Origin of the sequence: Thermoanaerobacter thermocopriae JCM 7501 (assembly GCF_001310975.1) — a bacterium.
In the GTDB taxonomy this organism is placed as follows: Bacteria; Bacillota; Thermoanaerobacteria; order Thermoanaerobacterales; family Thermoanaerobacteraceae; genus Thermoanaerobacter; species Thermoanaerobacter thermocopriae.
The window spans coordinates 1-57,671 of sequence record NZ_BAZY01000010.1 but is presented as its reverse complement, the minus strand read 5'-3'; the positions used below and the strand labels follow the sequence as shown (position 1 = coordinate 57,671).

Here is a 57,671-nt window from a genome sequence, read left to right as displayed (position 1 = left end):
TATTTCTCCTTCTACTATCGTATATTCCACGACTCCTTTTAATCTCATACCATGGAAAGGTGTGTTTTTTCCTTTTGATTTAAATTTATCTTTGTCAACTACATACTCTTCATAAGGGTCTACAATCACAATATCCGCCGTCTTGCCAACCTTTATTCCACTGGATATACCCAATATATTTGCAGGATTTATACTCATGTAATTGACTAACTCTTTTATGGTTATTTTTCCTGTCTGTACAAGGAAAGTATTTATCACAGAAAATGCTGTTTCTAAACCTGATATTCCAAAAGCAGCTATGTCGTAAGGTACTTTTTTGTCATCCTTAGTGTGAGGGGCATGGTCTGTCGCGATTGCATCTATTGTGCCATCTTTCAATCCTTCTATTAATGCTTCTATATCCTCTCTTGTCCTTAAGGGTGGATAAGCTTTTGTGTTTGTATCGTAATTATAGACTGCTTCATCTGTCAAGGTAAGATTGTGAGGAGTCACTTCAGCAGTTATTTTCACTCCCTTTTCTTTCGCTTCTCTTATAAGTTCGACACTTCCTTTTGTTGAGACATGTGCGATGTGAAGCCTTACACCAGTAGCCTTTGCAAGTATAATATTTCTTGCAAGCATGACTTCTTCTGCTTCTCTTGGTATGCCTTTTAATCCTATCATTGTGGAAATTACCCCGCTATTCATTACACCTTCGCCACTTAATGTTTTGTCTTCACAGTGGGTTATCATGAGTAAGTCATACATTTTTCCATATGTCATTATCCTCTTCATAAGCCCTGCACTCATTATTGGAAAACCGTCATCAGACAAGGCAACAACCCCTGCTTTTTTAAGTTTTGCCATTTCGGTTATTTCTTCGCCTTTCATTCCCTTTGTCATAGCTCCTATAGGTAGTACTTTTACAACTCCTTCTCTTTGCGCAATGTTTTTACATATTCTACTACTATTTCATTGTCTATAGGAGGATTTGTATTTGGCATGCAGGTAACAGTAGTGTAACCTCCTGCTGCTGCAGCCTCTGTACCTGTTTTAATAGTTTCTTTCTCTTCAAATCCCGGTTGCCTTAAATGAGTGTGCATGTCTACAAAACCGGGAAGTACATATTTGCCTGTTGCATCAATCACTATCCCGTCTGAGACTTGTATATTTTTGTCAATCGCTTTTATGATACCATAGTCTATTAATATATCCGCTTTAACTTCACTCCCAAACCCATCTATTACAGTACCATTTTTATAATCATCTTCATTTTAATTTCTCCTTTCACAAAGTATTTTTAAAAGTGCCATCCTGACAGCAACACCGTTTGTCACCTGTTCTTCTATGACAGAATACTTGTCATTTGCTGCTTCTGACGTAAGTTCAACATTTCTGTTTATAGGCCCTGGATGCATCAATATCGCATCAGGTTTTGCAAGTTTCATTCTCTCTTTATTTATCCCAAAATACTCTCTGTATTCGTCAATTGACGGAAATAGGCCACTTTTTTGCCTTTCCAATTGAATTCTTAGTCCCATCACTACATCCACATCTTTTATAGCTTCCTCTACATTGTAGTAAGCTTTAACTCCCATTTTTTCTATTGCAGGAGGTATTAAGGTTGAAGGGCCTGCAACTCTCACCTCCGCCCCCATCTTTTTAAGTCCCCATATGTTTGACCGTGCAACTCTGCTGTGCATAATATCTCCTATTATTGCTACTTTCAATCCTTCAAAGCTTTCTTTCTTTTCTCTGATTGTCATCATGTCCAACAAGGCTTGAGTAGGATGTTCATTTATACCATCTCCTGCGTTTATGATAGAGGCATCAGTGTATTTTGCCATAAGATGCGGCGCTCCACTCATGTTGTGCCTTGTTATTATCACATCCGCCCTCATCATCTCAACAGTCCTTATGGTGTCTATTAAAGACTCCCCTTTGGCAACACTGCTGGTTGCCACTTCTATATTGCCGTAATGAGCGCCTAAATACTTTGCTGCCATCTCAAAAGATAGTCTTGTCCTCGTGCTAGGTTCGAAAAAAATCGTTACAACTGTCTTTCCCTTTAGTATCTGCGAATATTTTTCTCCATTTAGAATTTTTTTCATCTCCTTTGCGGTGTCTAAAACTTCCAGTATTTCTTCTTTCGATAAATCCTTAATGCCTAACAGGTCTTTTCTCTTCACATTACCTTCCTCCTTTTAAAAAAAGAGTAGTCACCACATCACAATAATGTGAAATGGCACTACTCTTTTTGTATAAAATATTCTTTTCTGTTAAAATTAGGGTTTTGAATTTTGGCATAAAAAATCCTCCCTTCGCAAAATTTAATACTCCGGGAGAATATCTATTAATTCTCCCTTTTTAGCCTCGCTGGGCTAAATTAAAGGTACTACTTTTCAGTTATTACCACTCTGTTGACTTTGTCTACTTCCTCCAACATCACATTTACTATTTCATTTTTTGATGTTGGAACATTTTTACCTACATAATCTGACTTTATAGGCAATTCTCTGTGCCTCTGTCTATTAATTCTGCCAGCTGTATCGCCTTAGGCCTTCCTAAATCGATAATCGCATCCATAGCAGCCCTTATAGTCCTTCCTGTGTATATCACGTCGTCCACTAACACCACTATTTTACCTACCACATCCACACCTATATCTTTTTTCTTGACTACTGGCTGTTCAAGGTCCGTTGTAAGGTCATCACGGTATAGGGTGATATCCAATGACCCTACTGGAGGCTTTTTTCCTTCAATTCGCGATATATACCTTGCTATTCTTTCTGCTAAAGGCACTCCTCTTGTCTTAATGCCTACCAAAACCACATCTTCAATGCCTTTATTCCTTTCCACAATCTCATGGGCTATTCGTATAAGTGCCCTGTCTATAGCTTTTTCATCCATTATCTCTGCTTTTATCTTCAACTTCCTAACCTCCACAAAAAAGCTTCTTGCACTGGCAAGAAGCTTTTTATGCTACATATAATTATGCCAACCTTGCCAGCCTCACAGGACTGCTTAAAGGACTTCGTTTTCTATATATTATCACATTCTTTTCAACTTGTCTATAGGAATATTTAAAAAAAATAAAAATTGTGTTATGATTTTAGTATTGACACCAATATTAAAAGAAGGATGTGACAAAATGGAAGTAGGAAAAGTACCTGTAGAAATACTAAAAAGAAGTGTTTTCCCATATCTTGGCGTTAAAAGAAAAGAAGTTTTAGTCCACTCCCAATTAGGAGAAGACAGTAGCATAATCGATTTCGGCGAATACGTGGCAGTCCTTTCAACAGACCCCATAACAGCAGCAGACAAATTAAGCGGCTTTTTATCTGTCATAATATCCTGTAATGACTTGGCTTCTTGTGGCGCAAAGCCAATTGGAATATTATCAACTATACTGCTTCCTGAAGGTACTGAAGAATCTACTTTACATGGCATCATGAAAGAAATAGATAGAGCAGCAAAAAAATTAGGCATTGAAGTTTTAGGAGGCCACACAGAAATAACCACTACAGTAAACAAGCCTATTATAAGCACAACAGCAATTGGCATGGCTAAAAAAGGTGAGTACATAACCACAAAAGGCGCAAAAATAGGCGATGATGTCATAGTTACAAAAGCTTTAGGCCTTGAAGGCACAGCAATTTTAGCAACTGACTATGAAGATTTGCTGCTAAAGCGCTACGATAAAGATTTTGTTTTAAAAGCCCAAAGTTTTATAAACGAAATAAGTGTCATAGAAGAAGGACTTATTGCAGCACAAAATGGTGCAAATGCAATACACGATATAACAGAAAGCGGAATACTAGGAGCAGCCTATGAAATCGCAGAAGCATCAGCCTTGGCATTGAAATATATGAGGAAAAATTGCCAATACGCCTGAGACAAAAGAAATTTGCCGTTTTTTTGACATAAACCCTTTGAAACTTATATCCAGCGGTTCAATAATAATTACTGCCAGTGACAGCAGTAAAATAATCGATGCTTTAAATAAAATTGGCATAACAGCTACAATTGTAGGTAAAATAACAAAAGAAGGAAAATACTTGGTAACAGCCCATGGAAAAAAAGAGATAACTCCTCCTGAAAGAGATGAGATATACCTTGTAAATAAAGATAGGATTCCCACTTAATCCTATCTCAGACTGTAGACAAACTTTCGGAAATAGGATATTTTGCATAAGGAACGACTTGTGACAAAGCGATAACAAAACTTAATGAGACCGAGGGTGGAGGCAGGGCCGAAGCCAAGGATGGCGGAGGCGGGCACTAAGACAAGGAGGTCGAATGTGCGGAACCTGCCGGAACCCGAGGGTCGAGTTTAGTTTTGTCGCTTTGGAACACCGGAGTGACGATGCAAAATATCCTATTTAAAAAATTTTTTACTTTGTCAACAAACTGAGATAGGATTCCCACTTAATCCTATCTTCATTTATTTCTTAAAATCTCTATCAATTTTTTAAAATACTCAGGAAGCGGAGCTTCAAATTCCATATACACTCCTTTTGTAGGATGAATAAAACCTAAAACACGTGAATGTAATGCCTGCCCCTTCAATTTAAACTTTTGCTTTTTAAATCCATATACTGGGTCTCCTACAACAGGATGACCAATAAAAGCCATGTGCACTCTTATCTGATGAGTCCTACCGGTCTTTATAACCGCCTCTATCAACGTATTCTCCTTAAAACGCTCCAAAACTTTGTACAATGTAAGAGCATATCTTCCATCCTCTATTACAGCCATCTTTTTTCTGTCAACAGGGTGCCTTCCTATAGGTGCCTCAATTTTCCCCTCTTCATCTTTTATAACTCCCTCTACAATAGCAACATATTTTTTAAAAACACTTCTCTCTTTTATTTGATTAGAAAGGCTTATGTGGGCCTTATCATTTTTAGCAACAACCATCAAACCAGAAGTATCCTTATCAAGCCTGTGAACTATACCCGGCCTTAAAATGCCGTTAATTCCCGATAAATTTTTGCAGTGGTAAAGAAGTGCATTAACAAGTGTACCGCTGTAATTACCCGGCGCCGGATGCACTACCATTCCCTGTGGCTTATTTATCACAATTATATCATCGTCTTCATAAAGAATATCCAAAGGTATATTTTCTGGCAGTACATCAATTTTCTCTGCCTCTGGGATATTTACAACAACCTCATCATTCTCTTTTACCTTATAACTGGGCTTTACCGTTTTACCATTTACAAAAACAAGCTCATCCACAATCAATTTTTTAATATAAGACCTTGTGTAATCTAACTCCGCCGCAAGAAAAACGTCTATTCTCTTTCCTTCATCCTCTTTTTCTCCCTGCAAAACTACCTTGTCAACTATGTTCATCCCATCACGCCTTCTCCCTAAAAATCATAAGATATCCTAATATAATAGCTCCTATAACTATAAAAGAATCTGCAACATTAAAAACCGCAGGGAAAAATTTAAAATCAATAAAGTCTACAACATATCCGAGTCTAACTCTGTCTATAAGGTTTCCAATAGCGCCCCCCAGGATCATAGCAAGTGTATAATTATACACACTATTTTCTGGCAGTTTAATCATAGAATAAATTAGCACAGCCCCTACAATTACTGTTATAACTATAAAAAAAGAGTCTTATTCTGAAGCATACCAAATGCCGCACCTTTATTTTCTACATAAGTAAGATGAAAAAAATTCTTTATAACAGGATAACTTCCTATAGGCATAAGATATTTTACTGCAAGATATTTTGTCACTTGGTCAAGCAAAACTACAAACGCTACAATAATTATCTCCAACGTCAATTCCTCCTATGTATTCATTTGTTTTTGTAACCATATTGTTGTACGAATATATTATACAAAATAAAACATTTTAAAGCTATAGGCTTAAAATATAATGATCATAAGATATAATGAAATTATGGAGGAATATATACTAAATTGCAATAATTCCTCCGCAAAAATTTAATATAAATTCAGGAATGATAATTATGGAATTCCCAATAAAACATAATATTTACACATATTCCGATTATCTCAAATTGAAAGATGGTGAAAGAGTAGAATTAATTGAGGGTAACTTTGTCGCTATGTCACCTTCACCCTCAAGAATTCATCAAAAAATAATTACAGAAGATCTAAGTCGTTTCACCACCAAATGCTTCTATTGATTACGTTAAAAAACTCTATTTATATGAAAAATTTAAAGTGAAAGAATACTGGATAGTAAATCCTGTTTCAAAAAATATATTTGTCTACAAATTGGATGAAAAGGGTCAATATTCAGAACCCGAAAAATATACAATAGAAGATACTATAAAAGTTAATATTTTTAAAGAATTAGAGATAAATATCGCAAAACTTATTAAATAGCTTTGAAAGGTTTTTCCTTTAGAACTTGAGAAGTATACATAAAGTTTTTACGGTATTCTTAACCTTCCATCTCATTTAAAATTTCAGCCACATCCAAAAAATTACTATCCTCTACATAAATCTTTTGAAATTGCTTTAATGCCTTTTCTTTCTGCCCCAATTTCATATAAACTGTCCCCAATAAATATCTGTATATCTTCATCTCCTCCGTATCAGTTTTTCTCTTTCTCATAGGTCCTTTTTCTAAAACCGCCAAAGCCATATCGGGTTTATTAAGTTCTATATAACAAGCAGCCATGGCATTGATTACAGATAAACTATTCTTATATTCCTCTGACAATGAGTTCATAAGTTCAAGTGCCTTTATTGTAGGCTAACTTGCCTTTATTAAAAAAGGAAATAGCTTTTGAAATAGGCTTCTTGCTTAATGTATATGAATAAAACACAAAAATTATAAAGCCTAATATTCCCAAGAGAGTATATGCAAATAGCAATATAAAAGAAGCAATAAATAGCAAATACTTAGGACCTTTTGAAGGCATTTTCTTCAATATTTCTGGTGGATAAGTTATACTAACATTATTTATTTGAGTGTTAAGTGAAGAACTGACTTGTTTTTTCTTTTTATTTAAATAATTGATAGTATAAAGACCTGTCCCCGGAATCCCAAAAGAAGTATAAATTCCCCGGGACCTACCCCTATTCTCGCACCTCTTTTCCCTACACTAAAACCTATACCGCTTTTACTGACATTTATTCTAACTCCTTTACCCAGACTAATACTTTTTCTAAATCTCCAGCCCAATGGAAATCACCTTCTTTCAAATTACTGTAATTTTTATATATTCCCTTATAAAACACCTTTCAATTTATCTAATAATCACAATATTATCTCCCATTTTATTCACATTTAAAACCGGTGAATCATAAAAATCCACTAACTCAAAAGCCAATTCAAATGGAAATATTACATACAATTTATCAATTTCAGCGTAACTTATGAATGACTTCTTATTTGACTTAAGATATACTTCCAAAAATAAAAGTTTTAATTCTTTATTCTTTATTTCAATCGTGTTAGCTTTCTTATATATACCTGGTTTTTGTGCTTTTGATAAAACTCCCCATTCTACCATTGAAGAGATTATTTTATCCGTACTAAATTTAACTGTACTTCTCTCTCCCCATATTTCAAATATTCTCTGCCTTACAGTATCTAACTTAAACTCCTCTTGAATACTCAATAACTTACCTATAACAGTGCTAATATCACTAAATAAAGGAAAAGCTGATATAAGCATAAACCAATGAATAAACTTTTTTTCTCCTTCAGACACCTTATCAAATAATACCACTGCTTTGTCTCTCACATATTTAAATTCCTCAGGAACATCTACCCAACTGCTTATTAAAATATCTATACTTTTTCTTCTATTTTCCTTACTTTTAACTTCACTAATTAGAAAATCATCTAACCCTTTTTTTATCTTAGAAACCTCCTGCTCATTTTTATAAAATTCTACAACTTTATCAAGCCATTCAAGTTTTATTCTTCTAGCAAAACCTACTTTTTTCATCCTATTTTCTCCCTCTCCTTAAATATGACTTATGTGCACAAATGGAACTATAACTTCTTCAATTGAAATACCACCGTGACTTATCATCTGTTCTCCTTGAGCACCAAAAGCATTATTTTCTTTACATATTATAAAATTGTATTCCTTAGGAAGACCAAAACCAATCCATTTAAAAGATTTATCATCATATAAACTTCTCCCATAATCTATTCCACTCTCATATATCCTTACCCTTTCTCCAGCTTTTTCAACAATAAGCCCTTCATTTAATTTCCCTTTGCCTATTGATGCAATATTTCCGTGATCTGAAGTTATAAAAATCTCATATCCTTTAGAAATCAATTTTTTTAAAAAATCCTCCACCCTACTCTTTTCAAGCCATAACTGTATGTTTGATATAATCCTTCAACTGATAAAATCGCACTATGTATTAGTTCATCTATAATATTGACAACAATACCTACTATCTTCGCATTACGGTTATTTATTATATCATTTATTTCTCTTTTATTGAACTCCATAACATTTCTTATGTAAAAAACATCATCACCTTTATATCCTTGATTCATCCAAAACTTTTTCCATCGTTTTTCTTCGTAATTTGTAGAAAAATCGTATCTTTAAAATATAAAGGTATATCACCAGAGAAAATTGCCTGCCTTGAAATGGATGTCAAAGTTGGGATCCATGCAAAAGACTTTTTCTCTTCAATATTCCACAGAGCATTTTTATTCAAATATCTTTTTATCAAATACCAATTATCTACCGACATACCATCGAAAACTAAAAGTGCTACCCTATCATATTTTTGTTTTTTCATAATATAATTCAAATACCATGGAATTTGATGAACCATTACAGGTCCATTTACATAAGAAATTGAAGTAAGATTGCCATAATTCAAAACAACCCATTCCATAAAACTGTTTTCAATCAACTTACTTATCTCATTAAATTCATTCTCATTTAAAGCAAGTTTTTTACTATAAAAAAATGTTCAAAACCTCTGCCCATAAAGAAGACAAATTCATCCAATCCCTATACGACTTACTAAAACTTAACAACTCCTTTATTTTTTCTATCATTTTTCTATATTCTTTCAAATACCTTTCATTCTCATCATACAAAATTCCAACATACGTCCATTTGGGAAGGCTTTCAATATTTTCCACTTCTATAGGTTCAATATATTTTTCATAAAAAATATTATCAAGATATGCTCTAATATCATAGTCACTAAAATCAACTTTGGCATTATGCGTCCCTTCTATTAAATCATTGATATAATTCTTCCATTGTACCCTTACAAATCTAAAAAATCTATCCTTTCCTGATAAAATTTCATTTAAAGGTACATCTTTTAAATTCTCTTTCTGCCTTAATTTATACTCCAAATAATCAGAAAGCACCTTAGGTAGCTCAATATTTTTGTAATACAGTCGTAAAAATGCTTTTACAACCTCATTTAAATTATTTATGTGCTCTGGAATAATTCCAAAAACAGCCTTCATCACATAATCTTTTGTCCCATTTTCCCCCAACACATTTCCATCGTATAACTGATATGCCTCATAAATTTTCCCCAAAAAGTCCGTACCCAATTCTTTTAAAACAGCATAATCAAGTTTTGGGAAAATTTCTTTCAATGATATGGACACATGATGAAAAACTGTCTGTATATCATAAGGAATTTCATTTATTTCTCTACACTTAAGTATAAATTTCTTATTGGGTTCTACAAAAGAATCATAAAATTTTCTATAGTTCAATTCATAATAAAACCTAAAACTATCCGGTTCCTGATAATTATATACCTCATATTCATCCTTATGTAGCATCTCTATAATACTTCTTCATTTAAAATGTCATCTTTATCCTCTAACAATATAAGATTAGAACCTTCTAAAGATAATTTATCTCTGATATAATCCTTAATCATAGAGACTCACTCCAAATACACAATGTACAAAGGCTTTAACATAGGCAATATATCCATAGACTTTTCAATTTCTTCTTTCCATCTTCTTCTCTCATTTTCTAATTTCACTCTGTACTTACAAGCCTTTTATCTGACACAGTATAGGTCACCTTTTCAATCGGGTCATATATGCTGTAAGACACATAGCCCCACAACTTAAATAAATCGATTATTTTCACTGTTCTTTTTTTGTCAATATTAAAAACCCAATCTCCAACTTTGAACAAATCAACCACCTAACCTTGTCACTGCATTATCATAATACATGAGCAAAGTTTGGTCTTCTTGTAGCACATTTTCAGGCAGTTTTTCGCCTATTTTTACAATCGTTTCATAATCTTTGTTTTTCCAGCAATTTTTGAAACCAGCTCTTATAGCTTCTGTCCTAAAAACTTTAAGACGCCCCGTAACATTTTTATATTCCTCAAATTCTTTAAGTAATCTTTTTTCCCGCAATTTTTCAAGGTCTGCCTGCTTATTTGCATCCGGCACATACCATCTGCCTGCCTCATCTTGCAAAAAGTTTTCCTGTAGTAAATCCAAAAGCTCTGGCAATTTTTCATATCTTAGCTGCTTTAACTCCTCCAAAAACATAGGCTGTATTTCCTGATATGTCATAGGTTTATTTAAAAGCTTAAATTTCAGCCACTGTATTGCTGTCTTTTCATCTTGTATTACAAAAGCAAGCTGCTCATTAAGTTCTAATTTGAGCCTTTTTGTATCATAAATAGCAGCCTGATCCGGTAAAAAGTACATTCCATCCCTCTCTATAAACCTCTTCTTCAATCCCTCATAAAACTCAGCAGCACTCATTGGAATAGTAGCACCCTTTTGTATGTGAAATGCAATCATACTATCATAAAGTGAATATTCCTGTCTTTCTGGTATTATATCAAGTTTTCCATTTGTCTCTATAACAACAGGCAGTTTTTCTAAATGCTGTCTTATAAAATCCCATACTCCCTCTTCCGTTCCAGCTTCTTTCAAAAACCTTTTTATAAACCCTTCTTTAGGCTTGTAAGCTGATATTATAAGGTCTTGTTTTACAGCAGTTGTCGTAGTAACTTGCTTAAAACTTCCTTGCTTTTTGTCTAAAGTTCTAACATTTGCTATGACAAATCCAGCTTTTAAAATTGACTCCTGTATTGCATTCCATACAGCATTTTTGGAATTGTGAAATTCCACAGTCATCCATCTTCCCGGCTTTAATATCCTGTACATCTCTGAAAAAGCTTTCTCCATAAGCTCTTGATATTCATGAAGCCCTTTTTTCTGAACTTTATTTATAATAGCTTCTGTTTTATTGTTTGTAAATACCTTAAGCCATGCCTCCCATAAAAAATTAAGCTCACTGTACATGAGGTTATCTCCAAAAGGAGGGTCTGTAAAAATATAGTCAATGGAGTTTGAATTAATCAATACTTGAGTCGTTGAGCCTGAATAAATATAACAATTATCTTTTTTATAGCTTTTAAAACCTTCTAATGGTTTTAAAAGCCCTTTTGCTCCCCATAATTTTCTTCTTAAATATTCAATTATATTAAGGTCTTTGATTAAAGACGGAATATATAAAGTGCCAGATACATTCCCTGTTCTTTCACCGTATCTTGACATTTTTGTTGACATAGTAACAATTGCCGTAAACATAAATTTAGAAATATAATAAAGTGGATATTCCTTTTTTTTAATCCTCTTATATAACGCACTCAATACATACAAATTCCTCTTTGTATAAAAATGATGCACATGTGTTATGCCAATTTTATCGTTCCTTCTCGATTCCTCCCCTTCAGGCATTCTATCTGTTGGATACCAATAGGTATATCCATTTCTTCAATCTTCTGTATAAGTTCCAAATCAAATTTGTCAGGTTTCTTTTCATATCTTTTTTTACCCACTGTATAGTTAATAAAAACAGGTACTTGTTTTGCCTGTTTTATTGTTTCACCAAGCGCCTTATCATAAACAGTCCTCCACGCTCTCTCAAGATTTGCTTTGGTTAATTTCGCACCACAGTGAGGACATTTAAATTCATCCAGAACTTTTCCATCCTCTTTGTCTACTGCAGCATCCCAAAAAACTATTTCATTGCTGCAGTTGGGACATATAAACACATCTGACCACACAGTATAATTTATTTTTCCTTTTATAACATTCCCTTCCACATCATGTTGCGGTACACCTTCTATAGTATGTATGGTTTCATACATCCACCCACATTCTTTTTCTACTTCCTTAAGTATCCTCTCTGCTCTTTTTTAAACTCCTCCACATCAACAGGGGTATTGTAATTGTAAGCTATAAAAGTAGCAGCAGGAGATAAATCTCCAAGAATTGCTCTTCTTGCTCCCCACTCTACTTTTTTACCCTCTTTTTCAAACTCCTTTTCCACTTTAAGTTTAAACTCCGGGTCAGGGGTGCCGCACATCTGTGCCGCAACCCCCGTCATGCCAGTTCCACAAAACCCATCAAATACTATATCTCCCGGCTTTGTATAATGTAGTATATATCTCATAATCGCTTTGTGAGGCACCTTTGTGTGATACGAATGGGCATTGTATATAGGATCATTTTTCCCTTCAGATACATCTGCCGTATAGGGTTCACAATTGTAATCATCCTTTTCTTCAACATAAGGTTTCCCGTATTTTTCAATGAATTCATTTATAAAAGGATTTGGACATGCAGTATAATAAGGCGGATCAGAAAGTTCTATTATATCTTCATCTTTACCAATAGGAAATCCCTCTATATCTCTTACTTTATCAAGCATTTCTTTTGTTAATTTCACCAGTCATTCCCCCGTTTATTTTATAATAATTCTTACTTTGTCCTTATCTTTGCCTTTTATAAGAAAATCGACATTTTCTAAAAATCTCTTTTTAAACTCATCTACTGTTACAGGTCCATCATAGGTTATCGCAGAAATAAACTTATTTATTTCAATCTCTACTTTTTCAAGACCAGCAATTAAGTCTTTTACTGCTGATACAAACAGATTATCCACTTTGTCAGGCAATTCTTTTTTATTCAAAAAGTCACGTATAACTTTTTGTTGGTCTTTATTCAAAATTTCCATTCTTTCTTGAATCATTGGATCTTCAATATTATCTAATAAAATTTTAGTCCATTCCTTATACAAATTTTCTATCTTGTCTTCAATTTCATCCAATTTTCCAAACACAGGAACTTCGCCACTTTTTATACTGTATCCACAATTAGGACATAGCACTTCTGTTTTTATATTTTCTTTCCTAAAATTATAACAGGTTTTTAATGAAGCCAATACCTTTTCAATCTCATCAAATTTGTTAACAGGAAATATTCCTACATCTTTAAGCTTCTTAAGATTATTAAGCGGATCACTTGCCATTATTTTCTTTTTACGCTCATCTCCATTATAATCAAGCCTGTGTTTCTTATGATACTCAAGGTACAAATCAATATACTCTATTTTCAATTCTTCTAATTCTCTCGTCAGCCTTTTATATCTTCACTTTCTTTAGTATCAATTTCCTTTATAAATCTTTCTACTTCATTTTTCATTTCATTTATATTTTGCTTTAATTCAATTTTTTCGGGTAATTGCTGTTCAGCAGAAGCCAAATATTTGACAAGCTCTTCTACTTCATTTTTAAAATCAATTATTTTTTCTATTTTCTTTACTGTCTCCAATGTCTTGAATTTTTCCTTTAACTCCTCTTCAGTATACTTAAAGTTTCTTAATTTCCCAGGGGTATTAAAGGCTTTTAAACTGTCAAGAAAATCTCTAAAATTATTGAGAAAATCTTTATAATTTTTTATTTCAAACTCATCAAATATAGGCTTCCCCCATATAGTTTTATTTGAAACAACAAATTGATTAACAGTTACAACTTTTTTAGCCAGTTCTTCACTCTTTGCAACCATTTGTCTTATAGCTTCTTCTGGTTTGCTAAGACTTGCTGTTACTAACCCTGATGGTAAACCTAATAAAGTAAACAGGGTTTTTAACTCTTTAACAGGTATATCTCTTGGCTTTTCAAAACTGTCAAAATCTATAAGCTCTCCAACGTTCATATTAGCAAGTGCCTCTATGGTAGTAGCATCATAAACTTTATTTTTTATTCTCAAAATTATATCTCCGCTGTACACAAGTGCACTGAGCAAAAGGACCACCCACTGCACTTCTAATTTGAATCTTTTGTCAATATCCTCACCGTTTACATTCTCTATAATATCTTCTCTATTTAAAACTTTTCCTGGTGGAAGTTTATATAATTCATTTAAAAAATAATTAGCATATTTTGAATTTCCGGGTACAATATCATCCCCTAAAATTAAATCAAAAGACTGCAATACTTTCTTGCCTGTTTCTGTCTTCTTGCCAGCTAAATAATTCATTGCACTTTTAAAAACTTCGCTTAAATTTGCCTCTGTGATTTTTGTGTAAAATGTAGGATATTCACTGTATTTTTCACTGAAATACAATGATAAGCAAGAAGAAGCCGCCTCATCAATATAGCTTTTAATAGTATCATAATTAGCTGTTTTTCCTTTAAGCCAATAAATTATACTTTGTGTTTCTCCTTTATAAGAAACATTAAAACATTTTGACACATTATCTCTTATCCATTTAGTAATATCCCTTTGAAAACCCTTAGCTTTATCTTCATAAATTTTTTTCTGATCACTGGAGGATAATTCACTTAATTCCATAGCGGCAGCGTATTTTTTAATTTTCTCTATTATTTCTTCATCTGCATTAATAAATTCAAAAAACACTTCATCTTCTTTTCCATTTAAAATATATTTTTTATTATAATTAGCTTCAACAAAAGGAGGCAAAAAGTAAACATAAAAATCTCTTGGAGGCTGAGCTGTACTCCTTTCATCAGGATATCCCATAAAAGATAGCCATATCTTTTAACATTTTTCTCATTCCAAGTAAGACTATACTCCCATATTCTCATGTTTGGTACTTTTTCAGGAGCATTCCAATCAAGAACTTTTATAAGCAATTCAAAATAATGCCTGTTAAAAATATCTTCTGACAATATTTCTGCTTTCTCCTGAATTTTTGCATCATAATTTATGCCTTCTCTTACCATGTCAAGATAATACTGCTGATTGTCTGGATTGTATGAAATATATTGCCAGCTCAATGTTTTCATTATTTCCTTCATTATTGTTTCTATAGTCGTTATTAAAAAGTCCTCTTCTATCTCTGGCATTTTTATATATAAACACAAATCATCTTTAATATTTTCAACTGTTATACCAACAGATGTATGTATATCTCCTGTAGTAAACCTATGAACACTTAATGCATGTACAATTCTTAATGCAGCGTGTTTATATTGAGGTCTTGTAAAGGAATGTTCAATTAAATCTTCTACAACAATGCTTTTATCAACTACTCTCTTTATATCTGGCTCTGCCTTAATGAAGGATTGTCTCTTAAAAACTTCCAATAAGAATCATAGGAAATAATTCCAGGCTCATCTTCAGGTACATCTTTGTCTAACAGTTCTCTCATAAGATGTGATATTGTTTTTAAAACTTCTCTTTTCTCTACAATAAACATTTTTTCAAATACTTCTATAAACATAGGATGTATAGGATATAATTCCACAAATTCTTCGATTCTGCTGGAAATACTTTTATACAACGGGCTGAATTTCTCTAAATGGCTCCTTATCCATGCTTTTTGTCTGTCATTCTTTTTTAACAATCTTTGAGATACTACGTAGGAAATATCTTCTCTTTTAATTATTAACTGTTCAAATCTGTCCTTCATCTTTAATACAGTTTGTGCAACAGCATTAAATGCCGGATTATCAAACAGGGTCTCCTGTACTCCCGTCATAAATCTCAATCTTGTAGACTTTGTTATTTCTCCTATTTCTCTTAAAAAAGTTAAATCGCGAATCAATTCCTGTTCTTTCCTTGCTTTTAGAAAATCTAATAATTCATCAACCACTATGAGATAGCCTTTGTCCGGAAATTTGTCTTCAAATTTACTCATCATTTCCATAAAAGCATCTTTGTTATTTGTAACTTCATCAATTGGTGGAAAATAAAACTCTATCCCGTATCTGGCAAGGTCCTTTTCTATCTCTTTCGTAATTATATTTCTTAAGGGTGTATTTACAGCCCCAATGTCAAATCTTAAAACTTTAAATTTTCCTGCGATCTTTCCCATCTCTTTTTTTAACTCTTCATGAGAAACATAATCTAACATTTCCTTATTTTCTGCTACTGCTGAAATTACAGACATTAAATGGGATTTACCAGTACCATAATTGCCAACTATAAATATACCCTTATTGTCAAGTGTTTCATCAAACTGTAATTGGGGTATACAAATATTAATAATACTATCTGCCATCCCCTCTGATACTACATAGGACTTTACAAGCCTTTTTGCCTCATCGATCTTGTCTGCATCCTTAAGTTTTATAACAGTTTCAATCGGTTCATACTGAATAAGATCTCCATATTTCATCCTATCTTCCTCCCTCAACATTTATTACAATTATATCCAAGTCATCTTTTTTGTATCTCCTATATTCTGGATAACCAGGTTCAGCGTATGTCAATATACCATTTATATAAGAGCCCCCCCAAGATGCAATTATTTTTTTATATCTACTCATGTTTTTAAGCATTTTTAAAGGGTCTATTTTTAAATGAGGAGCAAATAAAATTTCTATATTATCTAATATTGTAACATCTGTTTTACTTTGAGACAAAATTTCTTCCATAAAGTCATCTACATAGTAGCAACGTTCTTCAAAAGGTATATTAATTAATTTTTCTGACAACTGTAAATTTACATTTATATAATCATAGTTATAATCTGCAGAAATTTTTTTAAGCAGCTTAGTTTTTCCACTGCCAATTGGCCCTACTAATAAAATTAACTTGTAATATTTATATGGTAGCAAAATAAAAGCATCCTGTATATCTTTATAAATTGACATATCACCCTCTCCCCCTTTAGACCTATACATTTACTTCGATAAAAATTTACAAATTCCTGCATGTGGATAAAAATATATAAGAGAGTTCAATGATATACCGGTTTTAAATACTCATTTGTTAAATAAAAACAGGCATGAATTTATGTACAGTGCCTGTTTTTTATTATTTTATTTTTTCAAATTTACCTTTAGTCAAATGATATTTACTTAAATCAATTCCATTAAAGTCTGAAACTTTACTACCTACATTTATAAAATAGCCTGCTTCTTGAACTCTTGGTATATTCTGTGTAAAATCAAATTCTGAAAGAAGTTTGAGTTCCCCTTCAAATTTTATTTCATCAGAAAATTTGAAAAATTGTCTTAATGGAAAATTAGGTTTTATACTCGCTGTACCATTTCCAGTAATGTTCCATTCACTAAGTTTTTCTTCTGTTACTTCAATAATTGGGTCTAACAATTCCATCTCACCAAAACCATATTTAGTATCTCCACCAATATATATTTTTGAAAAAATCTTTTTCAATAAATCTGATAACTCTTTCTTTTCGCTTTCATCGTTTTTACTAACATTTTCTTCTGCGTTTTCGTTATTATTGCTATTTTTTATTAAAGAGTTTATTCTCTTTAATCGCTTCATCTTCAAATCCAATCAAACCCACCCAGTAAAGTTGGTTTAAATTATTTTCTATACTTTTTTCTTCCAAATCTAATTTTGATTTTGGCAGTATATACTCAAATTCATGTAAGCTTTCATCTTTCGCACTTCTTAATACAGGTTCTATGGCAGTTGATACAATAGTATCAACAAATTCAAATTTAAATTTATCCTTACTAATAAATTTTTCTTTTTCATTATCCTCTTTATTTTGTTCAGGCTTATCATTACCAAAAGATTTTCCAAATGCAAAATTTCCTTTTTTATATTGAGGAAATAATTCCTGAAAAACGGGAGATTTATCTTCTAAAGAATTTTCTATTTTTTGCTGTATTGCAGGATAAAAATTAGTAATTCTTTCAAATAATTTTTTAGCACTTTCAACTTCTCTAACCCCGATTGTTTTTAAAAATTGATTTGTTAAAGCTCCCCACATTGTCCAGCCAGGAATAAAAATTTCAGTTTCATTAATTACTCCCCACTCAACAGAGCCTATATGTATTGGCTGATTTTGTTTAAAAATTAGTTTAAACCATATCATTTTTATTCCCCCATTGCCTTTGCATGGTATCTGGCATAGATCAGAGCTTTTTCTAATGATTCTTTGTAAAATAGCAATTCATAAATATCTTTAGACAATTCCTGAAAAAAATCTTCAGCCTTATTAATTACATTATATTTAGATTGTAAAAAAGGTTTTAAAGTTTCTATTGGTTTTTCAACAAATATCTCACTGTATTTCTTATCACCTTTTTTATCCTTACTTAAACAAAAAACATAATAAGCATACACACCATCATTAGATAAAACTCCTAACGCTTTATCTATGAACCTTAAAATTTCTTTATCTTTTTGAGAACTGTTTACTATATCGAAACCCAATTTATTTAATGTATACTCAAGATTATTTTCATTCATTTTTGTTCACCCCCATTAGGGTTATTGTTACTTTCTTCTAATTTGCCTTGAGTAGTTTCATCGCAATTATTCGTATTTTTATCATTATCATAAATTTCTAATACAATTCTTCCAAACCCTCTTGTTGTCATACCGCCAATACCTAATGTTTCAAAGAAGTGTTTGGAATCACATAAAGCATCTTTTAGCATGCTATAATTAGGCAAATCCTTTATTTTATCTAATCCATCAAAAGATGATTTATCAAATATTCTTAAATCTCCATAGAATATCGTTCCTCTTGGTATTGCTTCAGAGGTAAACAAAGCACCTTCTTTTGCTGCACCTGTTATTGGGTCTATTGAGACAGATGTTCTTGCTTCGAGATTAGAATTAACAATTTGAGAGAATAGGCTTTCAGGTACAATAACAATTTTTTCGGTAGATAATTCGAATTCATCTATTTTGATTTTCTTTAAATCTATTGAAATATTTCCCACTTTATAAGGCAAATATATCCATCCTAAATTTATATGCCCATCCACTTTTTCATCCTCTATTTTTTCTAAAGCTATACAAACCAAATCTTTACTCTCATTTTGTTTATTTTCTGCCTTTTCGCCATATAATTTTGCATCTTTTAATATCTCTTTTGTTGTTATCCACTTGGTACCAAAGCGTGTAAAAACGGGGAAAAACAAAATATTTAAATCACTAAAAAAAATCATACCTTGCCAGCTTAAATCTTTCTTTGAAAATCCAAATCCTTTACAGATAATACAATGTCCACAGTGTCCTGTTTTGCCTTTATCATCTGTAGCATACGGAGCATTTGATATCTCCGCTTGAGGAGTATTATCCTGCCCTGCACAGGTAATTTTAGCAGTCACATTACCATAATAGAAATGCCAGTCATTATTATTCCACTTGCTTGGATTTTTCTCAATCCACGTTTTAATTTTTTCATCCAAAGTATTTTTATCAATACTTTTAATATCATTCATGGCAGGCTGTTTATTTTTAATTTTTGATATTAACTCAAGCATCGCATAATATCTCCAAGTCCCTGCTAAACTTGAACCAGGGATTTTGGGAAGCTTTGTTATTGGGTCTCTTACTATTGTGTTATCAACTCTTCCTATAGTATAACCACCTGTCCCAATATAAATTGGGTCTGTTGCCATACTATAAATTTTAAAGTCTTTAACTAAATCATTTGTATTTCCACTCATTCTTTATACCTCCTTCAAAGTTTTATGCCAGAATTCAAACATATCCAAGAAAAGCTGTACATTATCCAAGGTCATCTTTTCTTTTAGTACCGCATGGAGCTTATCATTTTCTCTAGATTTATCTATGTCAAATAGATCTTTTATTCCATCTGCAAGCCTTATATCTTTTTTTAGGTCAAGAATATTTATAAAGCTTGAAGCAAGAAAAGCTTTTATCCCTTCTACATTACCATCTATTTTAGATTCTTCATTGGCTATGGCTTCCCAATTATAATAAATTACAGAAATTAATTTTTGAAGTTTTGTACTTCTTGCATTGTTATTTTCTTTACTAAATAGTTCCTTAAATTTTTTAAACTTTTCCCAATTGTCTAAGTTATAAGGTCGTGAGCTTTTAAGTTTTATTGCTCTTTTCCATTTATTGTTTTCGTCATAATAAATATCATTTCTTCTTGTATTTGTGTCTAAAAATTCAAAATCAAAAGTATTAGGTATTATATTGATTTCTTCATCTTCACCAATTTCATCAATACTTATTATCCAGTGCATTTTCCCATCTTCGGGTTTAATATAAAATTTATAACCCTAGCAGGATTACCCCAATATAAAGAATAGTATTTATGAGTATTATTTAGCGATTCCTCAATCTTTTGGCATTTTAATATCTCTCTGACTTTAGATGGTTTTTCTTCTATTGATAGTTTTTCTATTGCCTCAACATCCCTCCTAATTTTTCTTAAAGCTTTTATGCCTACATACAATGGCTTTTTATAATCTTGTACCACTACTCCTATATGGAGTGGTAGTTTTCCATAAACAAATTTAAAGTTTTCATTATATTTTTTCATAACATTATCAATCAAATTTGGCACGTACTCAGCAGGTATAATAAACTGCCAGCTAATTGGGGTAGGATCTATAATTGAGATATATGGCTGGTAATCTTCTGTTTTTGCTACGCTTAAATTAAGTGACACACCTATATCTTTCTTATCCTCATATCTTTTTAAATTAAATTTTGGATCACTTGTCAAATCCTTAATATAAGATATCAAATAAACTTTGCCTTTGTTAGCCCAAAAAACTGCTTCTCCATCATAATACTCACCATCTGGGATATATTCATCTTTGCCGTTAATTTTTATATCTTCCCAAAAATACCTTTTCCTCCTCTTATCTGGAATATCCGCATAAGCACATATATTCTTCTTTATATCTTCAAAAAACTCCTGAGTACTTTCCCATATTCTTCTCAACCTCGCTGGAGAAGGATTTTCCCGAAGGAGAAATTGAAGTAGGATGAATGATAGGAATTTTAATTCAGTATCCTTAAGGTTCACCCAATCAATAATTTGTTCTTTCCATTTTATCTTGCCATTTAAACAATTTGATTCAATAAGAAGTTCCCACTTTGTTCCAACTACAGAGCCGAAGAAAATCTGCCTGAAAAAATCATTGATGTCTTCATTGTTTTTTTTACAACCATCATATGCATCTTTTGCTAAAAGATTAAAAAGTTTAAAATCAAAAATTTTTATAAAATTTTTGAAAGGCTCATTATTTAATAAAGTTTTTAATGATTGTTCGTTATTTTTTCTGTCAACCAATTTCAAACCAGAATTTTCAATTTTTAATTCTAACTTTCCGTATTTTCTAAGTAAAGTTGAATCGCTAACAGGAGAAATGATATCTTCAATTTTTAATAAAAATTGCTCATTTAAATTACCTTTTTCATCTTTATATCTATCTAATAGAAAAGCATTTTCAATATATAATGTCTTTATTACATTTAATGTGTTTACTGTTAATTCAAGTTTATCAATGTAATTTTCTTCTCTCAACAGCATACTATTTAACATATCCCCATTTAACCAGTCATGAAGCTCAAACTTCATTGTCACCAATGCAACTCTATCCTTTGTATCCTTCAATTCATCCATCCAAATAGTTTCTTTACTCGTATCTTCAAGCCATTTATCAATTCTACCTCTTGTTTTCTCTTCAAAACAAACATCACAAATATTTTTATCATCATTTCTTCTATCTGATTTGAAAACCAATCTTTGCCCACAAACGTGACATATACCAATTGCCTTTCCACTTTCGGATTTTTCTATGCATATATCAGTTTGTTTCTTACTCCAGTCTGCTTTTAAAAAATTTTCTTTAGCCTCTTCAAGAAGGTAAGGTAAATTCATAAGCCCCCTTGATGGTTTAGTCAAAAAGATTGCAGGGTAAAGTTCATCAAAAGTTTTTTCTTTAAAAATATCTGTAATTTTATCATTTATCTCTTCTAAATCACTCTTTAACTTGGCTAAATTACTATCATCCTTTAGGTCTTCCCCTAAGTCTTCACCCACCAAAAATAAATTCCTGTCTCATCACGATATATTTCATTACCAATAGGGTAATCATACTCTAAAAGCTTTTTAATTTCATCATCAACCTCATTCGATACTTCTCTATACCATTGTATTTGTTGAGGCTTATAACCTTTTTCTGCAAGAGCAAGCTTATCATATTGTATACCAAGAATACACCACTTAATAGAAGATGGATTATCCATATATTTTTCTAGATTAGATGAATTCATACACAATTGAGCTAATACTGCCTTAAACATAGTAGCTGTCATATATGCCTGATCCCAGAGAGTAACATCATTTACCGGAAAACGCGAATCACTTAAAAGCTTTGAATACCAATTCTTAACCTCAGTAAAAACAAATCTTCTTATTTCTTGCCAATTAGGATTTACATAATAATTATTACTGGATAAGAAGTTATGAAATTTATTGTAAAAGCAAATCCTTGCATCATCAAAATCCTGCAATTCTACATTTTTCTTAAAAGAACCAAAAGCATTTGAAATCCATAAATTACCCTTTAACTGTTCTTTTGGAGAGCCTTTATCTATACCAGAATTTATATTTTCACAACCGCGAAAGAAAATTTTCTTAATAAAATCTTCACCATCTTCATTTTCCTTTAATGCATCCCCTTTAAAAAAGATTATCCAATCAAATTCTTTTTCAAAAGGAAAGCTTACTTTGTGATTAAATATAAAATCTTTTAAATTACTTTTTTCAGTCTCATATTCAAAAGGAGTTTTATTGATTTCATTTGCTATCTTATGATAATCTTTATAACTACTAAATGGTAAATAACCAAAATTGGATTTGAAATCAATTTTAAATTTTTCTTCATCATTTATGCCAAAATTTATATTCCAATAATTTTGACCATTTTTCTCGTGCCAAAATCCAATATGTGTTTTACCTAAATTAAATAGCAATGCACCTATTTCAGCTTTTAAAATCTCATCCTTATATTTCTTTAAATTTTCTAAATTCAATTCTCCCATTTTAACCACCCTTTTTCTTTCAGTCCATCACTTATATTTAAATCTTTGTTAGTAAAATAATACTTAACTTCGCATAATTCAAAAGTTCCCCATCCAAGTTTTGTTTTCGCTCCTATTCCATTCTGTGATACTTTTTCAATTGCCGATAAAAGATTTTCTAAATCTTTTTCAGCTTCCTTTTTTAATTCTTTATTTTCTTTTAATATCCCATCAAAAGGAATATATATAATCTGCAAAATCCCTTCTGTACCTTCTGGAACCACTTCATAATAAATCGGTTGAATCCCTGCTCTTTTTCTTCTGTCATGGGGATTTATTACTTCTAAAGAAAGTCTGTCAAAATATGTAGGATGAAATATGGCTCTTCCTTTATGTGTTTGAAATGCTATTGGTAAATTTTTATTATCTTTTTGAAATTTCTCAGAAATTTTCTCGTAAAGAATTTCTTTAAGTGTTTCATATGAATCTTGGTTATTAACTTCATCTATGAGATTTTTGTCAACTTTCATTCCAAGTTCAAATAATATAAATTCTAAGAGTTTTTCTTTAAAGTCATTTAAATTATTGGTTTTCTCCTTTAAATAATTTTCTATTGTTTTTATACTTTCAGATCCTGCACCAAATATTCGTAAGTAACTGTCAATAACTTCTTTCTTTTCATTAAGGTTATTTTTTTCATTAAAGTTGTCTTTTTCATTAATTAATTCTTTAAATGCCCCTGCTAAAGCCCCCTTCCATCCGCTTCCACGTACCATAGGAACTTTAAAAACTTTTTCCTTTAATATTGGATTTGAAATAATATAAAATTCATCATCATCTTTTGAGAAGTATGGCTGTTTTAGCTTGAATCTTGCCTGAATGATAAATGAATAAGGCGGAAGTTTTTTTATATACTCATTAATTGTATTCAAAGTTAAAATCCCTGATATAAAATTGACATTTTTCAATTGTTGGTCATTTTCAAAAACAAAATCTTTATTTTCTTTCATAATTTCTTCTTTTAACCAAGTTACCAGAAAATCTTTTGTTGTCTCATTAGATTTATTTTTCTTTAAAAATTTAAAAAAATCATCCTTTTTATAGGCTTTATTAGATGAAATAAATGGGAAATCTTTTTTTAATTTATCGATATTAACTTTATCCGTCTCTTTCAACTCATTGTTTTCTTTATTTTCAAACAGGTAATTTTCTATTTTTTCTTCACTTTTGGGCTTAAAATAAAACTTACAATATGATACATAATGACTTAAACTTTTCACTTCATCAATATTTATTTCTATCAAAGCATCATACTTAGCCATTCCTATCACCTCTACTTTTTAGATGATTAAATAATAATTTTTGATACTTGCTGAATATTTTATCCGGTACTTTTTTGTTATCAAATGGATTATTGAAATTTATTAAATATACATGATAATCATCATTCTCTATCAAATTTGAAACATAAATACTTGAAGCAGCGCCTTGCTCCCCAAAGTTTCTTTTTCTGTAACGCATTTCTTCTTCTCTTCTCAAAAAATATTTAAAATTATATCCTAACACTTTTTTTCGATTGTCATATTTGATTTTTTCAATTTTATGTATTCGCATTATATCATTGTATTTAATGCCCTTTATATTAGCTTCTTTATCGTTTTGTTCTCCTTCAACTCTAATATTTACCAATCCAAATCCAAAAGAAAGTTTCCCTCCAACAAAAATTATTTTATCTTTATAAAAATTAAAAAAACCTGATAAATAATTATCCCACCAATATTCTGTTGTCTTAAGCAATAATTTTACATCTTTATGTAAAACAATTTTGGAATCTTTTCTTTGAAAAAGTACACTTTTAATCCAATGTTCGGTGTTAATGCCATTCTCTTTAAATGGAAAATTAAAATCTATTTCTCTAAAATTTAATTCTTGTTTTATAAAAGAGCTTATTTCTATATCTACCCTGCTTTTCCATCCTGTACATCCAAATAGACGAGAGGGTACAGATAACCCTAAATCTTCAAGTGATTCATCTAATATATTATCAAAACTTTTATTATCTCCTTCTCTCAACAAACGTTTTAAGAAAATTTGCTTCAATGTACGTTCTTCTTTAGGATTTTCAAGTTCTCCTAAATTATCTGCAACTACATTATTGTTATTTAATTTCTCATTATTTCCATTTTTAACAGCTTTCCAATATACTGAAAACCAAAACCTTAAACTTCCCATTAAAGAAGAAGGTCTAACATTACTATTTTCCTGCCAAGCATCTCCTGTCCATAATGGAGTTATTGTTTCTAAATGAACAGTAACTTCCTTCTTATTCATATGGAAAACCCCTTTGTAATAGATTTTAATTATATAATAAGTCAAGAAAAAAATCATTAAAACATGATAGTCCTAACCTCCATAAAAAACACTGGCCAAATTTTTCTCATATAACAATATTCTACATAACTTTTCAAAATCCTGCTAAAAATTTGTATCTTAAAAAACAAAAATGTCGCTGATTGTCAGAGGTACATCTCTGGATTAATCAGCGACATTTTTCTCAAAATCCGCACTTTTTCAACTATGACCGATGACCTTATTGCATTAAAAGAATTTTTTAAAAGCAAAGGTTGTAATGTTGTTGCTATGGAAAGTACCGGTTCTTACTGGAAACCTATCTACAACCTGCTGGAGCTTGAGGATATTAAAATTCTACTCGTCAATGCTAAGCATATTAAAAATGTTCCCGGCAGAAAAACTGATGTAAAAGATGCTGAGTGGATAGCAAGTCTTTTGCAACATGGCCTCTTGCAAGGCAGCTTTGTCCCAGACAGAGAACAAAGAGAGCTTCGCGAACTTGTCCGCTATAGAAAAAGCCTCATTGAAGAAAAATCAAGAGAACTTAATCGCATACAAAAGGTTTTAGAAGGAGCTAATATCAAACTGTCTTCGGTAGTCTCTGATATCAACGGGGCATCCAGTCGTTCTATACTTGAGGCTATTATAAATGGTGAAGAAAATCCCGAAACCCTGGCTGAGCTTTCTCAAGGCAAGCTAAAAAATAAAATGGATGAACTAAAACGCGCTTTAAAAGGCTTGATCAATCATCACCAAAGAATGCTTCTGGAAATACAGCTTAGACATATTGATTACCTTGATGAAGAAATAGCAAAATTAGACGAAGTACTATTTTCTAAAATTGAAAAAATAATTTGTCGTCGATCCTCAACATTTTTTGCATTATCTTAGGTCGACGACAAATTTATATTAATCAATATTACCTTACTTTTCCTTTAATACCTCTAATATTTCTCTTAAAAGTTTTACTTCCTCTGATGGTTCAGGTGGTGTTTGTTCTTTTTCTTTTGCTTTTCGCTGTCTAATAGCATTCATAGGAGCTACTATGAAAAAATATATGGCTGCAGATACGATAATAAAGTTAACAACAGCATTAAGGAAATTGCCTATGGCTATTGGTCCTAATTTAAGGGCAGAAAAATCAGGAGCTCCAAATATTGCTCCAATCAGTGGAGTTAAAACATCCACAACTAATGAATTTACTACTTTGTTAAAAGCTGCACCTATTATTACAGCTACTGCTAAATCCAAAACATTTCCACGCATAATGAATTCTTTAAACCCTTTTAACATATTTTCCTCCTTTCAACAAGTAATTAATTGTCCACCCTATATATCCCTATCACAAAACTTTTATTAGAAAGAAGTAGCAAATCAAAATGTTTTTTGCAAGAAGAAATTACCTTGCTCCTCCATAATCCTATACTCCTCTAATCCAAAACACTATTGCCAATATAATTCCCCATAAAATTACAAAGCTTTTTACTTTTTTGCTATCAAACTTTTGCGATATCTTAGCTCCCAAATATCCTCCTAAAGCAAATCCTATCATGAGAATAATAGCAAAAGGCCATTCTACTTTTCCACTAAAAAGTAAAACTAAACCGGAGGTGATATTTATAAAAAGTGAAAGAACATTTTTTATACCATTTGCCGTGTGTATGTCAGTAATACCTGCTATTCCCAACGTTGCCAGCATTAAAATGCCAATTCCTGCTGCAAAATATCCTCCATAAAGAGAAGTAAGAAATTGAAGTATAAAAACAAATACTAGTGATTTTTTCTTTATATCTTCTCCTTCCTTTAGATTAAATTTATTTCTTCTGTCATTTAATGCTAAAATTATGGTCGCAAATAAAACCAAAAAAGGTACGACAAAATTAAAAACCTTGTAAGGAGTTATCATAAGAAGATATGCTCCTAAGATACCTCCAAATAACGAGGGAAATATTAAAATCTTCAAAAGATGCTTTGTCTTAACGAGTCTTTCTTTAAAGCCCCATGCACCTGTGACAGAACCAGTCCACAGAGCAACTGTATTTGTTATATTGGCAGATAGAGGATTTACACCAACCCATACAAGGCAGGAAAGGTTATTAAAGTGCCACCTCCTGCTATAGCATTAGTGGCTCCTGCTAAAATAGAAGCCACTAAAATTATTACGTAATTACTCATTAGATTATCTCTCCAAATTCGTCAAATTTAAATCTATAAGCTCTTGGAAGCAAATTTTTCTCCGGGGCTTTGTAACCTATCGCTACTATCATCGGCACCATTTTTTCTACATCTATACCTAAAAACTCTTTCATCTTTTCTTCACTAAAACCATCCATAGGCGCTGTAGCAGCTACCTCAAGGACTTCTTTTATAAAGTCATCAGATATTTCTTTTGTAGGGTCAAAAAATATAATAGACCTTCTCTCTGTTATAAGTTTCTGGCATTCTTTCATGCTTATACACTCTCCTTTTTTTAATCCAGAATTACAAAGCTAACCTAAAATTGGTATGCCAGTTTAAAAAATGCCGATAATAGATTTATATTCTCTATAAAAGTATGAAATCCTTCCTGCCTTTTTAAAAAAAGCTTTAGAACAAACTCTTTTGAGTTATAATCGAAATAACAATGAACTTTTGCATATTTTTAATTTGTTTACTTTTTCATCCCCAAACCGTCTTTATTAATGAAAAGCTATAAGGAGGAGGGGTTAATGTGGCAGGATTTGTACAAAGCTGCATTCTATTATTTACTTAACTTGGGTGTACCACAGGCTGATGCTGAAGACATAGCCCAAGAAGCTCTGCTTTCCACATACTTAAATTTAGACGGCATTCAAGAGGGAAAATTAAAAGCTTATGTTTTGACTGCGGCGCGAAACAAATACACTGATTATCTGCGCAAAACCAAAAAAGATATGACAGTTTCTATTATAGATGTCTTTCCTCAAAGTACCTTTTCAGAGTTTCAACAGATTGAAAATAAAGAAGTAATAAAAAAAGCAGTTAATAGGCTTACTCTCAATGAGCAAAAGCTCTTTTACCTTAAATTCATATTAGAAATGTCAAATGAAGAAATTTCCTCTTACTTAAAAACCAATTCCAATACAGTAAAGACAATGGTATGGAGACTAAGAAAAAAATTAAAAGAATATTTAAAAGAGGAGGAGAAAAGTTAAATGGGATCAGATTTAAATAAGCCAATAAGCGATATACCTTTTGACGAAAAAGCTTTTTTGCGCAAAGCTCGTTTTAAAAGCATACTTCGCATAATAATAATTTCTTTAATTATCGCCATAGGTGTTTTTGTATTAACCACCATAATTCCCGAAATGATGCTGCAGAATCAAGAAAACCGCATAGACAGCTTTTATCCGGATATTGTTAAATTTACAGAACCTAATACCTTCGCAATTTCAGGAGAAAGTTATAATGTCAGGCTATTCGGGCGGCAAAAAGAATATTATCTTTTAAGGTTAATAGGAAATAAGCCTTATCCTGCCGGAATAGTCACAGTTGATTTTGATATCTGGGGAGGAGAGCAATTTAAAGGAGACAAATCTTTTTGTGTTATCGAAACTGACCACATAATCCCCTATTCCGAAATCTCCACTGTCATACCAGAAGGTACAAAAGAATACCTTGCTCCTTATGCCGTGCCAAAATTAAAATTTTACAATCCCGCAGTAAAATACGATAAAGTTATAAGAGAGTTTGATGTACTAAAAAATATACCTAACGATAATCTCGTTGAAATGGCTTTATCTTTTGACAGACCTTTAACCCACAGCGAAATTAAAACTATTATACCTGAGGATTTAAAGCTAATGTGGGGTGCCGTTTTAGTTTATGAAGAAAAAGATTATAAGCAAAGAAGCTATCTTGCAGAAAGATTGGTTGGAAACCCATATGTTAATAGCCCTAATGGCAAAAAAGAATTTTTAAAAGAACTGGAACGACTTAGCAATGTACAAAGTTATTTTTCAACTAATCTAAAAAGGACAGTGAATTTCTTAAAGGAAAACGGGATAAAATACTACGGCGTCGTCGTAGTGGGCCCCCCCGAATCTTTGCAAAAACTATCTTCTAATTCAATTATCACAGGAGCAGTTTTAGGAATAGTAACAGAACCATATTAAATTTCTTACTAACATTTTTTCACCTACATAAAGAGGTAATATACTACTTATAATCAAAATATTTTTCCAAAAATTTTTCTTTATCCCAGCTATGGTCTTTTGCTAACTGCTCCTCTGTTACATTGAAATAATCATATCTTACATTATCCCCTTGATCTGGAACAGGGTCATCCCATGTAACATCTACGTAACTGATTTTGCCGTCAATTCTTATCATATTCCAAGCATGAGGCATAGACCCACTATAATTAAAACCTGTACCAGCTACTCCAAGGCTATCAATCCCAGCTAATTGAGCAAGTAAATTAAAAGCTGCAGCATATCCTTGGCACACCCCTACTCCTTTTATCAAAACTCCATAAGCAGTATAAGATTCTGGTGGTATAGTGTTATTTATCAAATTTTCATAATCATATTTAGTATTCTTTACAATGTAGTCGTGAATTGCTTTGACTTTATCTATATCAGACATATCCGGTTTTATTATTTGGCTAATAATTTCTTTAGCTTTAATATATACTTCATCTTTCATTTTTTCCAATTTATCTTTAGGATATATATATTCAAATTTTATACTTACTTTACTTATGACATTGTTAAAACTATTTGCAGAAATAGTCCACTTATTGGCATAGCCAATTTCAGGATGATGTGCCAATACCAGATCTACAATATCCGATATACTGTTTAATATATCATTAACTGTACCACTACTTCTTACAGAATTGTAGAAAGAATTGCTAAGTGTAAAAGTTATCTCATCTTCATTGTTTTCAAGAGCATTTTTAATTAAAAGATACAAATCTTTTTTACTGGTTATATGAGAAGATGAAAAGGTCTTAGCTTCGTCAATTGCATTTTTTGGTGCAGTTATTAAACTTACAGCCGCTTTTAGATTGGAAGCAATTATTATGTGCCCATTTTCGTATATTACTTCATATCCAAGGACCTCACCAACAAATCTTAAAGGCACATAGGTATAGCCATTTATAATTTGCGGCGCCACTACTAATTCATAACTTTTTCCATTAACTTTTGCAATTTTGTGGCCAATTATAAATTGTACAGTCGTTTCGCCGCGAAAGGCTGTAACCGTTTTAGTCTTCTCTTCCCAGTTTACCTTAGCACCTAATGTTTCAAAAAATGCCCGCATAGGAACTAAAGTTGTGCCGTTTTTTATAACAGGCTTTTGTTCAAAAACTACATTTTGTCCATTAATTGCAATTGTTATATTTGCCGCTTGTGCTGAAATAGGAATCAATATAGAAAAGGCTACAAAAACTAATAGTATTAAAGATAACTTTTTAAGCATTATATATATCACCTCTGAACTTTCTAAAGACTAATATTAAACTATACAACAATATTTCTCTTTAATAATTATACTAAATCTCAGAAAATCAGAAAACTTTCTTATGAATAATTCAACAAAAAAAGGACATAAATTATTGACGAGGGTTTGTTTCCTATGTTATAATAAAAAGCGCGCAGGGGAGTAGCTCAATTGGTAGAGCAACGGTCTCCAAAACCGTGGGCTGCGGGTTCGATTCCTGTCTCCCCTGCCATTATTGAAAAATCAATGTTGGCAGGCAAACTAACCCTCTCAAAAAATTCGAAGTTGTTGGGAGGGATTTTATTATTCCTAAATTGCTACCATTCAGAAATTTAAAACTAATAAACTTATCTTAACGTTAATTTTACGGTTCTTCTGGTATAATTATCCATGCAATTAAATAAGCTAAAAGTCCAGTTCCACAAAATATTATTAGAAATGCCCAAATGAGTCTTATAATTGTTGGGTCTATATTAAAATACTCTGCTATTCCTCCACATACGCCTCCTATCATTCTTTGTGTTCTTGAACGATAAAGTTTTTTTGACATTATATACACACTCCCTAATTTTTTATTTTCTTCTCTAATACGACCTTAATATGACCCTCAAATGCCAATTTTTTGTAGCCTTTTTACAACACCTCTTCCTCTTAAAATTAATATACCAGAGTATAATTACTCTTGCAAACAATTTATTTGTGGTAAAATATAATTAAAAATAATCAATGTGGGAGGTATCATCGTGAAAAGCTATAGAAAAGAGTTGTGGTTTGAAACAAAAAAGAGAAGAGAATTTATAAATATTACACCTCTTATAGAGGAATGCGTTAGGGAAAGCGGAATCAAGGAAGGGCTTCTTTTATGTAATGCAATGCACATTACCTCAAGTGTTTTTATTAATGACGATGAACCAGGCTTACATAAAGACTTTGAAAATTTCTTAGAAAAATTAGCTCCCGAAAAACCCTATGACCAATATTATCATAATACTTATGAAGACAATGCAGACGCTCATTTAAAGCGTACAATAATGGGTCGAGAAGTTGTAGTAGCTATAACAGATGGAAAATTAGATTTTGGCCCATGGGAACAAATCTTTTACGGTGAATTTGACGGAAAAAGGAAAAAAAGAGTGTTGGTCAAAATTATAGGTGAATAAAAAATCTCCAGTTTCCCGGAGATTTACAAAGTCCTTTTATAATCTTCATTGCTTATCTTGTCAGTTTCCTCTACATAGCCAGCATTTTCATCGTCATAGACATCGTCATAATTGTCCAAACCACTTTTTGTCTTATTAAACCGTGCAACTTCTTGGTAAGAATCCTCTGCATCAAATTGAATTTCACCTTTTAAATCCTTATACCCCCATCCAAAGGGGTATTTTATCATTCTTTCTTCATTAGGCCTTGAATTTTTTAAATCTTTAAGTTCTAAATCATTATTTTTAGCACACTCTACACAAAGAGCAGTATAAGGAAGGGCTTCTAATCGTTCTTCTTCAATTGGCTTATGGCAGTGAGTACATATCCCGTAAGTACCCATTTCCATCCTCTTAAAAGCCTCTTCTATTTGGCCTAAAATATGTTTTTCGTTGTCTTTAAGAGCATAGTTTTTCTCTACTTCATAAACTTCAGAAGCAAAATCTGCCGGATGATTATCCAAAAGAGAAAGTTCTTGATAATACTCTCTCTGTGCAATTCCGCCAATGCCATCATTGTAATTCATTTGATTTATAGTGCTTAAGGCCTTTTCCTTTTCTTTTAGTAGTAATTGTCTAAAGTGTTCCAGCTTTTCGCTATCCATTAGACCAACTCCTATCTAATATAACTTTTGATTTACAATCTTAACTATGTCAGCTATGATACTGCCAATTAGAGGTAAATTTAATACCACCAATTTTTGAAGTATATAAAGAACTATCGCACCAAGTATTGTAAAGCCTACTGCTATTCCAAAACCTCTTGCTACCCCGCCTATAAAGTTTAGCCACAAAAGCCTATAAGGACTTTGCATAAGCTCGACGTAATCAGCAATTTTCATCTTCTCAATCATCTGTGACATTTGGTCCAACTGCTTTTTTATTGCAGTTAACATAATATCATTATTGTTTTTATATTCGTCTTTATTCAAGACCTTTTCCTCCCCACATTTAATTTTTCCAGTATTGTTTTCTTTATTACTGTAAAATAAAGCCTTTATAAACGTTTATTTATTCATTAGAAAAAATATGCAAGCAATTTTGTATAATAATAGTTTACCTCAAAATGTACTTCAAGTGAAGTGTCGTTGACTTTTAATTTTGTACATATTATCATTAATTTAAAGTACAAATTGTGGGAGTTGATAAAATGGATTTAAGTTTTAAAACAAAAGTAGTACATACTGGAAACTACATAAATAAAGAAATTCCTCCAATGCCAAAAACTCTTCCTATCTATCAAACTTCTGTTTTCACTTTTGATACGCTGGAAGAAGTTTACGATTATCTTGGTGGTAATCCTTCAAGGTATATGTACACAAGACTTGGAAACCCTAATCAAACAGCAGTAGAAGAATTAATTGCCAGTTTAGAAGGTGCAGAAGCAGGACAGTCTTGTTCATCCGGAATGGCGGCAATTTCTTCAGCTTTGTTGGCAGAAGTAAATTCAGGAGACCACATAATCGCCGCAAAAGATATTTACGGTGGTACAAACAGTCTTTTTAATGCAGAATTTAAAAGACTTAATATTGATGTAACTTTAGTGGATTTCTCCGATTTAGAAGCTGTTGAAAAAGCTATAAAACCAAACACTAAAGTGATATACATGGAAATCATGACAAATCCTCTAATAAGAGTTTTTGACGTAACAGAAGTTGCAAATATCGCAAAAAAGCACAATATAAAATTGTTTGTTGACAATACTTTTACAACCCCTTATTTGATAAAACCAATTGAATTAGGAGCCTATGCTGTAATACACAGTGCAACAAAATACATTAACGGCCACAGCGATGTCATTGCCGGACTTATAGCAGGCAATAAAGAATTTATCTCACGTACAAAAAGAATTACGCAAAACTTTGGCGGTTCAATGAGCCCTTTGATGCATGGCTGACCTTAAGAGGAGCAAAAACTCTATTCTTAAGAATGAGAGAACACTGTAAAAATGCAATGGAACTAGCTAAATTTTTAGAAAGTCATTCCAAAGTCAAAAAAGTATATTATCCTGGACTTCCTTCTCATCCCGACTACAGTGTTTCAAAGAAGCTGTTTAAAGATGAGTTTGGAGGTATGTTAAGTTTTGAAATAGAAGGTGGAGAACCTGAAGTAGATAAGTTTATGCAAAGACTTAAACTTGTTAAATTTGCTCCTTCACTGGCAGGAGTACAAACCATGATAACTCATCCAAAATCCACGTCCCATAGGTCTCTCAGCAAGGAAGAATTAAACGCGTTAGGAATTTCAGAAGGGCTTATAAGAGTTTCTGTTGGAATAGAGGAGATAGAGGATATTATAAAAGACTTTAAACAAGCTCTTGACAAGATATAAGAAAAAAAGTTTAGGGCTTTCCCTAAACTTTTTTCTATTTCATCTAGCACCTTTAATCCCTCTTTAACGTGTCCATCTACTTTTACCCCTCTAAATATTTTCCTCGCAATTCCTTCAGAGTCAATGATAAAAGTTGACCTTTCTAAAATTATTTTCTTTAGATAATCATTATTCTTTATCCAAATTATATCTATTCTCTTAAAAAATTTCAATAGCTCTTTATCCCTCTCATCAATTCTTCAAATTGGGAAAAATCAAGGGACTGTTCTCCATCAGATAAAGCTTTATCGGGCTCAGGGTGGATTTCTACCATTATTCCGTCTGCGCCAGCAGCTATTGCAGCCTTCGTCATTGGTATAATTAAGTTTCTCTTTCCTGTACCATGGCTTACATCTGCAATAATAGGCAAATTTGAAAGCTCATGAATTACTGGAATAGCGGCTATATCTAAAGTATTTCGCGTATAAGTTTCAAAAGTCCTTATACCTCTTTCACACATGATGATGTTGGTGTTTCCTTCAATTGCAATATATTCCGCTGCATAAAGCCACTCCTCATATGTGGCTGAAAATCCCCTTTTTAACAAAACAGGCTTTTTGGTTTTTCCTACTTCTTTGAGAAGCGAAAAATTCTGCATATTTCTTGAACCTATTTGAATAACATCCGCATATCTTTCAACAATTTCAACATCCCTCACATCCAAAACTTCAGTTACAACAGGCAAATTAAACATATTGCTACATTCTTGAGCATTTTAAGTCCATCTATCCCTAAACCTTGAAAAGAATAAGGAGAGGTGCGGGGTTTATAAGCTCCTCCTCTTAAAGCATTTGCGCCACAGCTTTTAACTTTTTCTGCTGTTTTTACTAGCATTTCTTCATTCTCAATAGCGCAGGGTCCTGCTATTATTAGTTTATCTTTTCCAACAATTATATCTCCTATTCTTATCAATGTTTTATTATTTTTGTTGCCAATTATTTTAAGGTCCATTTTCATCACCTTCATAAAACTTCTTTTAAGCTGGATACAAAACTCTTAACTTCTTTAAGCATTTCAGATTTATTATACCCTTTAGCAATTCTTCTACAATGGCGCTTCCTACAATAATCCCATCACTGAAATCTTTTAATTTTTTCGCCATCTCCGGAGTAGATATGCCAAACCCTATCGCCTTTGGCATATCAGTGTACTGAGAGACAGTCTTCATATATTCTTCAATATCAGTTTCAATGTTTTCCCTCGCACCTGTCACACCTGTAATTGAAACGCAATATACAAATCCTTTGCCATTTTCAGTAATTAACTTTATTCTTTCTTTTGATGTGGGCGCAACTAAAGGTATCAAATAAATACTGTACTTATCTGCTTCTTTTAAAATATCTTTTCTTTCTTCAAGAGGCAAATCTGGAATGATAAGTCCATCTACTCCTGCTTTTTTCGACTCTTCCAAAAACTTTTGCATCCCATATTTGAATATAGAGTTATAGTATACAAGGTAAACCAGCGGGATATCACTTTTTAACCTTATTTTTTCTACTATTCTCATTATATCAGGTATTTTTACACCTTTATTTAAAGCTCTTTGAGAGGATGCCTGTATTGTAGGACCATCAGCTAAGGGGTCAGAATAAGGTATTCCCAGTTCTATTATATCTGCTCCTCCTTCTTCTAAAGCCAAAACTATATCATAAGTGGTCTCAATATCTGGGTCTCCCGCTGTTATAAAGGTTATTAAGGCTTTACGTCCTTCTTTTTTTAAATCTTCAAATTTTTTGTCAATCCTATTCATAACTCCACCCCCAATACTTTCGCAACTGTATTTACGTCTTTATCTCCTCTGCCTGACAAATTTACAATGATAATATTGTCTTTCCTTAAATTTGGAGCTAGTTTCATAGCATATGCCAAAGCGTGAGCACTTTCCAAAGCTGGTATTATCCCTTCTGTTTGAGATAAATCCATAAAAGCCGTCAATGCTTCTTCGTCTGTCGCATACACATATTGAGCTCTATTACTTTCTTTTAAAAAGGCATGTTCTGGACCTACACCTGGGTAATCCAGTCCTGCAGATATAGAATATACCGGCATTATTCTCCCCTCTTCATCCTGTAAAAGATAAGTCATCATGCCGTGTAATACTCCTACAGAACCTTTCGCCATTGTAGCTGCGTGTTTCCCTGTCTCAATCCCTTCTCCTGCTGCTTCTACGCCTATCAATTTTACCTCTTTATCTTCAATAAAGGGATAGAAAATTCCCATGGCATTACTGCCTCCGCCAACACAAGCAATCACATAATCAGGAAGTCTTCCTTCTTTTTGAAGTATTTGTTCTCTTGCCTCATCCCCTATTACTCTTTGAAAATCTCTCACCATAGTAGGATAAGGATGAGGACCAACAACAGAACCTATCACGTAAAAAGTACTATCTACATTTGTCACCCAATCTCTTATCGCTTCATTTACTGCATCTTTTAAGGTACCCGTCCCTGATTTTACCGGTGTTACTTTTGCACCTAAAAGTTTCATTCTAAAGACATTTAAAGATTGCCTCTTTATATCCTCTTCTCCCATGAATATTTCGCATTCCATTCCAAACATTGCAGCAGCTGTAGCAGTTGCCACTCCATGCTGTCCTGCCCCTGTCTCAGCTATAACTCTCCTTTTTTTCATCCGTTTTGCCAATAAAATCTGTCCCAATACGTTGTTAATTTTATGGGCTCCTGTGTGGTTTAGGTCTTCCCTCTTTAGATAAATCTTTGCCCCACCCAGCTTTTTAGTAAGATTCTCAGCATAATACAAAGGTGTAGGCCTTCCTGAATATTCCCTCAAATAATACCTATATTCTTCCATGAAATCTTTATCCTGTTTAGCTTTTTCAAATTCCCTCTCTAATTCTATAAGCGCATTCATAACTGTCTCTGGCACATACTGGCCTCCAAAACGTCCAAATCTTCCACTCATCGAATACCCCTCACTTTTTCAATAAATGATTTCATTTTTTTAAAATCTTTATAACCTTCTGTCTCAACGCCACTGGAGACGTCAACACCATAGGGACTTACTATTCTTATAGCTTCCTCTACATTGTTTTCATTTAGCCCTCCTGCCAAAATTATTGGAACATTCAATTCAAATCCTTTTAAAACTTCCCAATTAAATGGTTTTCCTGTACCACCGTATTCGTTTTTTGTCAAAGTATCAAATACAAAACTATTTACTCTAAATTCTTTTGTTTTTTCCAAATCTTCTTTGTCTTTTATGCGTATTGCCTTCCACACTGTGAAATTTTTAAAATTATCTACATAATCCTGTGTTTCATCGCCGTGAAACTGTAAAACATCGAGATTTAGTGTTTGAGCTATCTTTAATACATTTTCCACTGGTTCATTTACAAAAACTCCCACTGTTTTTATCTCTTTATCAAGAAAGCTTATGAGGTATAAAGCCTGTTCTACCTCTACTTGTCTTTTGCTTTTTGCAAAAACAAATCCTACATAATCAGGTTTTAGCTCATTGGCATATTCAATATCCTCTTTTCTTCTCAGTCCGCAAATTTTTACTTTTACCAATTTATCCTCCTCCTTTTGCCTCCCTCACAAAATCAGTGATTTTGTCAATATCATCTATAATTTTCATAAAAGTCTCGCCAATTAATACGGCATCTACTCCCAATGAAGCTAAATACCTTACATCTTCAGGTAATTTTATTCCACTTTCGGAAACAATTATTGTACTTTGAGGTATATATTTAATCAAACTTTTTGTTGTGTTTATATCTACATTAAAAGTTTTGAGGTCTCTGTTATTTATACCTATTATGTCACATTCAGCTTCTAATGCTATTGCAAGCTGCTGTCTATCGTGAACTTCGGCAAGCGCATCTAAACCTACACTTTTAGATAAATTATAAAAATCTCTTAATTTGTCACCTAATACGGAAACAATGAGAAGTACTGCGTCGGCTCCTAAAATTTTTGATTCATATATTTGGTATTCATCCACGATAAAATCTTTTCTCAAAATAGGTTTTGAACTCACTTTTTTTACTTCCCTGATATAGTTGTCATCCCCTTTAAAAAATTCCTTCTCTGTCAAAACGGAAATAGCGTCAATATCAACTTTCTCATACACTTTTGCAATTTTTACTGGATCAAACTCATCTTTTATAATTCCTTTAGAGGGAGAGGCTTTTTTTATCTCTCCAATAATTGATATACCCTCTTTTTGAAGTGCTTTCTTGAAATTGCCAGAATAGCCTCCTTTAATTTCGTTAATTAGTTCCTCCACTGGCTTTATTCTTTTTTTCTCTTCCACCTCCTTTTTTTTATGTCTCACAATCTCATCTAATACCATCAACTAAGCCTCCTTTGGTACTCCAAAATCTCTGTAAGCTTATCAAGAGCTAAACCCGTATCTATTAGATAATTTGCCACTTTTATTCCTTCTTTTAAATCTTCCACAACTTTTCCTATATATAAGGCTGCTGCTGCATTTAAAACGACTATATCTCTTTTTGGGCCCTTACCACCTTTTAAAATGTTCAAAATTATTTGAGCATTCTCTTTTGCATCTTTGCCTTCTAAATCTTCAAGATTTGCATAAGGAATACCGTAATCCTCTGGGTCTATCACATAATCAATGACTTTGCCTTCTTTTACTTCACTGACAAAAGTAGGAGAAGTAGTAGTTATTTCATCAAGCCATCAAAGCCGTGGACCACCATAGCCTTTTCAATTCCCAATCTTAAAAGTACTTCAGCGATTGGATGAGTTAATTCTTTATCGTAAACTCCTACTACCTGTCCTTTTACAAATGCGGGATTTGTCAATGGTCCTAAAACATTAAATACCGTTCTTGTGCCTAACTCTTTTCTAATGCCTGCTACGTTTTTCATTGCAACGTGGTATTTAGGTGCGAACAAAAATCCCATTCCTTTTTCTTCAATTAATCTTTTTGTTTTTTCTGGCACCATTTCAATGTCAAATCCCAATTCCATCAAAACATCTGCACTTCCACTTTTACTGGAAACAGCTCTATTGCCGTGCTTTGCAACTTTTACTCCTGCAGCTGAAGCAATTATAGCAACCGCCGTTGAAATATTGAATGTCTTCCCACCATCGCCACCTGTACCACAAGTATCTATCACGTAGTCCGAAGCAAGTTCTACTTTTATGGCGTTGTCTCTCATCGCCTTTGCAAAGCCTGTTATTTCTTCTACACTTTCCCCCTTTAATCGGAGTCCTATTAATATACCCCCTATTAAAGAAGGAGTTGCGTTACCACTCATAATTTCATTCATAACAGCATAAGCTTCTTTTTCTTCAAGACTTTCTTTTGAAACAATTTTTTTAATAGCTTCTTGTAACATGGTATCCCACCTCCAAAAAATTTCTCAAAATTTCTTTCCCCTGCTCTGTCAAAATAGACTCTGGATGAAACTGTAAGCCATATACAGGTACATTTTATGCCTTACTCCCATAATCACTCCTTCCTCTGTATAGGCTGTAACTTCTAAATCTCTTGGAAGAGTTTGTCTATCTATAACAAGAGAGTGATATCTCATTGCCTCTATAGGATTTTTAATATCTTTAAATATCTCTTCTCCTTTGTGAAACACGAGAGAAGTTTTGCCATGCATTATCTTATCTGCTTTTACAATTTTTGCACCATATGCATATCCAATCGCTTGGTGACCAAGGCATATTCCTAATATCGGAATTTTGTCCCCTAAACTTTTAATGACATCAACGCATATGCCTGCATTTTCAGGCCTTCCCGGTCCAGGGATAATATAATTTTTTCGGGATTCAATTTTTCAATGTCTTTAACAGACACTTCATCATTTCTTATTACAAATATTTTGTTGTTCATTTCTCCCACATATTGATAAAGATTATAAGTAAAGGAATCGTAATTATCTATAATCAGAATCATCAAAGAACCTCCTTAAGAGCCATTGCCTTATTTAAAGTTTCGTAATATTCCATCTCAGGAATTGAATCATATACAATACCTGCTCCCGCTTGAAGGTAAGCATAACCTTCCTTGAAGAGAATAGTCCTTATTGCTATGCACATATCCATATTGCCATTGTAGGAAAAATATCCAACAGCTCCTGCGTAAAAAGACCTTCTCACATTTTCAAGTTCGTCTATTATTTCCATCGCCCTTATTTTTGGTGCCCCAGAAACTGTACCTGCAGGAAGACAAGCTATAAGAGCATCAAAAGCCGTAAGTCCTTCTCTTAACTTACCTGAAACAGTTGATACAATGTGCATTACATGAGAGTAAAAATCTACTTCCATAAAACGCTCTATTTTTACACTTCCAAATTCACTGACTTTTCCTATATCGTTTCTTCCAAGGTCAACTAACATCACATGCTCTGCCCTTTCCTTTTCATCCTTTAAAAGTTCATCTTTAAGTCTTAAATCTTCTTCTACATCTTTTCCTCTTCGCCTTGTGCCCGCTATTGGATTTGTAGTCACTTTGTCTCCAAAAACACTTACAAGACTTTCAGGTGAAGAACCAAGAAGCTGAAAATCGCCAAAGTCGATATAAAATAGATATGGAGATGGATTTTTTGACCTCAATCTTCTGTAAACCTCAAAAGGGTGCGAATTAACTCGTGCTTTTAATCTTTGTGACAGTACTACTTGAAATATGTCTCCTTTTTCGATGTATTCTTTTGCCTTTTCAACAATTTGGCAAAACTCTTCTTTGGTGAAGTTGTAATTGACTTCTTTTCCCTCTTGAGGTGAAAGGTCATGAAATTCTATGTTAGTTGATTTTATCTCTTGCAAAAGACCGTTAATCTCTTGTAAAACTTCCTCATACTCTACATCTTCATCAGGATATACGTTATAAACAATATAAATTCTGTGTTTAAAGTGGTCATAACAAATAAAACTTTTATAAAACATAAAGTATACGTCCGGTATATTTATTTCATCAGGGTTTTTATCCGGCAGTCTTTCATAAAGCCTTATCGTATCGTAAGATACATAACCCACAGCCCCCCCTACAAAAGGAATATCAAGTTCTAAAGGATTATAATCAAGCTGTAAAACATTTTTTATCTCTTCAAGCACCATACCTTTTTTATGCTCTTCTCTGTCTGTGATAATTTTTATATCTCTGTTGTAACTTAAAATTAATAAATAAGGGTCCTTTCCTATAAAAGAGTACCTGCCCCAGTTAGTGCCTCCATTTGCACTTTCCAGTAAAAATTTGTTTTTGCCTTCAAGACTATAAAAAATGTTTATTGGGGTCAATTCATCTCCGTTTATTTCTACATAGACCGGAAAGACATATCCTCTTTTCTTGTGTTCGCAAAAATCTTCTTTAGAAATGTTTACCACTTTATCACCTCCTGAAAATTAAAAAAGTCACTCCGCCCATTGGGGCGAAGTGACTCGCGGTGCCACCCAATTTGTCCTGTATTACTAAAAAAGCATTTCACCAAAAGGGCGAAATGCTCGCTCGTGCCACCTTTTTCACACAGGACCACTCTTTCGGGTACGGAGATTCCTCGATACCCTGTCTTTTTAACGGTAGACTACCGGAGACTGCTACTTAAAAGTTCGCAGCTCACCTCCCGGGCCCATTCAATATCAGCTACAGTACTCGGCTTCCACCATCCCGAGCTCGCTTTAACTAAACGCTGATATCTACTCTTCCCGCTCATTGGTTTTCAATCAGCACTTACTTTTATTTTAATAATATAACGCGTTAAATTATTTGTCAATATACTTTTTAATTTTTTCTTCCATCGTCACTCCTTGTGACCTGTAATCAATTTTCACAATAGAGATAACCCTATTGGCTCCTTCTTTTACACAGATTTCTTGAGCTTCTTTTACTATCTCTAAAAGGTGCTCAAACTCTCCCTCCATTGTAGTCTCCATTGGTCCCACCATAAAATTAACACCCGTGCTTTTTATATATTTTATGACTTTATCTACAACTTGATACACCTTTTCTTCAGGCACTAAAGGAAGTACCTGTAAACTAACATTTACAATAGGCATTTTCTCACCTCTTTAAACTTTTTTCAAAGCTTCTTCCAAATCTTCTATTATATCTTCATAATTTTCAAGGCCCACTGAAATTCTCACAAGATTTTGGGAGAATCCAAATTCCTCAAGCTTTTCTTTTGGATATCCCCTGTGTGTCATCAAAGCAGGCACCTCAATCAAAGTTTCTGTATCACCTAAACTCACCGCCAACTGACAAAGTCTTAAATTATTTACAAATTTATCTATTTCTTTAAGACCACCTTCTATTTCAAAACTTATCATCGCACCGAATCCTCTCATTTGCTTTTTCGCTATTTCATAACCTTTAAAACTTTTAAGACCAGGATACATAACGTTTTTTACTTTAGGATGCGAATGTAAAAAATTTGCTACTTCTATTGCATTTTTTTCATGTTGTCTCATTCTTATGCCTAAAGTCTTTATACCTCTCAACATCAGCCAAGCATTGAAAGGGCTCATTACCCCACCAAATTCACACATATAATCAAATTTTAAGTAATGTATATACTTTTCATCTTGGGAAACTGCAACTCCTCCAAGTGCATCACCGTGACCCCCTATATATTTAGTAGCACTATGAACAACTACATCGGCTCCTAAAAGAAGAGGATTTTGAAAATAGGGGGTAGCAAAAGTATTATCAACAACAATTTTAATACCTTTTTTATGGCACACCCTTGCAACCTCTTCAATATCTATAATTGACAGGTTCGGATTAGAAGGAGTCTCAAAATACACAACTTTTGTGGAGTCATCTATACTTTTTTCTAATTCGCTTATATCTGTAAGGTCCACTATTTTATAATTTATTCCATATTTAATCAATATATTTGTCACCACGTTATAACTTGAACCATACAGAGTCTTATGAACTATTACAGTATCTTTGGGTTTTAAAAGAGAAAATAAAACCGAGGAAATTGCAGCCATACCTGAAGAAAAAGCTACTGCCCCTTTGCCATATTCTAACTCCGCTAATCTGTTTTCAAATAATCTTAAAGTAGGATTATTACCTCTTGTATAAACATAGTCTTGAGACTCAAAAGACATCACCTTTTCAACATGTTCAAGGTCATCAAAAACAAAAGTAGTCGTTTGGAAAATTGGAGGATTCAAAGCATTTTCAGGATTTCTATTAAACCTAGTCCCATGAATTGCCTTTGTATCAAACCGATAGTTTTTATCCGCTTCCATAATCGCTCCTCCTATAATTCAATCACTGCCCTATTACAACTACAATGACTTTGATCTAATTTTTCTTCTAAAAAAACTCTTATAAATGTTTTTATCACCTTTTCTTTGCTTAATTCTAAAGTATCCTTTATTTCATGTAATGTTATACTGCCCTTCATTCCTGTAGCCCAATTTGAAACTATTCCCACCGCAGCATAGCACATTCCTAATTCTTTCGCTAAAATTACTTCTGGAACATTAGTCATCCCTACTACATCGGCACCTAAATTTTTATACATTCTTATCTCCTGTGCAGTTTCAAATCGTGGACCTTCAGTGCATACATAAACTGCATCTCCTTTTATTAGTAAGCCTTCTTTTTTAGCAGCATTGTAAAATTTTGCTCTTAAATTGCTACAATAAGGGTCACTCATATCTACATGTCTTACCACTCCATCTTCCCCTTCAAAAAAGGTCAATGGCCTCGATTTAGTGAAATCTAAAAAATCTTTAAGTACTACAACATCCCCTGGCTCATAATTTTCATTAAAAGAACCAACTGCAGCTGTTGCATATACATATTTTACTCCCATTTGTTTTAATGCCATAATATTTGCCCTATAATTTACGAGATGAGGTGGCACTGCATGACTTTTCCCGTGTCGGGGCAAAAAAACAATTTCCTCCCCCTCAATAGTCACAACATCAATTTCCACTTCTCCATATTTTGTCTCTATCAATTTTTTTGACACCTTTTGTCCTATTTCGTAAACTCCAGTACCACCAATAATCGCCTTTTCCATTTAAAATGGACCTCCTTTACATATATAAATAACAATCAACCAGGTATTTTAAAAATTGACACTTTAACTTCTTAGTTTAGTATGTTTTCTTTAAAAGGAGGCCTTATTATTCCTTTTTCTGTTATTATGCCTGTGATGTTTTCATGAGGAGTCACATCAAAAGCGGGATTGTATACTTCTATCCCCTCTGGAGCAATTCTAACACCGTTTATATGAGTAATTTCCTCAGGACTTCTTTCTTCTATTACTATTTCTTTTCCGCTCTCAATTTCAAAATCAATTGTACTGGTGGGAGCTACTACATAAAAGGGAACATTATATACTTTTGCAATTACAGATAACATAAAAGTCCCAATCTTGTTAGCAGTATCTCCATTTAAAGCAATTCTATCAGCTCCTACTAATATCACATCTATTTTCCCATCCCTTATTAAAGTAGCAGCAACACTATCAGCAATTAATTTTGCAGGAATCCCTTCCTGCACCAATTCCCAAGCCGTTAGTTTGCTCCCCTGCAATCGAGGCCTTGTCTCATCAACGTACACAAATATATTCTTACCACTATAGTGAGCCTCTCTAATGACTCCTAAGGCTGTACCATATCCTACAGTGGCAAGCGCTCCTGTATTGCAGTGTGTTAAAATAACAGCATTTTCTTTAATTACTTCGTTGCCAAACTTAGCCATTTTTTTATTAGTCTCTATATCTTCTAAATAAATACTATCTGCTTCCTTTTTTAAAGCTTGATATATATCTATTAGTTCTAACTCCTTGTTTTTCTCTATAACTTTCTTCATCCTTTTTACTGCCCACATAAGATTTACAGCTGTAGGTCTTGAATTTATAAGAACTTCTAAGGCTCCCTCCATTTTTTAAAAATATTTCTCTATCTTCTTTGAGAAATTCTTTAGCTGCCAGCACAACACCATAGGCTGCTGCAGCACCAATAGCAGGAGCTCCTCTTACTACCATTTCTTTTATAGAAAAATTTACATCACTATAAGTTTTGCATTCAAAAATCTCATAACTATTAGGTAATTTCCTTTGGTCAATTAAATATAAAATTTCATCTTTAAACTCTATTGATTTAATGTCTTTCATTTTTCCACCTCATCATCCTCATTACTTTCGCTAGTATATCTACTAATCTTAAACATTTTTGTCAGTTGACTCTCTGAAGGTGATTTATTATCCGGTAAAAATTTTCTTTTTGTAGGTACTCTAATATTTTTTTCTTTACTTCTTGGCTTAAAGAAACAGACTTTTTTACTTTTTCTAACTCCGTTATATTTATCCTTCCTAAAATTATTTTTTAACTTGTCCATAAGTTTTAAATTTTTCTAACATCACTTTCATCTCATCTTCAGAAAGAATTACCGGTTCTCCTATGGACTTTGCTTTATAGTACAACTCCGCAACATATTCAATCTGCTCACTTATATTAAAGGCATTTGGCAGGTCTTCGGCTCCCACTAGTAATCCATGATTAGCTAATAAAACAGCTTTTCTGTCCTTCATTGCTTCAAAAGCGTTTTCCGCTAATTCTTTAGTACCAAAAGTCGCATATTTTGCACATCTCACATTTGGTCCAGCTAAAGCTACTAAATAGTGAACTGGTGGAAGCTCCCAATTTAAACATGCAAGAGTAGTAGTATATACTGGATGGGTGTGTATAATTGCATTTATATCTTGCCTGTTAGCATAAAAAATTTTGTGCATCTCATATTCTGAAGAGGGTTGTTTATCGCCCTCTACTATTTTCCCATTTAAATCCATTACTACGACATCCTCTGACCGAATTTTAAAATAATCCATTCCAGAAGGTGTTATAGCCATCAAACCTTTTTCTCGATTATAAATACTTAAGTTTCCTCCTGTACCTCTAGTGAGATTAGAAGTTATGAGTTTTTTCCCATACTCTACTATTTGTTCCCTTTCTGATTGCATTAGCAACGTTATCACCCTCGATTTTTAAGCATTTTGTAAGATAAGTTGTTTGACAAGTTGTTCTGAGAAAATCATATAATATTGCAAATAAACTGTCAAGTTTGTTATTTTAGACAATTTCTCAAATCGATCGCTTTTGATTCTTCATTACCCATTCGTTTCATTTTTGGCTATTTTATCTAAGTAACCAATAAAAATCAAAATTTCTGCTACAATGTTATATAAATCCTCTGGAATATATTGTTGTATTTCTAAATTATACAATTTTTCTACAACTTCTTCATCTTTATAAATGGGAAGCTTTTGTTGCTGCGCTTTTTCAAGAATTTTATCAGCTATAAACCCTTGTCCTTTTGCAATTACCTTTGGTGCAATATCTTGAACGTCATATTTGAGAGCTACTGCTTTTTTTCGTCTCTTACCACCCATTATTTCACACCCTTATATCAATCTTTTGAAGTCCCGTTTCAAGAATTAAAAAATTCATGATTGCACTGCGCGTCGAAGTTTTTTCCATTCTGTAATCAAGCTCTAAACTATACCCTTTAGCCTTTAAAGACTCAACTAAAATTTTTTCTTTGTCGTTTACCAATTTCAGTGTAGAGAGTCTATCTGAAATAAAAATAGCTTCGAACTTGTTTGAATAAACTCTTTTTACATAAACACCTATACATCCTAAGTTTTGAGTGTTAAGTCTAATCATGACTGAATTTGCTTTAAAATCTAATTCTTTTTTTCTATTCACAAAAAATTGAATTTCAAAAGAGTTATTATTTACATCTAATTTGAGATTAAATATATTCAAATAAAAGCTACCAAAGTCAAATTTTATATGACTCTTATCATTAAACCTCACAGTATCTAATATCTGAGCAATTTTGGACTTAGTTACTCTATTCTGCTGCAAAACCTTAAATAAAAGAAATACATCTTCTTTGGTTGGTTGTAATTCTTCTTTATAAAAATCAGCCAGCTTTTCTATAAATTTATGAATCTGTACCTTTTCTTTGAAGAACTCTTCTTTTGTAAGAGGCTTTTTGGCAAGAATTAAGCTCAAAATTGCTAAAACGTCTTCTTCATCCTTTGGTCGGATTGAGGTGTTCGAAAGGATATTTAATATGAAACTGTTGAAATCCTCCTTTAATATCCTCTCTTTGGGAATTATGAAAAGTCCTTTTTCTTGGTTGAAAATAAACAAAAAATCATTGCTTTTGAGACTCATGATGTCCTTACTTGCAAATTCTCCTTTTTGCGGCAAATCTAGTAGCTCACCATCTATTTCAAAAAAGGTATCTCCAACCTTTATAAGAAAAGTTTCCCAGTCTGTTTCTAATGTCCCTATAAAAGCTCCTACTCCTTTTACAAATTTCAAAAGAGGTTGCGGAATTTTTTTTGCTTCTATAAAAGTCACATACTGTTCCTTTTCTGCTTCAACTATATTAGTTGATAGGTTTAGATTGTTGCTTCTAGTTTTCGATAATAATAATTTAACGGGATTTTTGTCAAGGAGAATATCTCTTGTATTGAAGTTTGTTATAACAGCATTTTTATTTAGAAAAAAATGGGCAACTTTAAAAATTATTTTACCATCTTGATATTTAGGTTGAGTTAGCAAAACCTTGTCGCCCTGTTTAAAAGAAAAAGAAGAATTGTTTGTTGCAAAAATTATTTTAGAACCCATTTTAAGCATCAAATTCTTCCCATCTATTTTTACAATTTCACAAATGACATCCTCTGTACTATTTGTTAAATCAAGTATCTCTGTTACAGGATTTTGTTTTTGGTAAAACACTATAAAATTATTATCAATTCCAGTCATCTTCCTCACCCAAAATTTTCTAAAAAAGAAATGATCCCTGTCGCAGCGTTCAAAAAGCGGACTGTCCTAAGCTTACAAAAAATTCTCGTAAATTTTTAGTCTGTAAGATTACGCAGTAGATAAAAGCATCAATTATCTTCGTATCAAATCTTTTGCCCTTTTCTCTACATTATAAATTACTCTTTCCACATCTACGGTTTTTATTTCCCTATTTTCCATTATTATTTTACCATTTATTATTACTGTATCCACATCTGATGCTTGAGCAGTATAAGCTAAAGCAGAAATTAAACTGTTGTGTGGATAAAAATGGGGTTTGTCAATGTCAATAATCACTATATCCGCTTTTTTTCCTACTTTGATGGAACCTATCTCTTTATCCCACAATAAAGCCTTAGCTCCATTTATAGTCGCCATTTTTAAAGCTTCTAAAGCCGGTACAGCAAGTGCGTCGCAATTTAAAGCTTTATTGATGGTCGCAGCAAAATGAATCTCTTCAAACATGTTTAGGTTATTGTTACTGGCTGGACCATCTGTTCCCAAAGCTACGTTTATTCCCTTTTTTAGCATTTGATTCACAGGAGCAAAACCGCTGGCTAACTTGGCATTACTGGTAGGATTGTAAACTGGTGATACCTTCATTTCCTTTAATATTTCAATGTCTTCATCGCTTACATGAACGCAATGAGCCGCTACAGTTGGAACGTCAAATACTCCTATATCTTTTAAATGCTTCACAGGAGATTTTCCATACCTTTGGAAACTCTCTTTTACTTCTTGACTTGTTTCTGCCACATGAATATTAACTCCTGTATTTAACTCCTTAGCTAATTCTACTATTTCTTTCAAATAGGATGGGCTACAAGTATAAGGTGCATGTGGGCCCACCATTACTTTGATTCTTCCTTTTGCTTTGTTATGCCAGGTATTATAAAGTTCTCTCGTATCTCTTAACTTTTCTTTATTTGCTTTAGCATCACTCTCTTCTATAATACCCCTTGTCAACACTCCTCTTATTCCTACTTCTTCTGTTGCCTTAGCTACTTCTTCCATAAAAAAATACATATCACAAAAAGTAGTAGAGCCAGAATAAATCATCTCTATCATACTCAACAAAGATCCCCAATAAATATCTTCTGCTGAAAGCCTAGATTCAACGGGCCAGATATGTTTATTTAGCCAATCAAATAAGGGTACATCATCAGCATAATTTCTAAGCAAAGACATTCCCAAATGAGTATGAGCATTTATAAGACCTGGCATTGCGATTTTTTTTGTACCATCTATAACCCTGTCAACTTTCATATCCGGATTGATTTCTCCTATGTAAGTTATTGTGTCTCCTTTAATATAAATGTTAGTACTTTCTATAATAGTTTGTTCTCCTTCCATAGGTAGCAAAGCTATGTTTTTAATAAGTAAATTCATAATACACCTCCTAACAATATATTTAAAAAGGGGAAAAATCCCCTTTTTAAACTTGTGGTTGGTGTTCAATATGTGAAGCACATCTTGCGCAAATGGTTGGGTGTTCTTTTATAGTTCCTACTGTATCACTGTACATCCAGCAGCGTTCGCATTTTTCACCTGGTGCATGGGTTACTGTAATTTTTAAATCATAATCCTCGCTTTTATAAGCATCTTGAGGAACAGTTTCTTCTGGTTGATGAAGTACCACTTTTGAAACTATGAACACATATTCGAGGTCATTAAATCTTTTAAAGAATTCATAAAGTTCTTGAGATGGATATATATCCACTTGTGCTTCTAAAGAATGACCTATCTTTTTGTCACTTCTCGCTATTTCAAGAGCTTTAGAAATATCTTTTCTTATGTCAAAAAGCTTTTCCCACTTTTCTATTATATAAGGATTATTGTATTTTTCTTGGACCTCTGGCCAATCAGCTAACTGAACACTTTCAAAATTATTTTGACTGTCGTGCTTCATATATGACCATATTTCTTCTGAAGTAAATGTAAGCACTGGTGCTATCAACCTTACAAGAGTGTCTAAAATAATGTAAAGTGTCGTTTGAGCCGCTCTTCTCTCTTTAGAAGCAGCAGGATAAGTGTACAATCTGTCTTTTAAAATGTCCAAGTAGAGGCTACTCATATCTACTACACAGAATGTATGAACCAGATGGAGAAAATCGTAATATTCATATTTATCAAAAGCCTCCGTAAGCTCTTCAACTACTCTGTTAAGCCTGTATAAAGCCCATTTATCTATTTCTAAGAGTTCTTCGTAAGGGAGCATATCCTTATCAGGGTCAAAGTCATAAAGATTGCTTAACAAAAACTTGCTGGTATTACGTATTTTTCTGTAAGCTTCTGTCATCTGTTTTAAAATTTCTTTTGAAATCCTCATATCTGAAGTAAAATCAGCAGAAACAGTCCAAAGCCTTAAAATATCTGCTCCATATTCTTTTATAACATCAGCCGGGTCAATACCATTTCCTAAAGACTTTGACATTTTTCTTCCTTCACCATCTACGACAAACCCATGGGTCAATACGTTTTTGTAGGGTGCTTTTCCACGCGTTGCCACAGATGTCAAGAGGGAAGACTGGAACCATCCTCTGTGTTGGTCTGAACCTTCTAAATAAAGCTCTGCAGGCCACTTTAGGTCAGGATGAGTTTGCAGCACAGCTGCATGGCTGGAACCTGAATCAAACCACACATCCATTATATCTGTCTCTTTTCTAAACCTTATAGAACCGCATTCACAAGTAATCCCTTTTGGTAATATCTCCTCAGCTGACATTTCAAACCATGCATCTGAACCCTTTTGCCTGAAGATCTCTTTAACTGCATTTATTGTATCATCATTTATAAGAGGTTTTCCACAGTTTTCACAGTAGAATATAGGAATTGGCACCCCCCACACCCTTTGCCTTGAAATACACCAGTCTCGTCTATCCTTTACCATGTTAGTTATGCGCTCTTCGCCCCAAGAAGGATACCAATTCACTTCTTTAATAGATTTTAGTGCTTCTTTTCTGAATCCTTCTACAGAAGCAAACCATTGTTCTGTTGCTCTAAATATTATTGGACTTTACATCTCCAGCAATGAGGATATGAGTGAGTAATATGGCTTTCTGCTACCAATGCATTAGCTTTTTTCAAGTCTTCTTTTATAACCTTGTTAGCCTCTTCATAATACAGACCAGCATATCCTGGCGCTTTATCTGTAAAATATCCTTTGTCATCTATTGGATTTAAAACCTCAAGACCATACTCTTGCCCAACTAAAAAGTCTTCTTCCCCATGGCCGGGAGCAGTGTGAACACAGCCAGTACCCGCTTCTAAAGTCACATGCTCACCCAAGATTATTAAAGAATCTCTGTCATATAAAGGATGGATAGCCTTCATGCCCTCTAAATCTTTTCCTTTAAATAAAGCAACTATCTCATAATCTCCCAAGTGAGCTTCCTTTTTAACAGTATCTAACATATCTTTTGCCATTATATATACTTCGTCTCCAAACTTTGCAAGCGCATAATCAAACTCTGGATTTAAAGCAATAGCAAGATTGGCAGGAATAGTCCAAGTAGTTGTAGTCCATATTACAAAATAAACATTATTTAAGTCATCAACAATTCCTTTAAATTTTCCTAAATCATCTTTAACTCTAAATTTTACATATATAGAATCAGACGTCTCATCAAAATATTCAATTTCCGCTTCTGCCAAAGCAGTCTCACAGCTGGGACACCAATACACAGGCTTTAGCCCTTTATAGATATAACCTTTCTTAGCCATTTCCCCAAATACTTCTATCTGATTAGCTTCATATTCAGGGTTCAAAGTAAGATAAGGATTATCCCAATCTCCCCTTACTCCCAATCTTTTGAATTGAGCTTTTTGTTTTTCAATCTGTGAAAAGGCAAAATCCCTACACACTTTTCTAAATTCTGTAGGACTTACTTCATGCCTTTTAATACCCAAAGTCTTTATAGCTTGTTGTTCAATAGGAAGACCGTGTGTGTCCCATCCTGGTACATAAGGAGCGTAATAGCCTCTCATCGTTTTGTATTTCACTATAATGTCTTTTAACACTTTATTCATGCAGTCCCAATGTGTATATCTCCATTAGCATAAGGTGGCCCATCGTGTAAAATATATTTTTCCTTACCTTTATTTTTTTCCAATGTTTTATGATAAATATCCATTTCTTCCCATTTTTTTAATATCTCTGGCTCTCGTGTTGGCAAATTAGCCTTCATAGGAAAATCTGTCCTCGGCAAATTAAGTGTCCTGTTGTAATCCACCGACATTACCTCCTTTTAAATATTATCTTTCAAACTAAAAAACTTCTCGTCAGGACGAGAAGTTCGCGGTACCACCCTACTTATTAAGACAAAGAAAAACTTTGCCTTAATCTCTCATTTAAGATAACGGGAAACCCGGCACAGCTTACTCCTATTTCAGCCTGCAGCTCCGAGGTGATTTTCAGTAGAAACAGACTTATTGGCTCGCACCTACCGCCAACTCTCTGGAAGTCGCTTCTACTTACTCGTCCTCATCACAGCTTTTAACAATATTTTTTACACAATTATATAATACCATAAGTGTTTCGTCAATAGTACATATGTCCCGGAAAAGCTCAAGCAAAATGTCAACTACTTAGCCTTACCTACTAAAATTTTACACGACCTAGGAGTATATAGACTCAAGCGGTAAGAGCAGATTTAACTTTTACGCCAGGAAGGCTTCCAAGCTTGCCTGTCATAGCTCCTATATCATCAGTAGTACCATCGACAATTAAAGCAATAACAGACACTCCTCTATCTTTATAGGGTATGCCCATTCTCCCTACAATAATGTAGCCATACTCACTTAAAATATGATTTACCCTGTCTGCTACATTTTTTCTATCTTGAATTAATATCCCCACTACCCCTAATCTACTCTGCATCCTTCTCCTCATCCTCATCTGGAATCAATTCCTTCTCATCTATTGAAAGTATTGATTCCAATTGAGCTTCTAAAAGAGATTTAAATTTCGCTTTAAAAACATTTAATTGCTTGCGATATCTTTCTAGCTCAGTTCTTATTCTCACAACTTCTTGATTTGCCTTCTCCAATATTTTTTCTGCATTTTGCTGAGCATTTTGTATTATAAGCTGTGCTTCTTTTTCCGCATTTCTCTTCAACTCCTCTGCAGTATTTTGAGCAACAATCAAAGTATTGTTCAAAGTGTTCTCCATATTTATGTAGCTTTGAAGCTTTTCATTCATTATATTAATTCTATCTTTTAACTCTGCATTTTCTTTGTACAACATCTCATAGTCTTCCATAATTTTATCCAAAAACTCGTCCACTTCCTCTTCATTATAACCCCTAAAAGAACGCCTAAATTCTTTATTATGTATGTCCATAGGCGTCAGCATAATTACTACCTCCTTTTCTTTTGTAACACTATATAAACCTCAGAATATGTACGGAAACGCGACCTTTTTTTGTATTACCTCTCACTTCTTCCAATCTAATTCTTCCAAAACCACGTAAAGAAATTACATCTCCCTCTTTTACTTCCGAAGAAGGGTCATCTGTATACTCCCAATTTATTTGAAGAAGACCGGACTTTATAAGTTGTGAAGCTTTCGTTCTTGATATACCAAAACCTGCAGCTGCTACACTGTCAACCCTTAGTGAGGCTACAGTAGAAAAAATGTCCTTGTACCTTATTTCAGGTTCCATCACATCTTTCAAGTCAATTGAACTAACCCTCACCTTTTCTTTTCCGACTTTGAAAAAATTCATAAGTACATAACTTTCCACATCTTTGTGCAACAATATGTCACATTTATCCTCTTTTACAATTATATCACCTATTTTTTGTCTTCTTATCCCCAACCCTAAAAGTGCACCCAACACATCTCTATGAGATAGGTTAGAAAAATTGCCTTCAATTCTTACAGCGCAAATAGGGGTATCTTCTGGCTGTAAAAAATCGAAGTAAATAATTGCTATCTTTCTTTCTGCAAAAGGATATCCTCCCTCAAGATTATAGTTTATATCTTGCTGTCGATATTTTAATATAGTTTTTTCAAAAATTTTTTGTTCAGATGGACTTAAAAAGTCTGTATATTTTACTCTTTTAGATTTTAGAACACTTTTAATTATGTCTTCAAATCTGGATGCAGTAAATTCCTTGTCCATCATATATACCTCAGTAAAAATAATGTTAATCTAAAAACTAATGGGCGAACTAAATACTGAATCACTAAAATTGCCAAAACTGGCGAAAAATCTATCATTAAATTCCTTCCAATAGAAGACCTAAATTGTAATGCCCTAAAAGGTGAAAGTATTGGTTCTGTCGTTGTGATTACAAAGCGAGAAAGTGGATTTGACATATTCTCCATTCGTAGCAAAGATAAAATAACCCTTATCAATATAAGCCAATTTATAACTTCAAAAAAGTAATCTAATGTTGTCAAAACTGCAAAATTTACAGGCAAAATCATTTCCTCCTCATCAATTTAAATTGTATAAAGAATTTACTTCATCTTTTATATCCCCTGTAATATCAAAATTCTCAGGCGCAACTAAAAATATATAGCAGATATCTTCTTTATCTCTCCATTAAGAGCATAAGCTGCACCGCTTAAAAAATCCACTACTCTTTGAGCTTCATTTTTATCCATCTTTTGTAAATCTACAATCACCGGTTTTTTATTTTTTAATTCATTGCATATATTCATTACTTGTTCAAACTTTTCAGGCTTTAAAATTAAAACTTTTACTTGGGGCTGTGTATGAATATTGACAATTTTAGGTTTCCTATCGTAAGGTATGACAGGTTGTAAAGATTCTACTTCTTCTTTCTCTTCTTCTGGCTCATCAATACCAAAGAAACTCATTAATTTATCAATCACTTTTGAAGACATAAACTACCCCTCCACATTATATTGTCTTTGCCCAAAAATAGAAGTGCCAATTCTAACAATATTCGCCCCTTCTTCAACTGCTACCCAATAGTCATTGGACATACCCATTGACAAAAATTCTACTTCTACATTATGCTGCTTAATTTCTTTTAGCTCTTCAAATAATTCTTTCATCTTTCTAAAATAGGGCCTTACCTCTTCCGGTGGAAGGTAAGGAGCTATTGTCATAAGCCCTCTAATTCTTATATTATCATATTTTTCTATTTCTTTAACAAAATTATGCATTCCTTCAGGAGAAATCCCGTATTTACTTTCCTCTCCACCAATATTGATTTCCACTAAACAATCTATTATTAGATTCTTTTGTTTAGCCCTTTTGTCTATTTCTTCTGCCAATTTAATACTATCTAAAGAATGTATCAACTTTACTTTGTCAATAATGTATTTCACTTTGTTTCTCTGTAAATGTCCTATAAAGTGAAAGTTTACCTCCTCTTTTAAATAAGGATATTTTTCATTTAACTCTTGGACCTTATTCTCACCTATGTCAGTTATACCACAAGCAATAGCCTCTTTTATAGTTTCTACACCGAAAGTTTTAGTAGCTGCCACAATTAATATTTCCTCTGGATTTCTGTTTACCTTTAACGCATGCTCTTTTATGTTTTCCTTTATTTTTCTTATATTTTCACATATAGACGTATTTATCCCCCCTTTATTTGCTCAAGTAATCTTCTCCATTTACCGCTACTTCGTCATACACTTTTAATCCAGACGTTTTATCAGCGCTTTCTACAATCGCATATTTGCCATCTGTTGCTTTTATTACTACCTCTTTAAAAATAGGAACTCTGCCATTTTTTATTACAAAAACTCCTTCTTTTCCTTCTTTTTTCACAATAGAAGAAAGAGGTATTTTAAGTCCATTGTACTCTTTAACTTTAACTTCAATATTTATTTTAGAAGTTTTATAAAAGTTAGGATATTCATCTATCATCTCAATTATTCCTATATACAATTTATCGTCACCTTTGTAGGTTTTTATAACTTTTCCCCGCAATTCACCATCATAATCATCAATCAAAATTTTTACATTACTATCTTCTTTTAACAAGCCCTGTTGTTTTTCATTTAAAACCAACGCTAAATGCCACTCCAAATTATCTACTATTTTTACAAAAGGGTAATCTCCTTTTACTTCTGTACTAATCTCTTTGGATTGAAAGTTTAAATTTTCAAGTTGTGTCGGATTTAAATTGAACATATTTCTTTCATTTAGAATACTTTCACTGCCATCAAAATAGTAACTTACTATTCCTGACTCTGGTGAGTTTATAGTAATCGCATTTTTCTCTATATACCTTTCTAAATACTCCTTTTGTTCTTTTAAGTTTTCAATTTTTTGAAGTGTTATTGGTCCTTTACTTAAAATTTGTTCTTTTTTGGCTTTTAAGTCTTCAATCCTTTTTTGTATTTTATCTGCATTAGGGCTATTCTGCTGTATCGCATTTTGATAATCTTGCTCTTCTTTTTTTATCATGTTGTCTAATTTTTGAATATCTAAATAAAAAGGTATACTAGTATCCTGATTTTTTAATTCTCTGTCTATCTCTTCTAATTGATGAAATTTTTCCTCATCAAAATCGGTAGAATAAACCTCTACAATAGGAGTGCCTTTAGGAACTTTTTCTCCACTTTGTATAAGTTTTTTTATTTTACCGTCAAAAGGAGCATTTATCACCATTTCATTCTTTATAACATATCCTTTTGTATTAAAGTCTATTAAAATAGTCCCATACCTCACGACTGTAGTTTTATTTTTGTTTGCAAAAGTCGTTATCCCCACTTTACTTATGTAAACCATCACCAATAATATAACTACAATTCTAGCTAATCTTTTCACATCTCTCACCTATCAATATATTCTATATAAATGCCGATTTTCCTTCTAAAACTTTACGTATATATTCATTTTATCACAGTTTCTAATATTTTTATAGAGAAAAAAGGAGATGGTGAATTACCATCCCTTTATTAATTCTATCACTTCTAATCTCGCAGCAAAACGTCTTAACAGTAATGGTTATAAGTAAATATGTATCCCAAAATTTTCTATTTCAGCAGATTATAATTGTTATAATAGCTTTTAAAAAAGAGAACATTTTATTTATGTGCTACAACTTCTATTTCTATAAGAGCGCCTTTAGGAAGATTTTTTACTTCAACTAAAGAACGGGCAGGTGGCTTGTCTTTAAAATATCTCCCATAAATTTCGTTAATTTTAGCAAAATCCCGAATGTTAGTGACAAATACAGTAGTCTTTATGACATTGTTAAAGTCCATCCCCGCAGCTTTTAAAATCGCTTTTATGTTCTCTAAAACCCTTTCAGTTTGCGCTTCAATACCTCCTTCTACAAGTTCTCCTGTAGCAGGATCAATTGCTATTTGCCTGATGTGTACAAAAAGCCGTTTATCATGATAGCTTGCGAATATGGTCCAATAGCCTTTGGCGCAGTTTCAGTGTTTATTATAGTTTTCATTTATTTTCATCCTTTCAATAAAAGTATCAGTCGGGTGCTTAAATATTATATCATTAATATTCGCAGTTTTTCAATATTTTAATGAATATAAAATTTTTGTATGAA

At 32.8% G+C, this 57,671-nt stretch carries 47 protein-coding genes, 1 tRNA gene, 19 pseudogenes and 2 other annotated features (1 of these 69 running past the window's edge); of the genes and pseudogenes, 8 read left to right on the top strand and 59 right to left on the bottom strand.

What is annotated here, in order from left to right:
• The 3 genes and pseudogenes from JCM7501_RS05830 to pyrR form a co-directional block, all read right to left on the bottom strand.
• A pseudogene (locus JCM7501_RS05830) lies at positions 1–1,223 on the bottom strand (dihydroorotase); it reaches 42 nt to the left of the window's first position.
• A gap of 30 nt (positions 1,224–1,253) precedes the next feature.
• A complete protein-coding gene (locus JCM7501_RS05825) occupies positions 1,254–2,168 on the bottom strand; it encodes an aspartate carbamoyltransferase catalytic subunit (protein WP_028992375.1) in 915 nt (304 codons plus the stop codon).
• A 206-nt stretch (positions 2,169–2,374) separates the two neighbouring features.
• A pseudogene (pyrR, locus tag JCM7501_RS05820) lies at positions 2,375–2,910 on the bottom strand (bifunctional pyr operon transcriptional regulator/uracil phosphoribosyltransferase PyrR).
• A gap of 220 nt (positions 2,911–3,130) precedes the next feature.
• Between pyrR and JCM7501_RS05815 the strand changes: the two are divergent.
• Positions 3,131–4,124: pseudogene (locus JCM7501_RS05815) on the top strand (AIR synthase family protein).
• Between the two features lie 295 nt (positions 4,125–4,419).
• Here the strand turns inward: JCM7501_RS05815 and JCM7501_RS05810 are convergent.
• On the bottom strand, positions 4,420–5,337 hold the full coding sequence (locus tag JCM7501_RS05810) for an RluA family pseudouridine synthase (protein WP_028992372.1): 918 nt from the start codon (positions 5,335–5,337) through the stop codon (positions 4,420–4,422).
• 4 nt (positions 5,338–5,341) lie between these two features.
• A pseudogene (gene lspA, locus JCM7501_RS05805) lies at positions 5,342–5,775 on the bottom strand (signal peptidase II).
• 369 nt (positions 5,776–6,144) lie between these two features.
• Here lspA and JCM7501_RS16570 point away from each other — a divergent pair.
• Positions 6,145–6,351, top strand: a complete 207-nt coding sequence (locus tag JCM7501_RS16570; RefSeq protein ID WP_154653791.1) for a Uma2 family endonuclease — start codon at positions 6,145–6,147, stop codon at positions 6,349–6,351.
• 58 nt (positions 6,352–6,409) lie between these two features.
• Here JCM7501_RS16570 and JCM7501_RS14410 read toward each other — a convergent pair whose 3' ends face one another.
• From JCM7501_RS14410 to cmr1, 21 genes and pseudogenes are all read right to left on the bottom strand, one after another.
• Positions 6,410–6,700 (bottom strand): tetratricopeptide repeat protein, encoded by a 291-nt coding sequence (locus JCM7501_RS14410; RefSeq protein WP_245599080.1) that lies wholly within the window; start codon positions 6,698–6,700, stop codon positions 6,410–6,412.
• Positions 6,701–6,979: 279 nt separating this feature from the next.
• Positions 6,980–7,156: a DUF4236 domain-containing protein gene (locus JCM7501_RS14405; protein WP_256201202.1), complete on the bottom strand. Its 177-nt coding sequence runs from the start codon at positions 7,154–7,156 to the stop codon at positions 6,980–6,982.
• A 64-nt stretch (positions 7,157–7,220) separates the two neighbouring features.
• Positions 7,221–7,928 (bottom strand): hypothetical protein, encoded by a 708-nt coding sequence (locus JCM7501_RS05790; RefSeq protein WP_028992370.1) that lies wholly within the window; start codon positions 7,926–7,928, stop codon positions 7,221–7,223.
• An 18-nt stretch (positions 7,929–7,946) separates the two neighbouring features.
• Positions 7,947–8,270, bottom strand: a complete 324-nt coding sequence (locus JCM7501_RS14400; RefSeq protein WP_256201201.1) for a hypothetical protein — start codon at positions 8,268–8,270, stop codon at positions 7,947–7,949.
• A gap of 5 nt (positions 8,271–8,275) precedes the next feature.
• Positions 8,276–8,497 (bottom strand): hypothetical protein, encoded by a 222-nt coding sequence (locus JCM7501_RS14395; RefSeq protein WP_256201200.1) that lies wholly within the window; start codon positions 8,495–8,497, stop codon positions 8,276–8,278.
• Positions 8,494–8,865 carry a PglZ domain-containing protein gene (locus tag JCM7501_RS14390; protein ID WP_256201199.1) on the bottom strand — a complete coding sequence of 124 codons (372 nt, stop codon included), beginning with the start codon at positions 8,863–8,865 and terminating at the stop codon, positions 8,494–8,496. Before JCM7501_RS14390 ends, JCM7501_RS14395 begins: the two co-directional genes overlap by 4 nt.
• 46 nt (positions 8,866–8,911) lie before the next feature.
• Positions 8,912–9,766, bottom strand: a complete 855-nt coding sequence (pglZ, locus tag JCM7501_RS14385) for a BREX-3 system phosphatase PglZ (RefSeq protein ID WP_256201198.1) — start codon at positions 9,764–9,766, stop codon at positions 8,912–8,914.
• Positions 9,767–9,971: 205 nt separating this feature from the next.
• Positions 9,972–10,133 (bottom strand): helicase, encoded by a 162-nt coding sequence (locus JCM7501_RS12590; RefSeq protein ID WP_081723144.1) that lies wholly within the window; start codon positions 10,131–10,133, stop codon positions 9,972–9,974.
• A gap of 1 nt (position 10,134) precedes the next feature.
• Positions 10,135–12,697: pseudogene (locus tag JCM7501_RS05780) on the bottom strand (DNA methyltransferase).
• 15 nt (positions 12,698–12,712) lie between these two features.
• Positions 12,713–13,366, bottom strand: a complete 654-nt coding sequence (locus tag JCM7501_RS14380) for a DUF6079 family protein (RefSeq protein ID WP_256201197.1) — start codon at positions 13,364–13,366, stop codon at positions 12,713–12,715.
• A 17-nt stretch (positions 13,367–13,383) separates the two neighbouring features.
• A pseudogene (locus tag JCM7501_RS05775) lies at positions 13,384–16,393 on the bottom strand (DUF6079 family protein).
• A 1-nt stretch (position 16,394) separates the two neighbouring features.
• Positions 16,395–16,871, bottom strand: a complete 477-nt coding sequence (brxF, locus tag JCM7501_RS05770; RefSeq protein ID WP_028992366.1) for a BREX-3 system P-loop-containing protein BrxF — start codon at positions 16,869–16,871, stop codon at positions 16,395–16,397.
• Between the two features lie 163 nt (positions 16,872–17,034).
• Positions 17,035–17,523 (bottom strand): hypothetical protein, encoded by a 489-nt coding sequence (locus tag JCM7501_RS14375; protein WP_256201196.1) that lies wholly within the window; start codon positions 17,521–17,523, stop codon positions 17,035–17,037.
• Positions 17,471–18,070: an RAMP superfamily CRISPR-associated protein gene (locus JCM7501_RS14370; RefSeq protein WP_256201195.1), complete on the bottom strand. Its 600-nt coding sequence runs from the start codon at positions 18,068–18,070 to the stop codon at positions 17,471–17,473. The genes JCM7501_RS14375 and JCM7501_RS14370 overlap by 53 nt, the downstream gene beginning before the upstream one ends.
• Positions 18,071–18,072: 2 nt before the next feature.
• Positions 18,073–18,447, bottom strand: coding sequence for a hypothetical protein (locus JCM7501_RS05760; RefSeq protein ID WP_028992364.1), 375 nt, complete (start codon positions 18,445–18,447; stop codon positions 18,073–18,075).
• The gene (locus JCM7501_RS05755) at positions 18,444–19,658 is read right to left on the bottom strand and encodes an RAMP superfamily CRISPR-associated protein (RefSeq protein ID WP_028992363.1); all 1,215 of its coding nucleotides are present in this window, start codon (positions 19,656–19,658) and stop codon (positions 18,444–18,446) included. The genes JCM7501_RS05760 and JCM7501_RS05755 overlap by 4 nt, the downstream gene beginning before the upstream one ends.
• A 3-nt stretch (positions 19,659–19,661) precedes the next feature.
• Entirely contained in the window at positions 19,662–20,207 is a 546-nt protein-coding gene (locus JCM7501_RS14365; protein WP_082392674.1) for a hypothetical protein, read from the bottom strand.
• Positions 20,195–22,018 (bottom strand): hypothetical protein, encoded by a 1,824-nt coding sequence (locus JCM7501_RS14360; RefSeq protein ID WP_082392672.1) that lies wholly within the window; start codon positions 22,016–22,018, stop codon positions 20,195–20,197. The genes JCM7501_RS14365 and JCM7501_RS14360 overlap by 13 nt, the downstream gene beginning before the upstream one ends.
• Positions 22,003–23,022 (bottom strand): hypothetical protein, encoded by a 1,020-nt coding sequence (locus tag JCM7501_RS14355; RefSeq protein ID WP_082392670.1) that lies wholly within the window; start codon positions 23,020–23,022, stop codon positions 22,003–22,005. Before JCM7501_RS14355 ends, JCM7501_RS14360 begins: the two co-directional genes overlap by 16 nt.
• Positions 23,010–24,305, bottom strand: coding sequence for an RAMP superfamily CRISPR-associated protein (locus JCM7501_RS05745; RefSeq protein WP_245599078.1), 1,296 nt, complete (start codon positions 24,303–24,305; stop codon positions 23,010–23,012). The genes JCM7501_RS14355 and JCM7501_RS05745 overlap by 13 nt, the downstream gene beginning before the upstream one ends.
• A 10-nt stretch (positions 24,306–24,315) precedes the next feature.
• Positions 24,316–25,332: a type III-B CRISPR module RAMP protein Cmr1 gene (cmr1, locus tag JCM7501_RS05740; protein ID WP_028992360.1), complete on the bottom strand. Its 1,017-nt coding sequence runs from the start codon at positions 25,330–25,332 to the stop codon at positions 24,316–24,318.
• A gap of 225 nt (positions 25,333–25,557) precedes the next feature.
• Between cmr1 and JCM7501_RS05735 the strand changes: the two are divergent.
• A pseudogene (locus JCM7501_RS05735) lies at positions 25,558–26,196 on the top strand (IS110 family RNA-guided transposase); the annotation flags it as partial.
• Positions 26,197–26,277: 81 nt separating this feature from the next.
• On the opposite strand, the gene mscL reads toward JCM7501_RS05735, so the two are convergent.
• The 3 genes and pseudogenes from mscL to JCM7501_RS05720 all read right to left on the bottom strand — a co-directional run bounded on the left by mscL (position 26,278) and on the right by JCM7501_RS05720 (position 27,803).
• The gene (mscL, locus tag JCM7501_RS05730; RefSeq protein WP_003869602.1) at positions 26,278–26,646 is read right to left on the bottom strand and encodes a large conductance mechanosensitive channel protein MscL; all 369 of its coding nucleotides are present in this window, start codon (positions 26,644–26,646) and stop codon (positions 26,278–26,280) included.
• A gap of 127 nt (positions 26,647–26,773) precedes the next feature.
• Positions 26,774–27,528, bottom strand: a pseudogene (locus JCM7501_RS05725) (sulfite exporter TauE/SafE family protein).
• Positions 27,528–27,803, bottom strand: a complete 276-nt coding sequence (locus JCM7501_RS05720) for a nitroreductase family protein (protein ID WP_028992324.1) — start codon at positions 27,801–27,803, stop codon at positions 27,528–27,530. The pseudogene JCM7501_RS05725 and the gene JCM7501_RS05720 overlap by 1 nt, the downstream one beginning before the upstream one ends.
• Positions 27,804–28,061: 258 nt before the next feature.
• Between JCM7501_RS05720 and JCM7501_RS05715 the strand changes: the two genes are divergently transcribed.
• Entirely contained in the window at positions 28,062–28,526 is a 465-nt protein-coding gene (locus JCM7501_RS05715) for an RNA polymerase sigma factor (protein ID WP_028992323.1), read from the top strand.
• A complete protein-coding gene (locus tag JCM7501_RS05710) occupies positions 28,527–29,486 on the top strand; it encodes a sigma factor regulator N-terminal domain-containing protein (protein ID WP_028992322.1) in 960 nt (319 codons plus the stop codon). It begins immediately after the preceding gene.
• A 43-nt stretch (positions 29,487–29,529) separates the two neighbouring features.
• Here the strand turns inward: JCM7501_RS05710 and JCM7501_RS05705 are convergent, their stop codons facing one another.
• Positions 29,530–30,798, bottom strand: a complete 1,269-nt coding sequence (locus tag JCM7501_RS05705; RefSeq protein ID WP_012995407.1) for a stalk domain-containing protein — start codon at positions 30,796–30,798, stop codon at positions 29,530–29,532.
• Positions 30,799–30,975: 177 nt separating this feature from the next.
• Between JCM7501_RS05705 and JCM7501_RS05700 the strand changes: the two genes are divergently transcribed.
• A tRNA-Trp gene (locus JCM7501_RS05700) sits at positions 30,976–31,051 on the top strand.
• A 135-nt stretch (positions 31,052–31,186) separates the two neighbouring features.
• Here JCM7501_RS05700 and JCM7501_RS05695 read toward each other — a convergent pair.
• Positions 31,187–31,369: pseudogene (locus JCM7501_RS05695) on the bottom strand (PspC domain-containing protein); the annotation flags it as partial.
• Positions 31,370–31,562: 193 nt separating this feature from the next.
• Here JCM7501_RS05695 and JCM7501_RS05690 point away from each other — a divergent pair.
• On the top strand, positions 31,563–31,979 hold the full coding sequence (locus JCM7501_RS05690) for a secondary thiamine-phosphate synthase enzyme YjbQ (RefSeq protein ID WP_003869608.1): 417 nt from the start codon (positions 31,563–31,565) through the stop codon (positions 31,977–31,979).
• 23 nt (positions 31,980–32,002) lie between these two features.
• Here the strand turns inward: JCM7501_RS05690 and JCM7501_RS05685 are convergent, their stop codons facing one another.
• Together JCM7501_RS05685 and JCM7501_RS05680 are read right to left on the bottom strand one after the other, a co-directional pair.
• Entirely contained in the window at positions 32,003–32,623 is a 621-nt protein-coding gene (locus JCM7501_RS05685; protein ID WP_028992321.1) for a TraR/DksA C4-type zinc finger protein, read from the bottom strand.
• 15 nt (positions 32,624–32,638) lie between these two features.
• Positions 32,639–32,950 carry a DUF5665 domain-containing protein gene (locus JCM7501_RS05680; protein WP_028992320.1) on the bottom strand — a complete coding sequence of 104 codons (312 nt, stop codon included), beginning with the start codon at positions 32,948–32,950 and terminating at the stop codon, positions 32,639–32,641.
• A 218-nt stretch (positions 32,951–33,168) separates the two neighbouring features.
• Between JCM7501_RS05680 and JCM7501_RS05675 the strand changes: the two are divergent.
• Positions 33,169–34,349: pseudogene (locus tag JCM7501_RS05675) on the top strand (trans-sulfuration enzyme family protein).
• 35 nt (positions 34,350–34,384) lie between these two features.
• Here JCM7501_RS05675 and JCM7501_RS14350 read toward each other — a convergent pair.
• From JCM7501_RS14350 to JCM7501_RS05540, 26 genes and pseudogenes are all read right to left on the bottom strand, one after another.
• Positions 34,385–34,507, bottom strand: a pseudogene (locus JCM7501_RS14350) (peroxiredoxin); the annotation flags it as partial.
• Positions 34,508–34,557: 50 nt separating this feature from the next.
• Positions 34,558–35,354 (bottom strand): annotated as a pseudogene (gene aroF / locus JCM7501_RS05670) (3-deoxy-7-phosphoheptulonate synthase).
• A pseudogene (trpA, locus tag JCM7501_RS05660) lies at positions 35,351–36,138 on the bottom strand (tryptophan synthase subunit alpha). Before trpA ends, aroF begins: the two co-directional pseudogenes overlap by 4 nt.
• On the bottom strand, positions 36,135–37,310 hold the full coding sequence (gene trpB, locus JCM7501_RS05655; RefSeq protein ID WP_013150435.1) for a tryptophan synthase subunit beta: 1,176 nt from the start codon (positions 37,308–37,310) through the stop codon (positions 36,135–36,137). The pseudogene trpA and the gene trpB overlap by 4 nt, the downstream one beginning before the upstream one ends.
• The gene (locus JCM7501_RS05650; RefSeq protein WP_028992318.1) at positions 37,307–37,918 is read right to left on the bottom strand and encodes a phosphoribosylanthranilate isomerase; all 612 of its coding nucleotides are present in this window, start codon (positions 37,916–37,918) and stop codon (positions 37,307–37,309) included. Before JCM7501_RS05650 ends, trpB begins: the two co-directional genes overlap by 4 nt.
• Position 37,919: 1 nt before the next feature.
• Complete coding sequence (gene trpC / locus JCM7501_RS05645) at positions 37,920–38,702, bottom strand: indole-3-glycerol phosphate synthase TrpC (protein ID WP_028992317.1); 783 nt, start codon at positions 38,700–38,702, stop codon at positions 37,920–37,922.
• Positions 38,702–39,717 (bottom strand): annotated as a pseudogene (trpD, locus tag JCM7501_RS05640) (anthranilate phosphoribosyltransferase). Before trpD ends, trpC begins: the two are co-directional and overlap by 1 nt.
• Positions 39,698–40,283 (bottom strand): annotated as a pseudogene (locus JCM7501_RS05635) (anthranilate synthase component II). The pseudogenes trpD and JCM7501_RS05635 overlap by 20 nt, the downstream one beginning before the upstream one ends.
• Positions 40,283–41,710: an anthranilate synthase component I gene (gene trpE / locus JCM7501_RS05630; RefSeq protein ID WP_028992315.1), complete on the bottom strand. Its 1,428-nt coding sequence runs from the start codon at positions 41,708–41,710 to the stop codon at positions 40,283–40,285. Before trpE ends, JCM7501_RS05635 begins: the two are co-directional and overlap by 1 nt.
• A gap of 37 nt (positions 41,711–41,747) precedes the next feature.
• Positions 41,748–42,045 (bottom strand) — a binding site (T-box leader).
• A 40-nt stretch (positions 42,046–42,085) separates the two neighbouring features.
• On the bottom strand, positions 42,086–42,379 hold the full coding sequence (locus JCM7501_RS05625) for a thiamine-binding protein (protein ID WP_012995423.1): 294 nt from the start codon (positions 42,377–42,379) through the stop codon (positions 42,086–42,088).
• A 12-nt stretch (positions 42,380–42,391) separates the two neighbouring features.
• The gene (locus JCM7501_RS05620) at positions 42,392–43,582 is read right to left on the bottom strand and encodes a trans-sulfuration enzyme family protein (protein WP_028992314.1); all 1,191 of its coding nucleotides are present in this window, start codon (positions 43,580–43,582) and stop codon (positions 42,392–42,394) included.
• Between the two features lie 11 nt (positions 43,583–43,593).
• Entirely contained in the window at positions 43,594–44,364 is a 771-nt protein-coding gene (locus JCM7501_RS05615; RefSeq protein ID WP_028992313.1) for an S-methyl-5'-thioinosine phosphorylase, read from the bottom strand.
• A gap of 71 nt (positions 44,365–44,435) precedes the next feature.
• Positions 44,436–45,465, bottom strand: a pseudogene (gene mtnA / locus JCM7501_RS05610) (S-methyl-5-thioribose-1-phosphate isomerase).
• A 204-nt stretch (positions 45,466–45,669) separates the two neighbouring features.
• Positions 45,670–46,317, bottom strand: coding sequence for an L-fuculose-phosphate aldolase (locus JCM7501_RS05600; protein WP_028992311.1), 648 nt, complete (start codon positions 46,315–46,317; stop codon positions 45,670–45,672).
• A 141-nt stretch (positions 46,318–46,458) separates the two neighbouring features.
• Entirely contained in the window at positions 46,459–46,740 is a 282-nt protein-coding gene (locus JCM7501_RS05595; RefSeq protein WP_013150443.1) for an EscU/YscU/HrcU family type III secretion system export apparatus switch protein, read from the bottom strand.
• A 4-nt stretch (positions 46,741–46,744) separates the two neighbouring features.
• Positions 46,745–48,130 carry a hypothetical protein gene (locus tag JCM7501_RS05590; RefSeq protein WP_028992310.1) on the bottom strand — a complete coding sequence of 462 codons (1,386 nt, stop codon included), beginning with the start codon at positions 48,128–48,130 and terminating at the stop codon, positions 46,745–46,747.
• 132 nt (positions 48,131–48,262) lie between these two features.
• Positions 48,263–49,558 carry an amidohydrolase gene (locus JCM7501_RS05585; protein WP_028992309.1) on the bottom strand — a complete coding sequence of 432 codons (1,296 nt, stop codon included), beginning with the start codon at positions 49,556–49,558 and terminating at the stop codon, positions 48,263–48,265.
• A gap of 46 nt (positions 49,559–49,604) precedes the next feature.
• A pseudogene (gene ileS, locus JCM7501_RS05580) lies at positions 49,605–52,401 on the bottom strand (isoleucine--tRNA ligase).
• A gap of 47 nt (positions 52,402–52,448) precedes the next feature.
• Positions 52,449–52,668: a binding site (T-box leader), on the bottom strand.
• 134 nt (positions 52,669–52,802) lie between these two features.
• The gene (locus JCM7501_RS05575; protein WP_013150447.1) at positions 52,803–53,048 is read right to left on the bottom strand and encodes a TM1266 family iron-only hydrogenase system putative regulator; all 246 of its coding nucleotides are present in this window, start codon (positions 53,046–53,048) and stop codon (positions 52,803–52,805) included.
• Complete coding sequence (locus JCM7501_RS05570) at positions 53,038–53,523, bottom strand: DivIVA domain-containing protein (RefSeq protein WP_012995433.1); 486 nt, start codon at positions 53,521–53,523, stop codon at positions 53,038–53,040. The genes JCM7501_RS05575 and JCM7501_RS05570 overlap by 11 nt, the downstream gene beginning before the upstream one ends.
• Positions 53,524–53,551: 28 nt before the next feature.
• On the bottom strand, positions 53,552–54,298 hold the full coding sequence (locus JCM7501_RS05565; protein WP_028992307.1) for a YlmH family RNA-binding protein: 747 nt from the start codon (positions 54,296–54,298) through the stop codon (positions 53,552–53,554).
• Positions 54,295–54,597 carry a YggT family protein gene (locus tag JCM7501_RS05560; RefSeq protein WP_028992306.1) on the bottom strand — a complete coding sequence of 101 codons (303 nt, stop codon included), beginning with the start codon at positions 54,595–54,597 and terminating at the stop codon, positions 54,295–54,297. The genes JCM7501_RS05565 and JCM7501_RS05560 overlap by 4 nt, the downstream gene beginning before the upstream one ends.
• A gap of 16 nt (positions 54,598–54,613) precedes the next feature.
• A pseudogene (locus JCM7501_RS05555) lies at positions 54,614–55,026 on the bottom strand (cell division protein SepF).
• A 3-nt stretch (positions 55,027–55,029) separates the two neighbouring features.
• Positions 55,030–55,734: a YggS family pyridoxal phosphate-dependent enzyme gene (locus JCM7501_RS05550; protein WP_173571578.1), complete on the bottom strand. Its 705-nt coding sequence runs from the start codon at positions 55,732–55,734 to the stop codon at positions 55,030–55,032.
• 7 nt (positions 55,735–55,741) lie between these two features.
• On the bottom strand, positions 55,742–56,929 hold the full coding sequence (locus JCM7501_RS05545; protein WP_028992305.1) for an HlyD family efflux transporter periplasmic adaptor subunit: 1,188 nt from the start codon (positions 56,927–56,929) through the stop codon (positions 55,742–55,744).
• Positions 56,930–57,189: 260 nt separating this feature from the next.
• A pseudogene (locus JCM7501_RS05540) lies at positions 57,190–57,566 on the bottom strand (RidA family protein).
• Positions 57,567–57,671: the final 105 nt, after the last annotated feature.

Coding starts and splice junctions, on each gene's coding strand:
- JCM7501_RS05570 (WP_012995433.1), bottom strand. CDS start 53,523: ATGCTGACGCCTATGGACATACATAATAAAGAATTTAGGCGTTCTTTT.
- JCM7501_RS05565 (WP_028992307.1), bottom strand. CDS start 54,298: ATGATGGACAAGGAATTTACTGCATCCAGATTTGAAGACATAATTAAA.
- JCM7501_RS14365 (WP_082392674.1), bottom strand. CDS start 20,207: ATGCACTGGATAATAAGTATTGATGAAATTGGTGAAGATGAAGAAATC.
- JCM7501_RS05685 (WP_028992321.1), bottom strand. CDS start 32,623: ATGGATAGCGAAAAGCTGGAACACTTTAGACAATTACTACTAAAAGAA.
- JCM7501_RS05720 (WP_028992324.1), bottom strand. CDS start 27,803: ATGAAAGAATGCCAGAAACTTATAACAGAGAGAAGGTCTATTATATTT.
- mscL (WP_003869602.1), bottom strand. CDS start 26,646: ATGTTAAAAGGGTTTAAAGAATTCATTATGCGTGGAAATGTTTTGGAT.
- JCM7501_RS05705 (WP_012995407.1), bottom strand. CDS start 30,798: ATGCTTAAAAAGTTATCTTTAATACTATTAGTTTTTGTAGCCTTTTCT.
- JCM7501_RS05590 (WP_028992310.1), bottom strand. CDS start 48,130: ATGACTGGAATTGATAATAATTTTATAGTGTTTTACCAAAAACAAAAT.
- JCM7501_RS05710 (WP_028992322.1), top strand. CDS start 28,527: ATGGGATCAGATTTAAATAAGCCAATAAGCGATATACCTTTTGACGAA.
- JCM7501_RS05575 (WP_013150447.1), bottom strand. CDS start 53,048: ATGCAGAGTAGATTAGGGGTAGTGGGGATATTAATTCAAGATAGAAAA.
- JCM7501_RS14355 (WP_082392670.1), bottom strand. CDS start 23,022: ATGGGAGAATTGAATTTAGAAAATTTAAAGAAATATAAGGATGAGATT.
- JCM7501_RS05615 (WP_028992313.1), bottom strand. CDS start 44,364: ATGGAAAAGGCGATTATTGGTGGTACTGGAGTTTACGAAATAGGACAA.
- cmr1 (WP_028992360.1), bottom strand. CDS start 25,332: ATGAATAAGAAGGAAGTTACTGTTCATTTAGAAACAATAACTCCATTA.
- JCM7501_RS05595 (WP_013150443.1), bottom strand. CDS start 46,740: ATGGGTGGTAAGAGACGAAAAAAAGCAGTAGCTCTCAAATATGACGTT.
- JCM7501_RS14370 (WP_256201195.1), bottom strand. CDS start 18,070: ATGATATGGTTTAAACTAATTTTTAAACAAAATCAGCCAATACATATA.
- JCM7501_RS05755 (WP_028992363.1), bottom strand. CDS start 19,658: ATGAGTGGAAATACAAATGATTTAGTTAAAGACTTTAAAATTTATAGT.
- JCM7501_RS05715 (WP_028992323.1), top strand. CDS start 28,062: ATGTGGCAGGATTTGTACAAAGCTGCATTCTATTATTTACTTAACTTG.
- trpB (WP_013150435.1), bottom strand. CDS start 37,310: ATGAGTGGAAGATTTGGACGTTTTGGAGGCCAGTATGTGCCAGAGACA.
- brxF (WP_028992366.1), bottom strand. CDS start 16,871: ATGTCAATTTATAAAGATATACAGGATGCTTTTATTTTGCTACCATAT.
- JCM7501_RS14395 (WP_256201200.1), bottom strand. CDS start 8,497: ATGAATCAAGGATATAAAGGTGATGATGTTTTTTACATAAGAAATGTT.
- JCM7501_RS05620 (WP_028992314.1), bottom strand. CDS start 43,582: ATGGAAGCGGATAAAAACTATCGGTTTGATACAAAGGCAATTCATGGG.
- JCM7501_RS05625 (WP_012995423.1), bottom strand. CDS start 42,379: ATGCCTATTGTAAATGTTAGTTTACAGGTACTTCCTTTAGTGCCTGAA.
- JCM7501_RS05790 (WP_028992370.1), bottom strand. CDS start 7,928: ATGAAAAAAGTAGGTTTTGCTAGAAGAATAAAACTTGAATGGCTTGAT.
- JCM7501_RS05810 (WP_028992372.1), bottom strand. CDS start 5,337: ATGAACATAGTTGACAAGGTAGTTTTGCAGGGAGAAAAAGAGGATGAA.
- pglZ (WP_256201198.1), bottom strand. CDS start 9,766: ATGCTACATAAGGATGAATATGAGGTATATAATTATCAGGAACCGGAT.
- trpC (WP_028992317.1), bottom strand. CDS start 38,702: ATGGTATTAGATGAGATTGTGAGACATAAAAAAAAGGAGGTGGAAGAG.
- JCM7501_RS14410 (WP_245599080.1), bottom strand. CDS start 6,700: ATGAACTCATTGTCAGAGGAATATAAGAATAGTTTATCTGTAATCAAT.
- JCM7501_RS05760 (WP_028992364.1), bottom strand. CDS start 18,447: ATGAATGAAAATAATCTTGAGTATACATTAAATAAATTGGGTTTCGAT.
- JCM7501_RS05585 (WP_028992309.1), bottom strand. CDS start 49,558: ATGAATTTACTTATTAAAAACATAGCTTTGCTACCTATGGAAGGAGAA.